At 67.7% G+C, this 55915-nt stretch carries 51 protein-coding genes (2 of these 51 cut by a window edge); 19 read left to right on the forward strand and 32 right to left on the reverse strand.

Features of this window, described 5'->3' with window-relative positions:
- The 3 genes in view from ACSDHM_RS03515 to hda are tightly spaced (each overlapping or abutting the next) and all read left to right on the forward strand, a layout consistent with a single transcriptional unit that may run on beyond the window.
- Positions 1–997 carry the 3' portion of a DUF2066 domain-containing protein gene (locus ACSDHM_RS03515; RefSeq protein WP_072168183.1) on the forward strand. 143 nt of this gene lie to the left of the window's left edge, so 997 of the gene's 1140 nt are visible here — the last part of the coding sequence; its start codon lies off the left edge, out of view; it ends in the stop codon at positions 995–997.
- Complete coding sequence (locus ACSDHM_RS03520) at positions 994–2163, forward strand: AI-2E family transporter (RefSeq protein ID WP_088497774.1); 1170 nt, start codon at positions 994–996, stop codon at positions 2161–2163. The genes ACSDHM_RS03515 and ACSDHM_RS03520 overlap by 4 nt, the downstream gene beginning before the upstream one ends.
- Complete coding sequence (hda, locus tag ACSDHM_RS03525) at positions 2163–2870, forward strand: DnaA regulatory inactivator Hda (protein WP_053500213.1); 708 nt, start codon at positions 2163–2165, stop codon at positions 2868–2870. Before ACSDHM_RS03520 ends, hda begins: the two co-directional genes overlap by 1 nt.
- 342 nt (positions 2871–3212) lie before the next feature.
- On the opposite strand, the gene murU is transcribed toward hda, so the two are convergent.
- The 4 genes from murU to ACSDHM_RS03545 form a co-directional block, all read right to left on the reverse strand.
- A complete protein-coding gene (gene murU / locus ACSDHM_RS03530; protein ID WP_072168608.1) occupies positions 3213–3923 on the reverse strand; it encodes an N-acetylmuramate alpha-1-phosphate uridylyltransferase MurU in 711 nt (236 codons plus the stop codon).
- A complete protein-coding gene (locus ACSDHM_RS03535) occupies positions 3920–4945 on the reverse strand; it encodes an aminoglycoside phosphotransferase family protein (protein WP_072168609.1) in 1026 nt (341 codons plus the stop codon). Before ACSDHM_RS03535 ends, murU begins: the two co-directional genes overlap by 4 nt.
- Positions 4946–5009: 64 nt before the next feature.
- Positions 5010–5279: a GlsB/YeaQ/YmgE family stress response membrane protein gene (locus ACSDHM_RS03540; RefSeq protein ID WP_005415577.1), complete on the reverse strand. Its 270-nt coding sequence runs from the start codon at positions 5277–5279 to the stop codon at positions 5010–5012.
- A gap of 69 nt (positions 5280–5348) precedes the next feature.
- The gene (locus ACSDHM_RS03545) at positions 5349–6842 is read right to left on the reverse strand and encodes a M20 family metallopeptidase (RefSeq protein ID WP_072168610.1); all 1494 of its coding nucleotides are present in this window, start codon (positions 6840–6842) and stop codon (positions 5349–5351) included.
- Between the two features lie 199 nt (positions 6843–7041).
- Between ACSDHM_RS03545 and ACSDHM_RS03550 the strand changes: the two genes are divergently transcribed.
- From ACSDHM_RS03550 to ACSDHM_RS03565, 4 genes are all read left to right on the forward strand, one after another.
- Complete coding sequence (locus ACSDHM_RS03550; protein WP_032953992.1) at positions 7042–7368, forward strand: ComEA family DNA-binding protein; 327 nt, start codon at positions 7042–7044, stop codon at positions 7366–7368.
- Positions 7369–7720: 352 nt separating this feature from the next.
- Positions 7721–8806 carry a L,D-transpeptidase gene (locus tag ACSDHM_RS03555; protein WP_111007882.1) on the forward strand — a complete coding sequence of 362 codons (1086 nt, stop codon included), beginning with the start codon at positions 7721–7723 and terminating at the stop codon, positions 8804–8806.
- A gap of 17 nt (positions 8807–8823) precedes the next feature.
- Complete coding sequence (locus ACSDHM_RS03560) at positions 8824–9549, forward strand: murein L,D-transpeptidase catalytic domain family protein (protein ID WP_069139006.1); 726 nt, start codon at positions 8824–8826, stop codon at positions 9547–9549.
- A gap of 34 nt (positions 9550–9583) precedes the next feature.
- Positions 9584–10192: a HutD/Ves family protein gene (locus ACSDHM_RS03565; protein ID WP_088496716.1), complete on the forward strand. Its 609-nt coding sequence runs from the start codon at positions 9584–9586 to the stop codon at positions 10190–10192.
- Between the two features lie 598 nt (positions 10193–10790).
- On the opposite strand, the gene ACSDHM_RS03570 is transcribed toward ACSDHM_RS03565, so the two are convergent.
- The 13 genes from ACSDHM_RS03570 to ACSDHM_RS03630 form a co-directional block, all read right to left on the reverse strand.
- The gene (locus ACSDHM_RS03570) at positions 10791–12395 is read right to left on the reverse strand and encodes a sulfite reductase subunit alpha (RefSeq protein ID WP_439426660.1); all 1605 of its coding nucleotides are present in this window, start codon (positions 12393–12395) and stop codon (positions 10791–10793) included.
- A complete protein-coding gene (locus ACSDHM_RS03575; protein ID WP_111007906.1) occupies positions 12392–13363 on the reverse strand; it encodes an FAD:protein FMN transferase in 972 nt (323 codons plus the stop codon). The genes ACSDHM_RS03570 and ACSDHM_RS03575 overlap by 4 nt, the downstream gene beginning before the upstream one ends.
- A gap of 52 nt (positions 13364–13415) precedes the next feature.
- Positions 13416–14219 carry a DUF4198 domain-containing protein gene (locus ACSDHM_RS03580; RefSeq protein WP_088496718.1) on the reverse strand — a complete coding sequence of 268 codons (804 nt, stop codon included), beginning with the start codon at positions 14217–14219 and terminating at the stop codon, positions 13416–13418.
- A 75-nt stretch (positions 14220–14294) separates the two neighbouring features.
- Positions 14295–14813, reverse strand: a complete 519-nt coding sequence (locus ACSDHM_RS03585; RefSeq protein ID WP_151355064.1) for a DUF2271 domain-containing protein — start codon at positions 14811–14813, stop codon at positions 14295–14297.
- Positions 14814–14853: 40 nt separating this feature from the next.
- Complete coding sequence (locus ACSDHM_RS03590) at positions 14854–15492, reverse strand: PepSY-associated TM helix domain-containing protein (RefSeq protein ID WP_069139011.1); 639 nt, start codon at positions 15490–15492, stop codon at positions 14854–14856.
- A 166-nt stretch (positions 15493–15658) separates the two neighbouring features.
- Positions 15659–18079 carry a TonB-dependent receptor domain-containing protein gene (locus ACSDHM_RS03595; RefSeq protein WP_439426661.1) on the reverse strand — a complete coding sequence of 807 codons (2421 nt, stop codon included), beginning with the start codon at positions 18077–18079 and terminating at the stop codon, positions 15659–15661.
- A 145-nt stretch (positions 18080–18224) separates the two neighbouring features.
- Complete coding sequence (locus ACSDHM_RS03600; protein ID WP_053496847.1) at positions 18225–18626, reverse strand: hypothetical protein; 402 nt, start codon at positions 18624–18626, stop codon at positions 18225–18227.
- A 164-nt stretch (positions 18627–18790) separates the two neighbouring features.
- On the reverse strand, positions 18791–19468 hold the full coding sequence (locus ACSDHM_RS03605; RefSeq protein ID WP_088496722.1) for a Fe2+-dependent dioxygenase: 678 nt from the start codon (positions 19466–19468) through the stop codon (positions 18791–18793).
- 10 nt (positions 19469–19478) lie between these two features.
- Positions 19479–20198, reverse strand: a complete 720-nt coding sequence (locus tag ACSDHM_RS03610) for a tetratricopeptide repeat protein (RefSeq protein ID WP_072168620.1) — start codon at positions 20196–20198, stop codon at positions 19479–19481.
- 68 nt (positions 20199–20266) lie between these two features.
- Positions 20267–22558, reverse strand: a complete 2292-nt coding sequence (locus ACSDHM_RS03615; protein ID WP_439426662.1) for a TonB-dependent receptor — start codon at positions 22556–22558, stop codon at positions 20267–20269.
- Between the two features lie 149 nt (positions 22559–22707).
- Complete coding sequence (locus ACSDHM_RS03620) at positions 22708–23112, reverse strand: hypothetical protein (RefSeq protein WP_088496724.1); 405 nt, start codon at positions 23110–23112, stop codon at positions 22708–22710.
- Positions 23113–23286: 174 nt separating this feature from the next.
- On the reverse strand, positions 23287–23619 hold the full coding sequence (locus tag ACSDHM_RS03625; RefSeq protein ID WP_005415593.1) for a non-heme iron oxygenase ferredoxin subunit: 333 nt from the start codon (positions 23617–23619) through the stop codon (positions 23287–23289).
- Entirely contained in the window at positions 23616–24155 is a 540-nt protein-coding gene (locus ACSDHM_RS03630; protein ID WP_072168623.1) for a GNAT family N-acetyltransferase, read from the reverse strand. Before ACSDHM_RS03630 ends, ACSDHM_RS03625 begins: the two co-directional genes overlap by 4 nt.
- Before the next feature lie 68 nt (positions 24156–24223).
- On the opposite strand from ACSDHM_RS03630, the gene ACSDHM_RS03635 reads away from it, so the two are divergent.
- Positions 24224–24715, forward strand: coding sequence for a hypothetical protein (locus ACSDHM_RS03635; protein WP_065196581.1), 492 nt, complete (start codon positions 24224–24226; stop codon positions 24713–24715).
- Between the two features lie 54 nt (positions 24716–24769).
- On the opposite strand, the gene ACSDHM_RS03640 is transcribed toward ACSDHM_RS03635, so the two are convergent.
- From ACSDHM_RS03640 to ACSDHM_RS03660, 5 genes are all read right to left on the reverse strand, one after another.
- Complete coding sequence (locus ACSDHM_RS03640; protein ID WP_065196580.1) at positions 24770–26026, reverse strand: cysteine desulfurase; 1257 nt, start codon at positions 26024–26026, stop codon at positions 24770–24772.
- A complete protein-coding gene (gene sufD, locus ACSDHM_RS03645; protein ID WP_439426663.1) occupies positions 26023–27285 on the reverse strand; it encodes a Fe-S cluster assembly protein SufD in 1263 nt (420 codons plus the stop codon). Before sufD ends, ACSDHM_RS03640 begins: the two co-directional genes overlap by 4 nt.
- Positions 27285–28049, reverse strand: coding sequence for a Fe-S cluster assembly ATPase SufC (gene sufC / locus ACSDHM_RS03650; protein ID WP_439426664.1), 765 nt, complete (start codon positions 28047–28049; stop codon positions 27285–27287). Before sufC ends, sufD begins: the two co-directional genes overlap by 1 nt.
- Positions 28050–28123: 74 nt before the next feature.
- Positions 28124–29599, reverse strand: a complete 1476-nt coding sequence (sufB, locus tag ACSDHM_RS03655) for a Fe-S cluster assembly protein SufB (protein WP_072168626.1) — start codon at positions 29597–29599, stop codon at positions 28124–28126.
- 17 nt (positions 29600–29616) lie between these two features.
- A complete protein-coding gene (locus tag ACSDHM_RS03660) occupies positions 29617–30072 on the reverse strand; it encodes an SUF system Fe-S cluster assembly regulator (protein WP_049414161.1) in 456 nt (151 codons plus the stop codon).
- A 211-nt stretch (positions 30073–30283) separates the two neighbouring features.
- On the opposite strand from ACSDHM_RS03660, the gene ACSDHM_RS03665 reads away from it, so the two are divergent.
- The gene (locus tag ACSDHM_RS03665) at positions 30284–30751 is read left to right on the forward strand and encodes an SET domain-containing protein (RefSeq protein ID WP_012479369.1); all 468 of its coding nucleotides are present in this window, start codon (positions 30284–30286) and stop codon (positions 30749–30751) included.
- A gap of 162 nt (positions 30752–30913) precedes the next feature.
- Entirely contained in the window at positions 30914–31456 is a 543-nt protein-coding gene (locus ACSDHM_RS03670; protein ID WP_005415602.1) for a type 1 glutamine amidotransferase domain-containing protein, read from the forward strand.
- A 73-nt stretch (positions 31457–31529) separates the two neighbouring features.
- Here the strand turns inward: ACSDHM_RS03670 and ACSDHM_RS03675 are convergent, their stop codons facing one another.
- The 4 genes from ACSDHM_RS03675 to ACSDHM_RS03690 all read right to left on the reverse strand — a co-directional run bounded on the left by ACSDHM_RS03675 (position 31530) and on the right by ACSDHM_RS03690 (position 33804).
- Positions 31530–32126 carry a DUF1439 domain-containing protein gene (locus ACSDHM_RS03675; protein ID WP_005415603.1) on the reverse strand — a complete coding sequence of 199 codons (597 nt, stop codon included), beginning with the start codon at positions 32124–32126 and terminating at the stop codon, positions 31530–31532.
- Between the two features lie 81 nt (positions 32127–32207).
- Complete coding sequence (locus ACSDHM_RS03680; RefSeq protein WP_439426665.1) at positions 32208–32747, reverse strand: hypothetical protein; 540 nt, start codon at positions 32745–32747, stop codon at positions 32208–32210.
- A 56-nt stretch (positions 32748–32803) separates the two neighbouring features.
- Positions 32804–33112, reverse strand: a complete 309-nt coding sequence (locus ACSDHM_RS03685; protein ID WP_005415605.1) for a DUF3861 family protein — start codon at positions 33110–33112, stop codon at positions 32804–32806.
- Between the two features lie 293 nt (positions 33113–33405).
- Positions 33406–33804 carry an HU family DNA-binding protein gene (locus tag ACSDHM_RS03690; RefSeq protein ID WP_072168628.1) on the reverse strand — a complete coding sequence of 133 codons (399 nt, stop codon included), beginning with the start codon at positions 33802–33804 and terminating at the stop codon, positions 33406–33408.
- Between the two features lie 372 nt (positions 33805–34176).
- Between ACSDHM_RS03690 and ACSDHM_RS03695 the strand changes: the two genes are divergently transcribed.
- Entirely contained in the window at positions 34177–34608 is a 432-nt protein-coding gene (locus tag ACSDHM_RS03695; RefSeq protein WP_072168629.1) for an OsmC family protein, read from the forward strand.
- 99 nt (positions 34609–34707) lie between these two features.
- On the opposite strand, the gene ACSDHM_RS03700 is transcribed toward ACSDHM_RS03695, so the two are convergent.
- Both ACSDHM_RS03700 and ACSDHM_RS03705 read right to left on the reverse strand, forming a co-directional pair.
- The gene (locus tag ACSDHM_RS03700; protein WP_088496730.1) at positions 34708–35586 is read right to left on the reverse strand and encodes a PhzF family phenazine biosynthesis protein; all 879 of its coding nucleotides are present in this window, start codon (positions 35584–35586) and stop codon (positions 34708–34710) included.
- Positions 35587–35699: 113 nt separating this feature from the next.
- Positions 35700–36575, reverse strand: a complete 876-nt coding sequence (locus ACSDHM_RS03705) for a PhzF family phenazine biosynthesis protein (protein ID WP_439426666.1) — start codon at positions 36573–36575, stop codon at positions 35700–35702.
- 75 nt (positions 36576–36650) lie between these two features.
- Between ACSDHM_RS03705 and ACSDHM_RS03710 the strand changes: the two genes are divergently transcribed.
- From ACSDHM_RS03710 to ACSDHM_RS03725, 4 genes are all read left to right on the forward strand, one after another.
- Positions 36651–39245, forward strand: coding sequence for a bifunctional aspartate kinase/diaminopimelate decarboxylase (locus tag ACSDHM_RS03710; RefSeq protein ID WP_072168632.1), 2595 nt, complete (start codon positions 36651–36653; stop codon positions 39243–39245).
- Positions 39246–39321: 76 nt separating this feature from the next.
- Entirely contained in the window at positions 39322–40674 is a 1353-nt protein-coding gene (gene murL / locus ACSDHM_RS03715; RefSeq protein ID WP_439426667.1) for a UDP-N-acetyl-alpha-D-muramoyl-L-alanyl-L-glutamate epimerase, read from the forward strand.
- Positions 40655–42064, forward strand: a complete 1410-nt coding sequence (gene murD / locus ACSDHM_RS03720) for a UDP-N-acetylmuramoyl-L-alanine--D-glutamate ligase (protein ID WP_088496734.1) — start codon at positions 40655–40657, stop codon at positions 42062–42064. Before murL ends, murD begins: the two co-directional genes overlap by 20 nt.
- 95 nt (positions 42065–42159) lie before the next feature.
- Positions 42160–42693 (forward strand): hypothetical protein, encoded by a 534-nt coding sequence (locus ACSDHM_RS03725; protein WP_088496735.1) that lies wholly within the window; start codon positions 42160–42162, stop codon positions 42691–42693.
- Between the two features lie 87 nt (positions 42694–42780).
- Here ACSDHM_RS03725 and ACSDHM_RS03730 read toward each other — a convergent pair whose 3' ends face one another.
- Positions 42781–43374, reverse strand: coding sequence for an SMI1/KNR4 family protein (locus ACSDHM_RS03730; protein WP_088496736.1), 594 nt, complete (start codon positions 43372–43374; stop codon positions 42781–42783).
- 133 nt (positions 43375–43507) lie between these two features.
- On the opposite strand from ACSDHM_RS03730, the gene ACSDHM_RS03735 reads away from it, so the two are divergent.
- On the forward strand, positions 43508–44299 hold the full coding sequence (locus ACSDHM_RS03735; RefSeq protein WP_111007893.1) for a dienelactone hydrolase family protein: 792 nt from the start codon (positions 43508–43510) through the stop codon (positions 44297–44299).
- 187 nt (positions 44300–44486) lie between these two features.
- Here ACSDHM_RS03735 and ACSDHM_RS03740 read toward each other — a convergent pair whose 3' ends face one another.
- Positions 44487–45485, reverse strand: coding sequence for a polyprenyl synthetase family protein (locus ACSDHM_RS03740; protein ID WP_111007894.1), 999 nt, complete (start codon positions 45483–45485; stop codon positions 44487–44489).
- Between the two features lie 214 nt (positions 45486–45699).
- Here ACSDHM_RS03740 and ACSDHM_RS03745 point away from each other — a divergent pair, with 214 nt between their 5' ends.
- Positions 45700–47313, forward strand: a complete 1614-nt coding sequence (locus ACSDHM_RS03745; RefSeq protein WP_111007895.1) for an alpha-glucosidase family protein — start codon at positions 45700–45702, stop codon at positions 47311–47313.
- Positions 47314–47591: 278 nt separating this feature from the next.
- On the opposite strand, the gene ACSDHM_RS03750 is transcribed toward ACSDHM_RS03745, so the two are convergent.
- Positions 47592–50348 carry a TonB-dependent receptor gene (locus ACSDHM_RS03750; protein WP_334271301.1) on the reverse strand — a complete coding sequence of 919 codons (2757 nt, stop codon included), beginning with the start codon at positions 50346–50348 and terminating at the stop codon, positions 47592–47594.
- Positions 50349–50623: 275 nt separating this feature from the next.
- Positions 50624–52678: a glycoside hydrolase family 97 protein gene (locus tag ACSDHM_RS03755; RefSeq protein WP_439426668.1), complete on the reverse strand. Its 2055-nt coding sequence runs from the start codon at positions 52676–52678 to the stop codon at positions 50624–50626.
- 237 nt (positions 52679–52915) lie between these two features.
- Here ACSDHM_RS03755 and ACSDHM_RS03760 point away from each other — a divergent pair, with 237 nt between their 5' ends.
- Together ACSDHM_RS03760 and ACSDHM_RS03765 are read left to right on the forward strand one after the other, a co-directional pair.
- On the forward strand, positions 52916–55105 hold the full coding sequence (locus tag ACSDHM_RS03760) for a Six-hairpin glycosidase-like protein (protein ID WP_439426669.1): 2190 nt from the start codon (positions 52916–52918) through the stop codon (positions 55103–55105).
- Positions 55102–55915, forward strand: partial view of an MFS transporter gene (locus tag ACSDHM_RS03765; protein WP_439426670.1) — the 5' portion only. Its footprint extends 674 nt past the window's final position; the window shows 814 of its 1488 coding nt (coding positions 1–814); the start codon lies at positions 55102–55104; its stop codon lies off the right edge, out of view. The genes ACSDHM_RS03760 and ACSDHM_RS03765 overlap by 4 nt, the downstream gene beginning before the upstream one ends.

Consider the following 55915-nt stretch of genomic DNA (forward strand, 5'->3'; position numbering starts at 1 on the left):
CAACAGCCAGGCCGAAGCCGATCGCAACGGCGCCCTGGCCCGTGCCCTGAGCGTGGTGCTGGGCAAACTGTCGGGCGACCGCAACGTGATGTCCCGCCCCGGCGTGGTGCAGGCGCTGCGCAACGCCAAGGACTACGTGGCCAGCTACGACTACAAGCAGGACCAGAGCGTGGGCGCCAGCGGCGCGCCGAGCTTCAGGACCCTGCTGGTGGCCCGCTTCCGCGAGGATGACGTTGACTCGCTGGTCTCGGCGCTGGGTCTGCCGCTGTGGCCGCAGCCGCGGCCGAAGCCGGTGGTGTGGTTGGCCGTCGACGACGGCAGTGGCCCGCGCCTGGTCAGCGTGCAGCAGGCCAACGCCGCCCGCCCGCTGCTGAACCGCGCCATCGAGCGGGGTTACAAGCTCGGCCTGCCCAGCGGCGGTGCCGCCGAACAGGCGCTGGCCGGTGCCATCTGGCGCCAGGACAGTGCCGCCGTGGCCCGCGCCTCGTCGCGCTACGCGCCGCCGATGCAGCTGATCGGCAAGCTCTACCGCGCCAACGGCGGCTGGCAGGCGGACTGGGTGTTCGTCGACAACGGCCGTGAGCTGAACAAGTGGACCAGCAAGGACGCTAACGCCATGCGCGCGATGGCCGCCGGTGCCGACGGCGCCGCCGACGCGCTGGTCAGGCGCTATGCCAAGGCGGGTGCCGCCGTCGGCCAGGCCGGGACCTACCGCGTGGTGGTCACCGGCATCAACAGTGCCGACGACTACCTGCGCCTTGCCGCCGGGCTGCGCGAGGTGCCGGTGGTGCGCAATGTCACCCCGCTGCACGCCTCGGCCGGCCAGCTGGAGCTGAGCCTGGAGATGACCACCGGCCTGGCCGGCTTCAACCGCATGCTGGGCGACAACGGCGTGCTGGTGCCCAGCGCGACGCTGCCGGCCCTGCCGACCCCGATCGATGACACCACCGGTGCCCCGGTGGCCGTGCCGGTCAGCAACGAGTACCGTTTGCGATGACCCTGACCCCGGAAGCCGAAATCGCGCAGTTCCTGCGCCGCCTGAAGTACATCCTGTTCGCCGGCCTGGTCGGCTGGGTGGTGTGGCTGCTGGCACCGATCCTGACCCCGTTCGTGCTGGCGCTGGCGCTGGCGTGGCTGGGCGACCCGCTGGTGGACCGCATCGAGGCCACCGGCCGTTCGCGCATGACCGGCGTGGTGCTGGTGTTCGCGGCGATGGTGCTGGTGATCGTGGCGCTGCTGCTGGTGCTGGTGCCGATGATCGAGCGCCAGATCACCACCCTGATCGCGGTCGCGCCGCAGGCACAGGCGTGGCTGATGGAGAAGGGGATCCCCTGGTTCGAGCAGAAGACCGGCCTGGAAGTGATGCAGTGGCTGGATCCGGACCGCCTGATCGAATGGGTGCGCAGCCACTGGCAGCAGGCCGGCGGCTTCGCCACCACATTCATGGGCTACGTCTCGCGTTCGGGCTTTGCGATGGTGACCTGGGTGGTCAACATCCTGCTGCTGCCGATCCTGGCGTTCTATTTCCTGCGCGACTGGGACAAGCTGGTCGAGCGGGTGGCGTCGGTCATTCCGCGCAACCAGATCGGCACCATCAGCGCGTTGGCGCGCGAGTCCAACGAGGTGCTGGGCGCGTTCATCCGCGGACAGTTCCTGGTGATGCTGGCATTGGGCGTGATCTATGCCGGCGGCCTGACGCTGGTCGGCCTCAAGCTGGGCTTACTGATCGGCCTGATTGCCGGCCTGATCAGCTTCATACCGTACCTGGGCGCGACCACTGGCGTGCTGATGGCGGTGATCGCGGCACTGGTGCAGGCGCAGGGCTTCGACCTGAAGCTGCTGATCCTGGTGGGCGTGGTGTTCACCGTGGGCCAGCTGCTGGAAAGCTACGTGCTGACCCCGCGTATCGTCGGCGACAAGATCGGCCTGCACCCGGTGGCAGTGATCTTTGCGGTGATGGCCGGCGGCCAGCTGTTCGGCTTCCTCGGCATGCTGCTGGCGCTGCCGGTGGCGGCGGTGACCAATGTTCTGCTGCGCTATGCGCATCAGCGCTACCGACAGAGCGAGCTGTACGTGGGCGAGAAGCCGGCGATCGTGCTTGATGGCGTAGTGGACGCCCCCCATATCATCGTTCCGAACGACAAGGGCCCCGACCTGAAGTGATGGGTGTGCCGCAACTGCCGCTGGCCCTGCATTACCCGCGGGACCAGCGCCTGGAGACCTTCATCGGCGCGCCGGATGGCGCGCTGGCGCAGCTGCGCGCGATCGCGGTTGGCGCCAGCCACGACTGGGTCTACCTGGAAGGTGCGGCGGGAACCGGCAAGACCCACCAGGCGCTGGCGATGTGCTCCAGCGCCGAGCAGGCCGGGCGCTTGCCGACGTACGTGCCACTGGCCAGCGCCGCCGGCCGCGTTCGTGCAGCGCTGGATGGGCTGGACGCACGCGAACTGGTGGCGCTGGACGGGCTGGACGAGGTTGCCGGCAATCGCGAGGACGAGATCGCGCTGTTTGATTTCCACAACCGCGCGCGCGCTGCAGGTGTAACCGTGCTGTACACGGCGCAGAAGGCGCCGGGCGAGCTGGGCCTGGTGCTGCCGGACCTGCGTTCGCGCCTGGGCCAGTGCGTGCGCGTGCTGCTGCAGCCGCTGGATGAGGAAGGTCGTGCTGCGGTGCTGCGCGAGCGTGCACTGCGACGCGGCCTGGCCATCGACGAAGCGGCCATCGAATGGCTGCTGTCGCACACCGGCCGTGAGCTGGGTGGATTGATCACCCTGCTGGACTGGCTGGACCGCGAATCGCTGGCGGCGAAGCGGCGGATCACCGTGCCGTTCCTGCGCCAGGTGCTGGAAGAAGGCCGGCCTCGTTACTGAGGGCGGGGTTTGTTGGCAGGGCTGCGCCCTGCACCCGCAGAAGCAACGTCAACGTCAAAGGCTGGCTTCCTGAGGGGAGGCGGGGTGGCTCAGGTTGCGGGGGCGTGAGCGCCATGGATGGCGCGATCGAGGCTACATGGACGTACTTGCGCCGTCCCCCGCAACCTGAGCCACCCCGCCTTCGACAGGTTCCCGCGATCTGCCGGGACTGCGTACTGCACTGCTGACTGTTGACTGCTGTTGGTGGGTGACGACCGTTGGTCGTCACCGGAGCAAGCGCAGCGAAGCGACCCGCTTTTGCTTTTCTTTCCTTTCTTCCGTGGGCGTCCAGCCACGAGGGGCTCAGCCGTTCGCCGCCAGCTCCACATCCAGCGCGCGCAGGCGATCCACGGTCCCGACATCGGTCCAACGCCCCCGATGGTGCTGCCCCGTCATCAACCCCTGCGCCATGAAATGCTTCTGCAGCGGCACCACCGAGAACCTCGGCGGCAGCCGCTCGCTGCCCGGCGCATCGCCGATCACCGCGCGCCAGTCGGCCACGATCGAGGGGCGGTACACGCCGATGCCGGCATAGGTCAGGCATGGCCCTGCGCGGTCGTGGTGCAGCAGGCCCTGTGCATCCAGCCGATAGTCACCGTTCGGGTGCTGAACCGGATTGTCGACCAGCACCAGATGTGCCTGGCCCTGCGGCTCGCGCGGCAGCGTGGCGAAATCGAAATCGGTCCAGATATCGCCGTTCACCACCAGGAACGGGGCATCGCCCAGCACCGGCAGTGCATTGAGGATGCCGCCGCCGGTTTCCAGCGGGGTCTGCCCTTCGTAAAGGAAATGCAGGCGCAGGCCCCACTGGCTGCCATCACCCAGCGTCGCCGGGAACTGCTCGGCCAGCCACGCGGTGTTGACCACCACCTCGCGCACGCCGAGCGCTGCCAGGCGCTCCAGGTGCCAGACGATCAGTGGCTTGCCGGCCACTTCCAGCAGCGGCTTGGGTGTGTGCAGGGTCAGCGGGCGCATGCGCTCGCCGAGCCCGGCGGCAAAGACCAACGCCTTCATCGGGCCACGCGCATCGGTGCGCCCAGTTCGGCCAGCGCCGGCTTGATGCGGTTTTCCAGCAGCTGCTGCAGAGGCGCCAGCTCGCGATAGCGTGGCAGCACTTCATCCAGATAGCCGATGAAGCGCGGTGCGTCGTCCAGGTAATGGCCCTTGTTGTCGCGGTAGCGCAGGCGGCAGAACAGGCCGAGGATCTTCACGTGGCGCTGGATGCCCATCCAGTCGGCATCGCGTAGGAAGGTGGCGCGGTCGGGCACCGGCAGGCCGGCGTCGCGCGCGCGTTCGTGGTACTGCGCCAGCCACGCGTCAACGCGCTGCAGCGGCCAGCTCAGGAAGGCGTCCTTGAACAGGCTCACCGCGTCGTAGGCGATCGGGCCACGCACCAGGTCCTGGAAATCCAGCACCGCGGGGCCGTCGTCGACCGGCATCAGGTTGCGCGGCATGTAATCGCGGTGGGTCATCAGCTGGGCCTGGCCCAGCGCGTTGTCCATCAACCGGCGATGCACCAGCTGCAGCCCCTCGAGCTCACCGCAGTCCAGTTCCAGGTTCAGGTGCCGCTGCAGGAACCATTCGTCGAACAGGCCGGCATCGCGCTGCAGCAGCGCTTCGCCGAACTGGCCGAAGTCGGCCGGTACCGGAATCGCCTGCAGGCGCAGCAGCTGTTCGATCGAGCGGCCGAACCATTCATCGGCATTGCGCTCGTCGAGGATCCTGGCCAGGGTCGGGCCGCCGAGATCTTCCAGCAGCAGGAAGCCGGCCTCCAGGTCCTGCGCCAACAGTGCGGGCACGCGCAGGCCGTTGTCGTGCAGCAGGCCGCGCATGCGCAGCCACGGCCGCGGATCTTCCAGCCCCGGTGGGGCGTCCATCACGATGTGGCTGCCACGGGTGCTGGTGGTACGCCAGTAGCTGCGCATGCCGGCATCGACCGAAGCGCGCTCGACCACCGCGCTGGCATCGTCGAGCTGGGTACGGGCCCACTGCAGGCGCCGCGCGCTGCGCTGGGGATCGGAGGCGGGTTCGGTCATGCGGGCATATCCGGGGGCGCTGGGCGCGCCAACGTCGGGAACAGGAGGGGAAGGAGGGACGGGGTCAGCGGCGGCCGCTGAACAGGCGCAGGACGGCCAGCACGGCCACCGCGCCCACCACCGCACCGAGGAAACCGGCCGGTTCGCCGGGGGCGTACCAGCCCATGTACTGGCCGAACCAACCGGCCAGCAGTGCACCGAGGATGCCCAGCACGATGGTCAGCAGGCAGCCCATGCGGTTGTTGCCGGGCATGAAGAAACGCCCGAGCAGGCCGACGAAGAAGCCGACCAGCAGGATGTACAACCAGCTGCTGCTGCCGAACAGACCATTCATGCGCGCGGATTCCGCTTGAGTGTGGACGCAGCCTAGCAAGGCCAGGCTGCGTCCGTCACCGGTGCCGGATCAGCAGCAGCCGTGGTCGCCGTGGCGGGTGCCGCTGTCGGCAGCCACCGGCGAACCGCTGGTCTCGCCACGCAGGCTGGCGGCGTAGTGCTCGCTGATCACCTTGGACACGCAGGCGGTGACCTTCTTGCCCATCGGGATGTGCAGGAACTCGTTCGGGCCGTGCGCATTGGAGTGCGGGCCGAGCACGCCGGTGATCATGAACTGCGCACCCGGGAACTTCTCACCGAGCATGCCCATGAACGGGATCGAGCCGCCTTCGCCCATGTACATTGCCGGCTTGCCGAAGAAGGCCTGGCTGGCATCGTCGATGGCCTGGGTCAGCCACGGCGCCATGGCCGGGGCGTTCCAGCCAGTGGAGGCCTTTTCCAGGTCCAGGGTGACCTGCGCGCCGTTCGGCGGGTCGCGCAGCAGCGCTTCCTTCAGCAGCTCGCCGCAGGCCTTGCCATCGGCGGTCGGCGGCAGGCGCAGCGACAGCTTCACCGAGGTCTGCGGGCGCAGCACGTTGCCGGCCGATTCCAGCGGCGGCATGCCGCCCACGCCGGTGACCGACAGCGCCGGGCGCCAGGTGCGGTTGAGCACCAGCTCGGTCAGGTCCTCGTTCATCGGACGCAGGCCGTCGACCATGGGGAACTTCTCGAAGATCTCGGTATCCACCACTTCGGCCGCGCGCCTGGCCTGTTCCAGCCGTTCGGCCGGAATTTCCACGTTCATGCCGTCGATCAGGATACGGCCGGTGTCCTGGTCCTCGATGCGCGACAGCAGCTGGCGCAGCAGGCGGAAGCTGGACGGCACCACGCCGGAGGCATCGCCGGAATGCACGCCTTCGTTGAGCACCTTCACGGTGAAGTTGCCGCCGGTCAGGCCGCGCAGCGAGGTGGTGCACCACAGCTGGTCGTAGTTGGCGCAGCCCGAATCCAGGCAGACCACCAGCGAGGGCTTGCCGATCCGCTCGGCCAGGTGGTCGACGTAGGCCGGCAGGTCGTAGCTGCCGGACTCTTCGCAGGCCTCGATCAGCACCACGCAGCGGGCGTGCGGCAGGCCTTGGGCCTGCAGCGCCAGCACGGCGGCCAGCGAGCCGAAGATGGCGTAGCCGTCGTCCGCACCGCCGCGGCCATACAGCTTGTCGCCGCGAAGGACCGGCGTCCACGGGCCGAGATCGTCATCCCAGCCAGTCATTTCCGGCTGCTTGTCCAGATGGCCGTAGAGCAGGATGGTGTCGTCGCCGGTTTCGGCGCCGGTCGCTGGAATTTCCAGGAAGATCAGCGGCGTACGGCCTTCCAGGCGCACCACTTCAACCTTCAGGCCGGGCAGCTGCTGGGCCCTGGCCCAGTTCTCCATCAGGGTGACCGCCTGTTCCATATAGCCGTTCTGCACCCAATTGGCGTCGAACATCGGCGACTTGTTGGGAATGCGGATGTAGTCGACCAACTGCGGGACGATTTCGCTGTCCCACTTGTCATTGACGAATTGGCCGAGCTTGGCGCTGTCCATCTGAAACTCCGGTTGCATGGGCTGATCCGGCCATTCTACGCCTGTGCCACGGGTAGGGTTTTTCCTACATCACGTCGGGTATTTGGCTGGCTTACGGAAATCCGGGAAACCGATAGGCTGTGCACATGTGGTGACGGACACTGTTCCTGCCGACGGGATTGCCGGTCGGGGCGGCCAGAATCACAGGGAGATACACGTCGTGCCTTGGAGTGTCGTGTTGAGGGCACTGGTGCTGGTAGTGGGGATCGCTGGGGCGCATGCCGCCGAACCGATCGACATCAACCGCGCCGATGCCCAGGCGCTGCAGCAGGGATTGACGATGGTCGGGGCCGCCAAGGCCGAGGCGATCGTCGAGCACCGGCGCAGACACGGCCCGTTTCATCGCGTCGAGGACCTGGCGCAGGTGAAGGGGATAGGGAAAGCGATCGTCGAACGGAATCGACAGCGGATCACCGTAGGCAACAGGTTGTTGCCGGCGGATCCGGTACCCGGATCGGTACCGGTGCGGACCGTACCCAGGCGCTGACAGCAGGAATCGTCGGAACCGGCAGGAGGCTGGTTCACCGGTCGCGGACAGGAAGGCCGTGACCACCGACCGCCGCAGGACGCGGCACCAATCACCAGGATGGTGGCATCACAGACCTGTGGAAGGGGCTGAGATACAAACAGGACAGACGCGGCCGCGTGCAGGATGCAACGCTACCCCCACAGCGCAGGATGCGAGGGGGCGGCAGCAGGCCGACAAGGACGTAACGATTGCCCGGTACGACACATGGCTGTGTCGCCGGGCAGTTTCATTTCCGGCGCCTGGTTTTGCCGCGGCCACCACGGGCCGATGGTGTACGTTGGCCGCTCTGCATGGAAAGGACCCCCGCTGGATGCTTCCGCACCGCCCCACGACCCTGATGCTCGCCCTTGCACTGGCCCTGCCGCTGCTGGCCCATGCCGCTGCGACGACACCGGCTGCCAAGCCCGCAGCTGCCACCGCCGGCACCGCCGAGGTGCGCGGGCCGACCGACCTGAAGCCGGGCGAATACCTGTGGCATCCGGAAATCTCGCCGACCGGCCCGATCGTGCTGGTGGTCAGCCTCGATGAGCAGCGTGCCTACGTCTACCGCAACGGTATTGCCATCGGCCTGACCACGATCAGCTCGGGCAAGGCCGGGCACGAGACACCGACCGGCGTGTTCACCATCCTGCAGAAGGACAAGGACCACAGGTCCAACCTCTACAACAGCGCGCCGATGCCGTACATGCAGCGGCTGACCTGGGATGGCATCGCCCTGCATGGCGGCAGCCTGCCCGGGCATCCGGCCTCGCACGGCTGCGTACGCCTGCCGCAGGCCTTCGCGCAGAAGCTGTTCCGCGAAACCCAGCGCGGCGACACGGTGGTGGTGGCCGATGCCAAAAGCTCGCCGATGACCCTGGCCTATCCGTCGGTGCTGGCGCCGGTCAATGCCCGCGGCCAGGCCCTGCCGGAGGCAGAGGGCGGGGCGCCGGCGCAGGCGTGGTGGAATGACAGCGCGGCGCCGGCCGGGCAGGTCGGCATCCTGGTCAGCCTGCACGACCAGCGCCTGTACGTGCTGCGCGATGGCGTGATGATCGGCGAGTCGCCGCTGAAGGCCGACGCGCTGCCGGCCTTCCAGGGCACCACCCTGTTCGTGATGGGGCAGGGTTACAGCGATACGCCCAGCCCGCTGGACGCGAACCAGCGCCTGCACCAGTGGACGGCCTACCCGTTGCTGGGCCAGGACCGTGCCCAGGCCACGCCGGACCTGCTGGCCACGCCCTCGCTGCCGATGGCGCTGCCGGCCGAGTTCGCCCGCCAGCTGTACCGGGTGCTGGTGCCAGGCACGACCCTGCTGGTGACCTCGCTGCCGGCGGTCCGCCCAAGCCCGGCTGAATCCGGAATGCAGCCGGTCTTGGAATCCGAGCCGCCAGGGTCCACCCTCAAGGGCAACTGAGTCCCTTCGTTGTGCCCATGACTGCATCCCGCCTGTGCCGGCTGGCCGCGTTCGGCCTGCTGGCGACCTCGGCCAGCGCCCCGGCGCTGGCACAGACGCCCGCCCTCGCCACCAGTGCCGATGATCTGGCTGCCTTGCTGTCGCGCAGTGCGCCCAAGGCCGACCGCCACGTGTTGCAGCTGGCGGCGCACGCCATGCGCTGTGCGTTGCAGCGGCCGGAGCTTGGCATCAACGGTGATCGACTGAGCGTTATCGATTACTCGCGGCCGTCCACCGAGCCGCGCCTGTGGGTGTTCGACCTGGCCCACCAGCGCCTGCTGTTCGAGGAATGGGTGGCGCATGGCCGCAACAGCGGCGAGAACCGCACCGAGCACTTCTCCAACCGCGATGGCAGTTTCATGTCCAGCCTCGGCGCGTTCACCGCGCAGGAGACCTACATGGGCGGCAACGGGTATTCGCTGCGCCTGGCCGGGCTGGAACCGGGCTTCAATGACCGCGCGCGCGAACGCGCGATCGTCATCCACGGCGCGCCATATGTGAACCCGGCCACCGCGCAGCTGCAGGGGCGGCTGGGCCGCAGCCTGGGCTGTCCGGCGGTGCGCCTGTCGGTGGCCAAGCCACTGATCGATGCGTTGCGTGGCGGCACGATGGTGTTCGCCTATTACCCCGACCAGGACTGGTTGAAACACTCGCAGCTGCTGGCCGGCGGGTGCGGCGGCCAGGGCACGCTGGCCACGCGGTGATGCACGATGGCGCGCGGCGTGATGCAATGCGCTGATGAACGTCGACTCCCTGCTGCACACTCCGAGCCAGGTCATCTCCCGCCTGGACTACCGCCGCGAACGCTGGCGCAACGGCCTGGGCTGGACGCGCGAGATCCTGCGCCTGCCTGCGCAGGGCGACGACTGGGCGCTGCGCCTGTCGGTGGCCGAGATCGAGCTGGACGCGGCGTTCTCCGCGTTTCCCGGCGTGGAGCGCGAGCTGGTGCTGCTGCAGGGCAATGGCGTGCGCCTGCGCTTCGAGGATGGCCGCGTGGCCGAAGTCCTGCCGCCGCATGGGCGCGTGCGCTTTGCGGGCGAGGAAACGCTGCACGGCGAACTGGTCGACGGCACCACCCACGACTTCAACCTGATGTGGAAGCGCGACCTGCTGCAGGCCGAACTCCTGCATCGGCCGCTGGTGGGCTCGATGTTCTTCTTCTGCGAACCAGGCGTGGCCTGGGCGCTTTACCTGTTGGCCGGTCATGCCGAATTTGGGGCTGACAGCGGTCTGCCGCCGATGCACGCTGGCGATACCGCGTGGTTGGCGGCCGGTGAACGGCAAAGGCATGCGTTGCAGGGCGGGGGCGAGTTGCTGGCGATCCGGGTCAGTGCGGCGGCGGGATGATTCCTCGGCGCCGGTGGGCGCTATCCACGCATGGCGTGGATCTACGGGTGTGCGATTGCCACGCTGCCCGGACACGCCGTTCAGTAGATCCACGCCATGCGTGGATGGCGCCACCGACACCGCGTCATGGTGCGAACCAAGGTTCGCACCCATCAGGAGGCAGTTCGCACGCATTGACGCCGTTCAGTAGATCCACGCCATGCGTGGATGGGGCCTCCGACATCGCGCCATGGTGCGAACCAAGGTTCGCACGCATTGACGCCGTTCAGTAGATCCACGCCATGCGTGGATGGGGCCACCGACACCGCGCCATGGTGCGAACCAAGGTTCGCACCCACCAAGGGGCAGTTCGCACGCATCGACGCCGTTCAGTAGATCCACGCGATGCGTGGATGGGGCCACCGACACCGCGCCATGGTGCGAACCAAGGTTCGCACCCACCAGGAGGCGGTTCGCACGCATTGACGCCGTTCAGTAGATCCACGTCATGCGTGGATGGGGCCACCGACACCGCGTCATGGTGCGAACCAAGGTTCGCACCCACCAGAAGGCGGCTCGAACCCGCTGTAGATCCACGCCATGCGTGGATGGGGCAACCTCAATACACATCGCGCCGGTAACGACCGGCCAGCAGCAGCGCTTCCTTGCCTGCGGCACCCAGCACCTGCTCGATCACCCCATCCACGGCCGGGGCCATGCCCTGCAGGCTGCCGCAGACCAGGATCGTCGCGCCGTCATCCACCCACTGCCGCAGCGTTGTTGCTTCGGCCAGCAGCCGGTCCTGCACGTAGCGATGCGCACCGCCATCGCGGCTGAACACAGCATCCAGCCGCGCCAGCGTTCCGCTCGCCAGCATTGCCTGCAGCTCGTCGCCGAAATGGAAGTCGTGTGCGGCGGTGCGCTCACCGAACAGCAGCCAGGTGCGGCGTGCGCCCTGCTGGGCACGTTCGTGCAGGTGGGCGCGCAGGCCGGCGATGCCGGTGCCGTTGCCGATCAGCAGCAGCGGTACCTCGGCGGCGACGCCGTGTAAATTGTCGTTACGGCGCAGGCGCAGCTGCACCGGCTCGCCGATGACCGCGTGGTCGCACAGCCAGCCGCTGCCGATGCCAGGCGTGCCGTCCGCGCGCAGCTGGCGACGCAGCAGCAGCTCCACCGCGCCGTCGGCCATCACCGAGGCGATGGAGTACTCGCGATGCGGCAGCGGCTGCAGGGTCGCCAGCAATGCGGGCAGATCACCCGGGGGAACCAATGAAGGCAGGTGCGAGCGCGCGACGCGTGTCAGCAACGTCTGCCCGTCATCCAGCACCCTGTCCGCATCGAAGCGCTGTGCGTCCAGCCAGGCACGCACGGTGTGCGACGCATGCTGCGGGCCGATCTCGGCGATGTCGCCGGCCTGCCACTGCGCCTCTGCGCCGGCCGGTGGCTGCAGGCGCAACCAGTACACCGGACCGCCGGGGCTGCCCGGGTTCAGATGCTCGCGCTGCAGCAGCGTCCACGGCTGGTACGCGGCCGGGCTCCAGTCGGGTAGTTCACTGGCGCCGCCGCCGAGTTGCCCCAGCAACTGCTGCCAATGACGCAGCGCCGCCGGATCGGCGTTGTCGACTTCGATCGCATCGAACAGTGGATGCGCGCCATGCTGGCGCAGCCATTGGTCAAGCTGGTGGCCGAATCCGCAGAAGTGGCCATAGCTGCGGTCGCCCAGTGCGAGCACGCCGTACTGCAGGTGCTGCAGTGAAGGCGGCGAGACCATGACATCGCGCAGGAACGGCAGCGCGTGGTCAGGCGGATCGCCCTCGCCGGTGGTGCTGGCGATGAACAGCGCGCGCTGGCTGTCGGCCAGCAAGGCGGCGTCGACGTCGTGCAGACCGCGCACGCGCACCGGCATGCCGGCGCCGCGCAGGGCTTCGGCACTGCGTTCGGCCAGCTCGCGGGCAAAGCCGGTCTGGCTGGACCAGACCAGCAGGAGGGGCGCGGTGTCTCCGGTTGCGGCATCGTCGCGCGCGCGCCCACGCCACCACAGTGCAGCGCAGGCCAGCGCATACAAGGCCGTGGCGAGTGCCGCGATCTGCGAGTGTCGAATCGGTGGCGCGCCCTGCCACCAGGCTTCGCCGAGATGCAGGCGCAGCAACGCCGAACCGATCAGCGCCAGCAGAAGCAGGACCAGGGCGTTGCCGAGCCAGGCGCGTGACGGCCGGGTGCTCATGCATCCTGCTCGTCGAGCAGGCGCTGGAAGGCGCTGCTAAGGAACTCCCGCGCGCCGTCCGCTGCACGCTGCAGGTAGCGTGCAGCCAGGCCTTCGCGCTCGGCCAGTGCCATGCCCTGTTCGCGACCAAGGACGGTCAGTGCGGTGGCCCAGGCATCAGCATGCATCGCGTCGTCTGCCACCACGGTGACCGCTGCGGCGACCTGGCGCACCGGCCTGCCGCTGCGCGGGTCGAGGCTGTGGCTGTAGACCTCGCCATCGGCCTGGTACTGATGCCAGCGATCGCCGGAGGTGGCGACCGCCTTGCCATCCAACGCCAGCACCCGCAGTGGTGTTTCGCTGTGCGCGTCTTCTTCGGGTGCGGATTCCACCAGCACGCGCCAGGGATGGCCATCCGGTTTGCGGCCGTAGCCGGCCAGCTCGCCGCCGACTTCAATCAGCGCTGCCGCAATGCCTTGCTCACGCAGCCAAGCCGTAACGTGATCGACGCCGAAGCCCTTGGCGATCGCCGAGAGATCCAGTTCCAGTCCACCCGGTTGCAGCAGCGCATCGCCCTGCCACTGCAGGCGCCGCCAACCGCAACGCTCACGCGTGGCCTGCAGGGTAGCGTCGTCGGGCGGGCGGCGTTCGCCGGCGTGTGCACCGAAGCCCCACAGCGCAACCAGCGGACCGATGGTGGGGTCAAAGGCGCCGTCACTGGCGGCAGCGATGGCGTGTGCGCAGGCCAGAACGTGGCGGGTCTCGGCCGGCAGCACGCACCATTGGCCAGCGTTGGCGCGGTTGTAGCGACTCAGGTTCGAGCCGGGCTCCCATGTGCTCATCTGCGCCACCACCGCATCCAGCCGCGCCTGGATGCCGGCATGCAGTGGATGCAGGTCGCGCTGGCGCGGCGCGACCAGCGACACGCTCCAGGTGGTGCCCATGGTGGTGCCGCCGAGGCGGGCGATGTCGAGCTGGGGATCAGTCATGGTGATGCGTCGTGGCGGCGATGCCGGGGTGTGCCCGGCATCGTGGTCCACATCACTGCGGCAGCACTTCCAGCGTGGCGACGTAGCTCAGGCGGCGCTTGGCGGCCTGCTTCACCGAGGTCTTGTTGTCTTCGGTGCCGGTTTCCAGCCAGTACATGCCGGCTTCCGGCCAGGTCACCTTGATCTCGCCCTTGGCGTCGCTGGTGAGCTTCAGTTCGTCCTGTGCGTTGCGGTAGCGGGTGGCGCCCCGCACGATCTCGAACTCCAGGCCAGCGGTCGGCTTGCCATCGACCAGCACGCGGAAGGTGGCTTCCTCGCCGGCGAACAGGTCGTTCGGGTGGCCGACAGCGACCAGCTCGATACCCCGGTTGGTCGGCTTCAGCGCGGTATCGTTCGGTGCACCGTTGGTGACGAAGGTCTCCACGCGGCCGATCGACTGGCTCAGTTCCAGCTTCTTCGCGTCCTTGGGCAGTTCGCCAAGGGTCGCCACGCTGCCGCGCCAGCGCTTGCGCTCGCCGTTCTGCTCGTAGGTGGCGAACAGGCCGTCATTGACCGAGGCGATGCGGTAGGTGCCCGCCTGCTTCAGTTCGATGTCGAACACGCTGCGGTACTTGCCGGTGGTCGCGTTCTGCGGCTGCACGGTGCTGCCGTCCGGCGCGGTGATCACCAGCGATTCCAGTCGCAGCGGCACGTGGTTGAAGTAGAACAGGTCGTTGGAGACCGCACCGTCGACGGTGATCCACGGTGCGTTGCCGGCGATCACGGTCTGCGAGGGCAGCAGCCAGGCCTTGTGGGCCAGGGCGGAGAAGGGAAGGGCAGCGGCCAGGGCGGCGGCGAGGACGAGCGTGCGCTTCATGCGGAAGACTCCAGTGGATGCGGGGTGATGCGGCAAGGAGAAGGGGATTACGACTTAATCCCCTCCGTCCCCTTTTCAGGGTTTGACGGACAGGGTGACCTGACCCAGTTCGGTGGCGCCCTGCGCCTTGCCGCTCTGCGCGGCGGTGGCCGGCCAGGTGAAGGGGATCTTCAGCAGTTCGCGGCCGCCGACTTCGCGCACCGCCTCCACCACCAGGGTGTAGTTGCCCGGGGCCAGCTGCTTCAGTGCCGGCTGCCTGTCGCTGAACGACAGTGTGTGCTTGCCGGCCGGGCGGGTCGGGCCGGTCACGCCGTCCACCGGCACCTGCAGGGTACGGCCACTCTTGCGCCACCACTGGCGCAGGTCGGGCAGCCACTTGGTGCCGTGGCCCTCGCTGTTGCTGGTCTGCTGGTACCAGACCGACAGGTTGGCCGCGACCTTCTGGTCGGCGCCTTCCAGCCACACCGCCACATACGGGCGGTGGTACTCGGCCACGTTGAGCTTGGGCACTTCGACGTTGATGTCGAGGGTGGTGGCATAGGCCGGCGAGGTGGCCAGCAGGCCGCTGAGGGCGATGGTCAGGGTGACGCGCATGGGGCGGCTCCGGAGGAACGGATGGAATTCACGGTGGAAGTCAGTGGATCAGCAGCAGGGCGATCAACAGCGGGATCATCAGGCCGAGGCCGACCAGCGGCCAGGTCATGCGCCGTTGCCGCGCATGCAGGTGCAGCAGGAACAGGCCGGTGATGCAGAACACCAGGCAGGCCACGGCGAACAGGTCCAGGAACCAGCCCCATGCGGGGCCTGCGTTGCGGCCCTTGTGCAGGTCGTTGAGGTAGGAGACCACGCCGCGCGAGGTCGATTCGTACTCCACCGCGCCGGTTTCGCGGTCGATGCTCAGCCAGGCGTCGCCACCGGGGCGCGGCAGCGACAGGTAGATCTCCTCGGCCGACCACTCGGCCGGGCGGCCACCGATGGCGATGCCCAGCTGCGTGTCCAGCCAGTGCCGGGCCGGGCGCGGAATCGGCGCGTTGCCGTCCTCGCGCGTGCCCAGCTGGCCCAGCAGCGCGGCCGGCAGTTCCAGATGCTGGTTCTGCACCTCGGGCTTGGCCTCGATCTTCGCGGCATGGTTGAGAGTCAGGCCGGTCACCGCGAACAGCAGCATGCCGATCAGGCACACCGCCGAGCTGATCCAGTGCCACTGGTGCAGCGTCCGCAGCCAGAAGCCACGGTTCTGTTGCTGCTGCACGGTGGAAAGGGCGGGACGGCTCACGGCACGGTTCGAGGCGGACGGGGACTGCCCATTACATCATTGATGAGAATAGCTCGCAATTGCGTGTCGTTCTGTATCCCGGAGCTATTTCGGGATGCCGGCCAGCGGCCGGCACTACCGATCGGTAGATCCACGCCATGCGTGGAGCAGGAGCAGGGCGCGGCGATCAGAACTTCGCGTTCAGCGAAATCCAGTAGCTGCGCCGCTGGTCCTTGGTCGCATAGTCGTCCACGCAGTTGAACTCGCTCTGGCTGATCAACAGGCACGACTGCGAGACGAAATCCTTGTCGAGCAGGTTGTTGACCCGTGCGTTCACCGTCAGCCAGGGCGTGGCCTTCCAGCTGCCACCGAGATGGAAGATCGTGTAGTCCTCGTAGTAGCGGGTGTGGCTGGCGCCGTTGGCGTCCAGCAGCGTGTCGCGGTAGCGGTCGTAGCGGCCCTCGCCGATCAGCGACAGGCTGACCGCTTCATTGATCTGCCAGTTGAGGCTGGCGTTGGCCATGTGTTTTGCCGGCATGGTGCCGCTGATCGGCAGCCCCTTCTGTGCGCCACTGGTCTGCTCGCTCCTGGTCCAGGTGTAGTTGCCGCGCAGCTGCAGGGTGTCGAGCAGGTCGACGTGGGCGGCCAGTTCGGCACCCCGCGTTTCAGCCTTGTCGATGTTCACGCTCTGGGTGAAGGTGCTGTAGCCCAGTGCGGCCCAGCCCGGGCCGATGTCCACGCAGTAGCCGCTGCCGGCGCGCGCCACTTCGCAGTTGGGGAAGGTGCCGCCGCTGGCGATCTTGTCTTCGAACGTGTTGAAGAAGCCGGTGACGTTGAAGCCCCAGCGCTGGCCCTCGTAGTAGGCGGCCAGCTCGTAGTTGGTGCTGGTTTCAGGCTTCAGGTTCGGCGAACCGACCAATGGCAGCACGCCCTGGCCACCGAAGCCGGTGATGCCCGGGAACAGCTGGTCCGGTCGCGGGGTCTTGTAGCCGGTGCTGACGCCGCCCTTGAAGGTCCACGCATCGCTGGCGTTCCACACCAGGTAGCCACGCGGGCTGACGTGGCTGCCGAACACGTTGTGGTCGTCGTAGCGCAGGCCGAAGGTGGCGGTGAGGGTGTCGGTCAGCGCCCAGTTGTCCTCGGCAAACAGCGCCCACATGCGGTGTTTCTGCTTGACGTTGCTGCGGTAGCCGGCGCCATCCATGCCAAACACACCGTCGACCATGTCAGTGTTGTTGTACTGGCCACCCACCGTCAGCTTGTGCGCGCCGAAGTCCAGGTCGAGCATCGTGTCGAGCACGTAGCCTTCCAGTTCCATGCTGCGCAGCGGGCGCGGCAGGAACGCCTGCAGGCGCGCCGTCTCACTCGGGTTGAGGGCGGCCAGGGCGTTGCCTCGGCTGGCCGCACAGTGGTTGGCGGCGCCAGTGCGGCGGCAGACGTCATTCCACAGCGTCTGCAGGTTGGCACGCTCGTCCAGGGTCAGCGGCAGCGAACGACCCAGGTTGTTGCTCTTGCTGTGGGTCAGTGAGGTCTGCCAGGTGCCGAAGCCGTAGCGGCCCTGGTGGGTCAGCGACAGCTGATCGCGCTCGTAGCGCTGGTAGGCGGTGTAGCCCACGCGCGGCTGCACCACGCGACGGGTGACGGTGCCGCTGCCGTTCGGGTTGGGAATGATCGCATTGCCGACGCGCCACAGGCTGGCCAGGCTGTCGAGGGTGCCGGTCTGGCCTTCGCTGTTGTCGTATTTCTGCCGCGACACGTCGTAGTCCAGCCACAGTTCGTGATCGTCGTTGATGCGGAAGTCCAGGCGCACACCGGTGTTCCAGTTGGTGTTGGCGACCGACTTGCCGCCACCGCCGAAGCCGATGCTGCGCTCCCACGGCGTACCGTCGGGAAGGGTCAGTGCACCCCATTCCGGGTTCGAGGCCTTGGCATCGTAGTAGCTGCCGCGTACCGCCAGGCTGAGGCGATCCTTCAGCAGTGGGCCGCTGAGGTAGAGGTCGGTGGTGCGCGCATCGCCGAACTGGTCGTCCTGCTGCACGGTGAAGCCTTGGGTCACCGAGCCGTGCCAGCTGTCCTGGTTGCGGCGGGTGATGATGTTGATGACGCCGCCCATCGCGTCCGAGCCGTACAGCGTGGACATCGGCCCGCGCACGACTTCGATGCGTTCGATCGCCTCCAGTGGCGGCAGGTAGGCGAACTGGCCGCCACCGAAGTTGTTCGGGTAGATCTGGCCGACATTGCTCTGGCGACGGCCGTCGATCAGCACCAGGGTGTACTCGGACGGCAGGCCGCGCATCGACACGGTGGCGCGGCCGTTCTTGTCGGTCGCTTCCAGGCCCACGTCGATGCCTTCGACGTCGCGCAGGGCGTCGACCAGGCTGGTATACGGGCGCTTGCTCAGTTCCTCGCGGCTGACCACGCTGATGCTGGCCGGGGCATCGATCACCTTCTGTTCGAAGCCGGAGGCAGTGACCACCACCTTGTCCAGCGTCTGCGGTGCGCCGGCGGCGTCACCGTGGGCGAAGGCGGGGCTGGCGAAAGCCGCCAGCACGGCGCTGGTCAGCAGGGTACGGGACAGGGACGAACGGACACGATGGCGCTGGGCCATGGCAGTTACCTCGAAGGATGCAGGGTGGCGCGATGCCGTGCGCGAAGGGCGCGGCAGGCACGGAAGGCCCGGTCAGGGGCGGCAGGGATGAAGCAGACAGCGGCGTGCAGGCGCGACCGCGCAGGCGGTCACGCCAGGCCGTGGATCAGGCGAGCGGCGGCGCCTGGCCGCGTTGCTGGCGGCGCCCGGGCGCATCGGCCCAGGGCGTGTCCGGAGCGGCCAGCGGCCAGTCCGGGCGCACGCCGGGCATGGCCGGCGTGGCGGGTACGAGTTCGAGTTCAGTGCGCAGCCAGTGGCTGGCCAGCAGCAACGGCGGGTGTGCCTGCTCGGCCGCTTTCACCGGGGTGGCGGCACAGCGGCGCAGCTTGGCCGGCGCCTCTTCCTGCAGGGGGCTTTCGCCACCGCGCTCTTCCAGCGGCATCTGCATGGCCATTCCGGCCTGGGCCTGTGGCAGCAGTGGCAGGGTGCCCAGCAGCAACGCCAGCATCGCCACCCATGCCAGCAGGCTGGCCAGCGCCGGACGCTGGCCGCGCATGGCGGTGCCCATCTTGCGATGGATGAGTGGGCGAGGGCGAAGCGGACGCAGCACGCAGGGGTCCCCAAGGGTCTGCCGGCAGCGGCCGGCATCAACGGGGCGTGATTGTAATGAGAGCCGTTAGCTGTTGCAAATGAGAATGATTGCCAAAATGCCGCAGGCCGGCCCGGCAAGGCTCAGACTTCGCTCCAGCGCCGCAAAAGGTTGTGGTACACGCCGGTCAGCTGCAGGATCGCCTCGGCGTCGCCGCCGGTCTGCCGCAGGCGCTCGATCGAGCCATCCATTTCCCACAACAGGCGGCGCTGCACGTCGTCGCGGATCATGCTCTGCACCCAGAAGAAAGAAGCCACGCGTGCGCCACGGGTAACCGGCCGCACCTGGTGCAGGCTGCTGGACGGGTACACGACCAGGTCGCCGGCCGGCAGCTTCACTTCGTGCTCGCCGTAGGTGTCGCCGATGATCAGCTCGCCGCCTTCGTACTCCTCGGGCGCGGACAGGAACAAGGTGCAGGAGATGTCCGAGCGCAGCTGCTCGCCATTGGCCAGGTTCATCACCGCACCATCGACGTGGTAGCCATAGGCGCCGCCACCGCTGTAGCGGTTGAAGCGCGGCGGCAGGTACTTCAGCGGCAGCGCGGCGCTGAAGAACAGCGGGTGCCGGGCCAGCGCGACGAGGATGATCTCGCCCAGTTCGCGGCGTAGCGGCGAGGCCTCGGGCAGCTGCTGGTTGTGCTTGGCCTGCGCGCCCAGATGGCCGACGGTCTCGCGGCCATCGGTCCAGTCGGCGGCATCCAGTCGGCGGCGGAAGTCGGCCACCTGGTCGGCGCTGAGAATGTCGGGGATGTGCAGCAGCATGCGGGGCTCCTCAGAGGGACGGCGGTGCGACCAGGGCGCGCACCTGCGGATGCGGCGACGCGGCCAGTTCCGGCACGATGTGCGCCATGAACGCCGGGCTGCCGTGCGCCAGGGCGAGCCGTAGCCAGTGCACGGCCTGCTCGACCTGGCCGGCGTGCAGCAGGATCGAGGCGTAGTTGGCCTGGCCGCGGAAATCGCCGGTCTCGGCCGCGCGCCGGTACCAGCCCAGGGCGGCCTGCGGATCGCGCTCGATCTCCAGGCCGTCTTCAAGGTGGCGGGCCAGCAGGTTCATCGATTTGGCATGGCCCAGGTGCGCGGCACGGGTGTACAGGGCCAGTGCCTGCGCGCGGTCCTGGGGCACGCCGCGGCCGGTGGCCAGCAGGTTGGCCAGGTTGTACAGGCCCCAGTCCAGCCCGGTGTCGGCCGCGCGCCGGTACCACACCGCGGCCAGCGTGGGATCGGGCGTGGTGCCCTGGCCCAGCTCATGGCAGCGGCCGAGCATGTTCATCGCCATCGGCGCGCCGTTGTTGGCGGCGGTTTCGTACCAGAGCAGCGCAGCCGAGGCGTCCTGCGCGGTGCCTTTACCTTCCATGTGCATCTGCGCGAGCAGCAGCTGCGCCTCGACCTGCCCGGCCTGTGCGGCGTCGCGCACGCGTGCGAACGCAGCCTGTGGATCGTGCTGGAGCAGCTCGGCCAGGGCGTCGCTGTCGATGGGGGTACGGGTTGCCATGGGGTGAGTATCGCCGGAAACAAAAACGGCGGCAGGAGCGCCTGCCGCCGTGGTGGAGCGCGGTTACATCAGAACTTGACGTTCAGTGCCAGAGTGGCCGAGCGACCCGGGGCGATGCTCGCGTAGTGCGAGGCATAGGCCTTGGTGAAGTAGGTCTTGTCGGTCAGGTTCTGCACGTTGAGCTGCAGGCTGATGTTGTCCTGGATCGCGTAGCTGGCCATCGCGTCGAAGCGGGTGTAGCTCGGGATCCACTTGGTGTTGGCGACATCACCGTACTGCTTGTCCGAGTAGAACGCGCCGGCGCCGAGGGTCAGGCCGATCGGGAAGCGGTAGGTGGTCCACAGGTTGGCGCTGTGCTTGGCAGTGTTCGGGAACACGTTGCCGTTGTACGGCGACGGCACGTACACGTTGGACGGGCAGGTGCGGCCCACCGGTGCGCCACAGACGAAACCGTTGTCCTTCAGTTCCGAGTCCAGGTAGGTGTAGCCGCCGTACAGGCTCCAGGCGTCGGTCAGCTGGCCGGTGAAGCCCAGTTCGAAGCCGTTGATCTCCTTCTTGCCGGCGTTCTGGCTGGTGCCGTTGTCGACCGTCACGCGTGCGTTGTTCATCACGGTGTGGAAGATCGCTGCGGTCAGGTTCAGGCGCTGGTCGAACAGGTCCCACTTGGTGCCCAGTTCGAGGTTCTTCGTGTCCTGCGGCTTGAGGTCGGCCACGGCGGCGCTCAGGCCGTCCGAACCGTCACCACCGTCCATGCCCGGCGGGGTCGAGGAGGTGCCCCACGACAGGTAGATGCTGCCGTTGGCGGCCGGCTTGAACACCACACCGGCCTGGTAGTTCAGGAAGTCGTTGCTGTTGCGCACGCGGGTCGGTGCCTTGCCGGCCACCGGGGTGGTCAGGGTGGTGCGGAAGTCGTCGTAGCGCAGGCCGAGGTTGATCATCCACTGCTCATTGAGCTCGATGGTGTCGAACACGTAGGCCGAGGTGGTCCTGGTGCGCTGCTCGACGTCCAGTGCCTTGTCGCTGCGGTACACCGAATGGGTGGCTGCCCACGGATCGCGCGGATCCGGATTGGCGAAATCGGTGCAGTTGTAGCCGGTGGCCGCGCCGGTGGTCGGGCACTTGCTGTTGCCGGTGAGCGGGTTGCTGGTGCCCGGGGTCATCAGATAGCTGCCGCGGGTCATCTTCTCGTCGCTGTACTCCACGCCAGCGCTGTAGCTGTGCTTGAGCGCGCCGGTCTGGAAGACACCGGTCAGGCCCAGCTGGTCGGCGAAGCTCTTGACGTCGACGGCGCGGGCGTTGGTACGGCGCCACAAGGTGCCGTAGTTGTTCGGGTTGCCCTGGCTGTCGTCCGGCTGGGTCCACAGGTAATCGTTGCTGGTGTTGCCCAGGCGCGCGATGTTGCGCAGCTTGTGGCCGCCGAAATCGTAGCTGGCATCCAGCGTGCTGATGTCGGCACGGGTGCGCTGGAAGTCACGGTCGACCAGGCCGTAGTAGTTGTTGCGGTCCGGCACCATCGGGCGGCCGTCGACCCACTTCGAGGCCGGCGCACCGTTCGGGTTGCCGTAGGGGAAACCACCGGCGTCCGGCAGGTCATCGCTCTGCATGTGGTAGTGGCTGGCGATCAGCTGCGCCGGGCCGTTCAGGCCGAATGCGATCGACGGCGCGATGCCCCAGCGGCTGACATTGGCGGCGTCGCGGCCAGCGATGTCCGATTCGTGCTTCATCAGGTTCAGGCGCGCGGCGATGCCGTCGCCCAGGACGTAGTTGGCGTCCACGGTGCCGCGTGCGTAGCTGTCGGTACCGATGCCCATGCTGGCGTTGGTCTCGTTCTTCAGCTTCGGCGTCTTGCTCACCAGGTTCAGGCTGCCACCACCGGAATCACGGCCACCGTAGGCCGAGCTCGGGCCCTTGACCACTTCCACCTGCTCCAGATCGAAGATCTCGCGGGTCTGCGAGCCGACGTCGCGCAGGCCGTCGACGAAGACGTTGCTCTGCGAATCGAAGCCACGGATGAAGGGGCGGTCGCCGGTCGGGTTGCCGCCTTCGCCGGCACCGAAGGTGATGCCCGGCACCATGCGCAGCGCATCCTGCAGGTTGGTCGCACCGGTTTCGGCGATCAGCTTCTCCGACACGATCGACACTGACTTGGGGGTGTCCAGCAGTTCGGCGGTGAACTTCGGCGAGGACGGATTGAACCAGCTGCCGCGCACCTGCACCTTGTCCAGGTCGGTGGCCTTGCTGGATGCGGCATCAGCGCTGTCGGCAGCCTGCGCGGCCAGCGGCGCGAAGCCTGCGGCCAGGGTGGCGGTGGCGAGCAGGGAAACGCGCGGGGCGTGCTTGCGGGACGTGATGTGGGTCATGGCTTTGGGTAGTGGCGTGGATCGGGAAACGGCGAAGGCCGAAGCGCAGACAGCGCGACGACAGGGAGGGAGCGTCTTCTGTAGAGCCGAGCTGATGCCCGGCGATGCGGCGAACGACTTCAGGCGCACGGCAACAGCCGCAGGGCGCCTCAGCTGGCGTGCGGTGCGGGCGGTGCGTGGCCGGGGTTCAATCGCAGTGCGGGATCGTGCAGTTGCCGGCGCAGGGCATCGGAGCGCCATAGCGGGATATGTGCGACCAGGGGCGCGCGCAGGGGGGCCAGTCCGGCGCAGGGCGTGTTGCCCTCACCCTCAAGCGGCGGCTCCGGTGCAGGTGCAGCATGTTGCGGGCACTCGTCCGCCGACGGCGCCGGCAATGGCATGACCTGGCGCAAGCCTTCGGCATGTGCCTGCCACCCTTGGGCAGTCGGGTCGCTGCCGCGCCCTTCGTGCAGCGCCGACCAGCCCAGCAGCAGCGTCAGCAGCACGGCCACGGCCAGCGGCCACTCCTGGCGAGCGAGCTGGCACAACGTGGCAGTGGGCGCGGGCGAAGCCATGGCGCGGGGGCGAAGTCGTTACGAAGATGTTACGTAGGATAACATCAACGATAATGATTCGCATGTACGGGGTGCTGCGGGACGCCGGGGCGGCCGGGGAACGCCCTGCGAAGGCCCTTGCGGGGCCTCCTGCAGATCCAGCCCAGGGTGGATACCCCCAGGCCGTGCGCCGCCTCAATCGCGGTCGTCGCGGGTCCAGACGGCGTCGTGCTCGCGCTTCACCGGGAACTTGGGCACCGGGGTATAGGCCGGGGCGCACAGGGCGCGGCCATCGCGCACGTCGAAGCGCGCACCGTGCAGTACGCACTCCACGCTGCCTTCGGCGGTGTTGAATTCGCCAGAGGACAGCTCGAATTCCTCGTGCGTGCACTGGTCTTCCAGCGCGTACAGCTCGCCGTCGAGGTTGAACACCACGATCGGGGTGCCGGTCACCTCGTCGAACACGCTCTTCATTTCACCGGGCAGCAGCTCGTTGCTGGCGCACACGAAGGTCCAGGTATCGCTCACGCGGCCGCTCCGGCCAGCGGTTTTTCCAGGATCTCGAAGCGCAGGTCGTCGCGCTTGGGGATGCCGAAGCGTTCGTCGCCATACGGGAAGGGTTTCTTGATGCCGGTCCGCTGGTAGCCACGACGCTCGTAGAAGGCGATCAGTTCGTCGCGTACGTCGATCACCGTCATCTGCATCACCGGCACGTTCCATTCGCGTGCGGCGTGGGCTTCGGCGGCGACCATCAGCTGTTTGCCGACGCCGCCGCCCTGCTGTGCGGGGTCGACCGAGAACATGCCGAAGTAGCCCTTGCCCTCAACGTCGGCAACGTGGGCGCAGGCCACCAGAACGCCTTCGCGCTCGGCCAGCAGGATGGTGGAGCGGGGGCGGTCCAGGTCGGCCTGGATGCCTTCGGCGTCGATGCGGGCGCCATCCAGCAGGTCGGCTTCGGTAGTCCAGCCCACGCGGCTGGCGTCGCCACGGTAGGCCGAGGTGACGAGGGCGATCAGGGCGGGGATGTCGGCCGGCGTGGCGGCGCGGAAGGTCAGGGTGCTCATGGGGGCATTTTAGGTGGGCAGTGGGCGGGCGCAAATGGGGGAGACCCTCGGCGGTCCTGGCAACCGCTATGCTCGTGCATTCTTCAAATGCCAGGCGGAGTGCAGGGGTGGGCATACCGAAGGGAATCGCGCTGGCCGCAACTGTCCTGCTTGTGGCTCTTCTGGCTTGCCTGCCGGCGCACGAGGAGAGTGGCGGCATCGCGCCCAACGGCCTGGGGTGCCCGCGTTTCAGTGCGTCCCGTGCGTTGCCAGTGACGGTGGAGGCGCTGCGTGCCGATCCCATGCGTTATCACGGCAGACTGGTGCGCGTACGGGGTGCCTACGTTGAGAGCTTCGAAATGTCTGCGCTGCACCCGGGGCCACCGGTGCAGGATCCATGGGCGGCCGACGGCGTGTGGGTGAATGGAATTCCCGTCACGGCGCTGCCGTCGGAGCAGGCGGTTGAACTCACCGGAATCGTATCGGCGGGCCAACCCGCGTTCCCTTACGGCAAGGGGCACCTTGGGCAATGGCCTGCGGAGCTCTGCGTGTCTTCCATCCTGCCCTTGGCGGCGCCATGAAAAACGCCGCGGTTTCCCGCGGCGTTCTCGTTGCTTCCGGCTGCGCTGTGAGTCTTACCCCAGCAGCTTGCGCACCTTGGTCAGCGCGGTCATGAAGCGCTCGATCTCGGCGTGGGTGTTGTAGAACGCCAGCGAGGCGCGGCAGGTGGCGGCGACGCCGAAGTACTGCAGCAGCGGGTGTGCGCAGTGCTGGCCCGAGCGCACGGCCACGCCTTCCAGGTCGAGCAGGGTGGCCAGGTCGTGGGCATGCGCGCCATCGATCAGGAACGAGACCACGGCGGCCTTCTCCGGTGCCTGGCCGATGATGCGCAGGCCATCGACGCGGCGCAGCTCTTCGGTGAAGTGCGCCAGCAGTTCGGCTTCGCGCGCCTCCACGTTGTCCTGGCCAAGCTGCTGCAGGTAGTCGGCGGCCACGCCCAGGCCGATGAAACCGGCGATGTTCGGGGTGCCGGCTTCGAACTTGTGCGGGGCATCGTTGAACACGGTGCCGTCGAAGCTGACTTCCTTGATCATCTCGCCGCCGCCGAGGAACGGTGGCATCGCGTCCAGGTGCTCGCGACGCGCCCACAGCGCGCCGGTACCGGTTGGACCGCACATCTTGTGGCCGGTGATGGCGTAGAAATCGCAGCCGATCGCGGCGACGTCGACCTTGCGGTGTGGCACGGCCTGCGAGCCATCGACCACGGTGATGATGCCGCGCTTGCGCGCTTCGCGGCAGATCTCGCGCACCGGGTTGACCGTGCCCAGCACGTTGGAGACATGGGTGACCGCCAGCAGCTTGACCTCCGGGGTCATCGCCGCGCGCAGCGCATCCAGGTCCAGCGCACCATCGGGAGTGATCTCGGCCACGCGGATGGTGGCACCGGTACGCTGCGCGACCAGCTGCCACGGCACGATGTTGGCGTGGTGCTCCATGCGCGACACCAGGATCACGTCGCCGGCCTTCAGCCGCGGCAGCGCCCAAGAATACGCCACCAGGTTGATGGCGAAGGTGGTGCCGCTGCACAGCACCAGCTCGCTGGGGCGCACGTTGAGGAAGCGCGCCAGCGTGTTGCGCGCACCTTCGTAGGCATCGGTGGCTTCGCTGCCCAGTGCATGCACCGCGCGGCTGACGTTGGCGTTGTAACGGCGGTAGAACTCGTCCACCGCGCCGATCACCTGCACCGGCTTCTGGCCGGTGTTGGCATTGTCGAAATAGACCAGCGGCTTGCCATGTACTTCGCGCATCAGCAGCGGGAAGTCGAGGCGGACGCGGTCCCAGTCGGGAGCGCCGGTGCGTTCTTCGATCGGGCGCGGCGTGGACAGGTTCATGCCACACCCGCCTCGGCCAGGGCCTTGTCCAGGCGGCGTGCCAGCTGCGCGCGCAGCGCGTCCGGCAGGATCTTCAGCGGTTCATGGCAGAACGCAGCGCTCAGCAGCGCCTGCGCCTGGGCCTGCGGCAGGCCGCGCGAGCGCAGGTAGAACAGCGCATTGGCATCGAGCTGGCCAACGGTCGCGCCGTGCGCGGCCTTCACTTCATCGGCGTCGATCACCAGCGTCGGCTGGGTGTCGATTTCGGCGTCCGCCGACAGCAGCAGGTTCTTGTTGGACAGGTTCGCGTCGGTGCCATCGGCGCCTTCGCGGATCTGGATGCCACCATGGAACACCACGCGGCTGCGGTTGGCGGCGACGCCGCGCCACAGCAGCTCGCAGGCGGTATCGCGGGCGATATGGTCGATGCCGAGGCGGGTTTCGACGTGGCGGCGGCCATTGCCGAGCAGCACGCCGTTGGCGGTCAGCCGGGCATTGTCGCCTTCCAGGCGCACGTTCAGTTCATGGCGGCTGAGCGCGGCGCCCAGTTCCAGGTCGACGCGGTGGTACTGCGCGTCGCGGGCCAACACCGCGTCTGTGCGCAGGAAGCTGGTCTGGCGTGCGCTGCCGGCCTGCACGCGGGCGTGCTTGAGCACGGCGTCGCGCGCGACGTGGGCATGCAGCACGGTGTTGTCCAGGTGGGCGGAGTCACCCACGCTGAAGCGGTGCTCGACCACGCCGAGGCTGGCGCCGGCACGCAGTTCGATCAGGTGGCGGTGATGCCAGGCCAGGTCGGTCTCGCCGGCCACACTGGCGAATACCAGCTGCAGCGGCACGTCGACCTGCACGCCTTCGTCCACGCGCAGCACCACGCCTTCATCGGCCAGTGCGGCGTTGAGGCGGGCAAAGATCTCCTCGCTGCGCTCGTAGCGGCGGCCAAGGAAACGCACGGCGTCTTCGCCGGAGGCCAGTGCGGCCGACAGCGGCTGCAGCTGCACGCCGGCCGGCAGGGCATGCACGTCGCTCAGCGCGGCATCCAGGCGGCCGTTGACGAACACCAGGCGCGGCGCCGGGATGTCGTCCAGCAGCGCGGCGTCCAGCGCCGGGCCCTGCAGCGGTGCCGCAGCAAACGCACGGCGTTCCAGCTGGCGCAGCGAGGTGTACTTCCAGGCTTCATTGCGTGCGGCCGGCAGGCCGTCGCGCAGGGCCGCATCCAGCACTTCGCGGCGCGCATCGCTGCCGCAGAAGGCCTGGGCCATCGAGTCGAGCAGGGCGCTCATCAGACCGCCGCCTCGGGCACGACCCGGTCCTTCAGGAAATCATAGCCGTGCGCTTCAAGTTCCAGCGCCAGCTCGGGACCGCCGCTCTTGACGATGCGGCCATCGGCCAGCACGTGCACCACGTCCGGCTTGATGTAGTCCAGCAGGCGCTGGTAATGGGTGATGACCAGGAACGAACGGTCGGCGGCGCGCAGCGCATTGACGCCGTCGGCCACGCTCTTCAGCGCGTCGATGTCCAGGCCCGAGTCGGTTTCGTCCAGGATCGCCAGCTTCGGTTCCAGCACGGCCAGCTGGAAGATCTCGTTGCGCTTCTTCTCGCCGCCGGAGAAGCCTTCGTTGACGCCACGATGCAGCAGCTCGTCCTTCAGGTGCAGCACGGCCAGCTTCTCCCGCACCAGCTTGAGGAACTGCATGGAATCGAGTTCCTCCTCACCGCGTGCCTTGCGCTGGGCGTTCAGCGCCGCGCGCAGGAAGTAGGTGTTGTTCACGCCCGGGATCTCCACCGGGTACTGGAATGCCAGGAACAGGCCGGCAGCGGCACGCGCTTCCGGGTCCTGCTCCAGCAGGTCGACACCGTCGAACTGCACGCTGCCTTCGGTCACTTCGTAGCCGTCGCGGCCGGCCAGGACATTGCCCAGGGTGGACTTGCCGGCGCCGTTCGGGCCCATGATGGCGTGCACCTGGCCGGGCTTCACATCCAGCGACAGGCCCTTGAGGATTTCCTTGTCGCCGATGCGGGCGTGGAGATTTTCGATCTTCAGCATGGTGGGGGTTTCCGTGGGGCGGGCCTGGGCCCGCCGGTAAAGAGAATGCGTTTGCGAGGGGCAGGGGCGGGCGGTCAGCCCACCGAACCTTCCAGCGAGACTTCCAGCAGCTTCTTGGCTTCCACCGCGAACTCCATCGGCAGTTCGCGGAACACCTGCTTGCAGAAGCCGTCGACGATCATCGACACCGCGTCTTCCTGGCTGATGCCACGGGCGCGGCAGTAGAACAGCTGGTCGTCGGAAATCTTCGAGGTGGTGGCCTCGTGCTCGACGGTGGCGCCCGGGTTCTTCACCTCGATGTAGGGGAAGGTGTGGGCGCCGCACTGCTTGCCGATCAGCAGCGAATCGCACTGGGTGTAGTTGCGCGCACCATCAGCATTGCGGTCGACCTTGACCAGGCCGCGGTAGGTGTTCTGGCCGCGGCCGGCGCTGATGCCCTTGCTGACGATCTTGCTCTTGGTGCGCTTGCCGACGTGGATCATCTTGGTGCCGGTGTCGGCCTGCTGGCGGTGATGGGTCAGCGCGACCGAGTGGAACTCACCGACCGAGTCGTCGCCCAGCAGCACGCACGAGGGGTACTTCCAGGTGATCGCCGAGCCGGTCTCGACCTGGGTCCAGGTGACCTTGCTGCGCGCGCCGCGGCATTCGGCACGCTTGGTGACGAAGTTGTAGATGCCACCGACGCCGTTCTCGTCGCCCGGGTACCAGTTCTGCACCGTGGAGTACTTGATCTCCGCGTCTTCCAGTGCCACCAGTTCGACCACCGCAGCGTGCAGCTGGTTCTCATCGCGCATCGGCGCGGTGCAGCCTTCCAGGTAGGAGACGTAGGCCTTATCCTCGCACACGATCAGGGTACGCTCGAACTGGCCGGTGTGGCCGGCGTTGATGCGGAAGTAGGTGCTCAGTTCCATCGGGCAGCGCACGCCTTTGGGAATGAACACGAAGCTGCCATCGGAGAACACCGCCGAGTTGAGCGCGGCGAAGTAGTTGTCACCCACCGGCACCACGGTGCCCAGGTACTGGCGCACCAGCTCCGGGTGTTCCTTGATGGCCTCGGACATGGAGCAGAAGATGATGCCCTTCTCAGCCAGTTCCTTGCGGAAGGTGGTACCGACGGAGACCGAGTCGAACACCGCGTCCACCGCCACGCCGGCCAGCTTGGCGCGCTCGTGCAGCGGCACGCCCAGCTTGTCGTAGGTGTCGAGCAGTTCCTTCGGCACGTCGTCCAGCGAGGCGTACTTCGGGCCCTTCGGCGCCGAGTAGTAGCTGAGCGCCTGCAGATCGATCGGGGCGATCTCCAGCTTGGCCCAGTCCGGCATCGGCATGGTCAGGAAGTGGCGGTAGGCGTCCAGGCGCCACTGCGTCATCCACTCCGGCTCGTCCTTCTTGGCCGACAGGGCACGGATGGTGTCCTCGTCCAGGCCCGGCGGCAGGGAGTCCGACTCGATCTCGGTGATGAAGCCAGCCGAATACTTGCGGCCGAGCTGCTCGTGGATCTCGCGGTTGGGGGTGTCGTCGTGGGCGACGTTTTCGATGGTTTCGGTGGCCATGGGGGGCTGCCTGTGGATCAGGAGACGACGTCGACAGCGATGGTGCGGCGCTGTTCGTCATCGGCAAGGGGAAGGGGGGGCAGGATCTGCGCAAGACTGACGTCGCGCAGGGCCTCGGAGACCACGTCGTTGATCAACCGCCAGCTGCTGCGCGCGCCGCACTTGGGTGCCATGCCGCACTGGTGGTGGTCGTGGCTGCATTCGGTCAGGGCCAGCGGCCCTTCCATCGCTTCGACCACTTCGAACAGCGAGATCTCGATGGCCGGGCGGGTCAGCCGGTAGCCGCCACGGACGCCGCGCAGGCCTTCGACCAGGCCGGCCTGGGCCAGCGGCTTGAGTACCTTGCTGACGGTGGGCGGCTCCAGGCCGGTGAATTCGGCCAGTTCGGTGGCACTGAGCACCTCGCCCGGACGGGCGGCGAGCACGGTCAGCACGACGGTGGCGTAATCGGTGAGCTTGGTGACGCGCAACATGGGGATGCGAGTGGTTCTTAAAGCGGACTGAAATTGTACGCTTTTATTCGCCACCATCCAACCCGGGCATTCAGCCGGCGCTGGGGCCGGGCCGGGAGGCTCTGCCAGCGGGCGCTGCCCGGGGCGCCATGCTGCGCCAACCGGGTGATTTTCGCAATCACCCGGAATGGGCGAGAATCCCTGTTCCATCCGCTGCAAACAGCCCGTGCCGATGCCGAAGAAGATCCAAGCCCGCAAGTCCGCCATCCATGGCAACGGCGTGTTCGCCGTCGCCCCGATCAAGCAGGGCGAGCGCGTGATCCAGTACAAGGGCCTGCTGCGCAGCCATGGCGACGTTGATGCCGATGACAGCGGCGACGTCGAAAGCGGCCATACCTTCCTGTTCACCCTCAATGACGACTGGGTGATCGATGCCAACTACAAGGGCAACGACGCGCGCTGGATCAACCACAGCTGCGACCCGAACTGCGAGGCGGTGATCGAGGAAGATGAGGACGGCGACAGCCGTGGCGACAAGGTGTTCATCGAGGCGCTGCGCGATATCAAGGCTGGCGAAGAGCTGACCTATAACTACGGCATCACCCTGGCCGAGCGCCACACCGCCAAGTTGAAGAAGATCTGGGAATGCCGCTGCGGCTCGCCCAAGTGCACCGGCACCATGCTGCAGCCCAAGCGCTGACCGGTACCGGGTAGGGCCGGCCGCTGGCCGGCATGGCGCGATGCAGGAGCCGGCCAGCTGCCGGCACTTGCGGGAGGCTCTCCACCTGCCGTGCACGGCAGGGTCACCGCCGTGCAAGGGCCGTTCGTCCACGCTGTGCACTCCCCCAACTGGAGTGCACCCATGGCAGAGCGATTGAAGGGCAAACAGATCGCAATCCTCGCGACCCACGGCTTTGAACAGTCCGAATTGACCGAGCCCAAACGGCTGCTGGAAGCGGAAGGTGCGCGGGTCAGCGTGGTGTCGCCCGCAAAGGAGGCGACCATCAAGGGCTGGAAAGAGAAGAACTGGGGCGACGCCGTCGCGGTCGACATCCCGCTGGATGAGGCGGATCCGGCGGGCTTTGATGCCCTGGTGCTGCCGGGAGGTGTGATCAATCCGGACACACTGCGCACCGACGACGCGGTGCTCAGCTTCATCCGCTCAGTGGATGAAGCCGGCAAGCCCGTCGCCGCGATCTGTCATGGCCCGTGGCTGCTGATCAACAGCGGGCTGGCCGATGGCCGCGAGCTGACTTCCTGGCCCTCCCTTCAGCAGGATCTGGCCAACGCCGGTGCGAACTGGCGCGACGCCGAGGTCGTGGTAGACGGCAACGTGATCACCAGCCGCAAGCCGGATGACATTCCTGCTTTCAGCGAGGCGGTGGTCAAGGCACTTGCCGCGTGATCCGCTATACCGGTAGTGCCGGCCGCTGGCCGGCAGATGCAGTCTGCGCTGCCGGCCCGCGGCCGGCACTACCTTATTTGCCCAGCAGGCCTGCCGGCACCAGGTTGCCCAGGTTCTGGTTGAAGGTGACCACCAGCTTGCCGTTTTTGACCTGTGCCGCCTGTACCTGAAGCGCGCCGAGCACCCCGGCCACGGCCGGGTCCAGCTTGTAGATCGGTTCGCGCTGGGCGTAGTCGCTCAGCCAGGCATTGAGCAGGCCACGGGTGCGTGAGTCGAGGCGGCCGCCCTGGTTGGCCGGGGTGAAGTCGTCCACGCTGGGCTGCTGCAGGTGGAAGCCCTGGGTCTGCGCGTCGTAGCGCAGGCCGCTGCTGAGCTTCACCGTACCCAGTTTGGCCGGGTTGCCGCCGGCGGTGGCCAGTGCCACGTCCATGCCCAGGTTCAAGCGCTCGCCGGCCGGAAGGCTCAGCTGAGGATGGCTCATGGTCAGGGAGATCAGGCCGCCAAGGGCGTCCTGGGTGCGCGGGAAGCTGCCATCGAGGTACTGCTGGACGTCGCTGGCACCCACCGACAGTTCGCGGCCGGAAATGGAGGGAGCCGCCTGCGCGCCGATCGCAGCGGCGATCAGTACGGTGGAGGCAGCGAGGCGGGTCATCAGGGAACGCAGGCGCATGGCGGTGACCGATGGCAGGGAATGGATGGATCAAAGAGTAGCCGTGCAGGCTGAATCGCGCGTGCATGCGGCTGTAACGGTTCAGTCCAGCATCGGACGCAGTTGCGCCGACTGGATCTGCCAGGCGCTGCCATCGCTGCTGGGTTGCACGCGGTACCAGCCACCGAAGCGGAACGTACCGTTGGCGGTGACCGCGCGGATCTGCACCGGCACTTCAAGCAGCTGCGGTGGCTGCCGATCGTCGCGGGCGACCGGGGGATCGCTGTGCAGGCGCAGGGTGCGCAGGTCCTGCAGCTGCCGCAGCGCGGCGTCGTCCGCATGCCGCGGGTCGCTGGGCGGGATCGTCCAGGCGGCATCGCTGGCGGCGCGGTCGCGGTTGAGCAACGCCGCTACGTAGCGGTTGAGCATCGTCGATGGCGGCTCGGCACCGTCGGCGACAGCGGACAGCACCGGCATTTCACTTGCCTGCACTGCTGCGGGATCGGGGCCGGTGCGGGTGTCCATGGCTGCGGTAGCAGCGACGGGAGCGGACGCTGCCGCGATGTCGCCGGTCGTCTGTGCTGCCGGGCGTGAACAGCCCAGCAGCACCAAGGGTGCGATCAGCAACGGGATCCTGCGCATGTCTGCCTCCTCCCCGAGGCAACCTGGAGGGCGGCAGTGTAGCGATTGCGCCGGGATCAGCGGGAGGAGGGCAGCTGATCCAGAGCGTCCAGCGCTGGCAGGACCTGACCGGCGATGGCCGCCAATGCGTGGCCGCCGGTCTCGGCATGGCGCTGCACGATATCGCGCAGCAGCTGGGTGGCGATCACCAGGGTCGCACGCTCGTCGCCGCTGATCCCGGCGGTACGCGGGGCCGCCTCCAGCAGGCGCATCAGGTCGCGGCTGGCGCGATGCTCCAGTTCGATGGTGCAGCGCCCTGTGCACTGCAGCCCGTCCTTTTCGATGGGGGTCACCGAGATCCGGTAGCGGGTGGAGGGGCTGGCCATGAGGGTGTGCTCGCCGTAGCTGTGGAGGATGTGCCCACCATAGGCAAGGCCACGGCCTGAGGCGACGGCCGGCGCTGCACGCAGTGTTCCACCCGGTACGTTCCAGCACCTGCCCAGGCCGCGCTCGGCCAGTGGCGACGGGCCTGTACGGGCATTCCCGGGGAGGCGGCAACGCTGTGTTGCGGATTGCCACAGCGCGACGCATCCACGCATGGCGTGGATCTACCGCCGGGCACGCAAAAAAAACGGGACGGCCAGAGCCGTCCCGTCGGAATCCACGTTGGGGCGCGCGCTTACAGCGCGGCGTCCTTCAGCTTCTTCAGCGGACGCACCTTCAGCTTGGTGGTGGCCGGCTTGGCGGCGAACCACTGCTCTTCCTTGGTGAACGGGTTGATGCCCTTGCGCTTCGGCTTGGCCGGCACATTGACGGTGGTGATCTTCAGCAGGCCCGGCAGGGTGAAGGAGCCAGCGCCCTTCTTGTGCACCGAGGAGGCGACGGCGCTTTCCAGCGAGGCCAGCACAGCGCGGACGTCCTTGGCGACGACGCCGGAGGCTTCAGCGATGTGTGCAACCAGGCCGGACTTGGTCAGCACTTCCTTGATCGGCTTCGGAGCGGCCGGCTTGGCGGCTGCCTTCGTCGCGACTTTCTTCGCTGCCTTCTTCGGGGCAGCCTTCTTAGCGGTCTTTGCCATGGTTTCCTGTTCCGTGAACGGTTGGTTGTTTGGTCGGCGCCGAACCCCGTCGGCAAGCGCAATGTAGGGCAACTCTTGGGCGCCGCCAATAGCCCGAAGCGCGGAAAGTGCATGTTTTTTCATATCCAGGCCGATTCAGTACATGGTCGGCGGTGGGGGATGGGGGCACGCCAGCGTGTTCGATCGCCGGCGCCCGCCGATCGGTGGGGTGCGCGAAACCACTGAAAACAAGAGGAAAATGCGTTCCGGGCTGGCGAGGAAGTGTCCACGCGCCGGACTCGGGGGCGACGTCCGGCGTGCGGCGGAGCGACGCAGGGCTAACGCGTGGCGTGCGAGGGTAGCCGTTCATCACCGCCACGCAGGAGCAGCACAATGGGAATCTCGCGACACGCCACCGCGCACTGGGAAGGCGATCTGAAGACGGGCAAGGGGCAGTTGAGCACGCCGCAGAGTGGGCTGCTGGACAAGACCCGCTACGGTTTCAACAGCCGCTTCGGCGACGAAAAGGGCACCAATCCGGAAGAGCTGATTGCCGCCGCGCACGCGGGTTGTTTCACCATGGCGTTGTCAGCCAAGCTCGGCGAAGCAGGCTTCACCCCGACCTCGCTGGACACCGAAGCCAAGGTCGACCTGTCGCTGGAAGGCGGTCCGCAGTTGTCGCAGATCCGCCTGAAGGTCAGGGCGGTGGTGCCCGGCATCGATGCGACGCAGTTCCGTGCCATTGCCGATGATGCCAAGCAGAACTGCCCGGTATCCAAGGCGCTGAGCGCGGTGCCGATCAGCCTGGAAGCCGAGCTGGGCTGAGCCGGCGCATCTGTAGAGCCGAGCCCATGCTCGGCTTCTGCAGGTCCCGTGATCTGGCCGAGGAGCAGCCGAGCGTGGGCTCGGCTCTACAGTACCCCTTTACCAATCAAGGGTGCCGGTGATGACGGTCTGCACCTGTCCCCCGGACCAGACCTCGCCGTCCTCATCGACCCGCAGGGTCAGACGCGCATCGTGGCCGACTTCGCGGCCCTGGCTGACTTCGAACGGTGCACGGCCACGTGGCAGCGCGTCGCGCAGGTCCAGCCACGCGGCCAGCACTGCATTGGCGGCCCCGGAGGCGGCGTCCTCGAAGCGCCGACCATTGCCGACGAAAGCGCGCACGGCCAGATCGAATCCCTCACTGCCATCGCTGAAGGCATAGGCGAACACGCCCATGCTGTCGGTGGACTCGGCCAGCGCAGCCACCGCGTCCCAGTCCGGATGCAGGGCGCGCAATGCGGCTTCATCGGCCACCTGCACCACCCACCAGCTGCGTCCGCCCTGCATGCGCGCCGGCGGCAGCGAGCCCAGTGGCCAGTCCTTCAGTGCTGCCAGCAGGCGCGGATCGGTGGCTTCAGCGATCTCCGCCAACTGCGCGCGCGGTGTGCGGATGGCGATGCGCTGCTGCGCGCCCTCACCGCTGACGCGCAGCGGCAGGGCACCGGCAATGCCGTCCTGCACCAGCACGCCGTCGACCGGTGTGGCCAGGCCTGCCTGCAGCACCGCATGCGCCGTGCCGACGCTGGGGTGACCGGCGAACGGCACTTCCTTCTGCGGGCTGAACATGCGCAGCCGGTAGCTGGCACCGTCGGCCTGGGGCGGAAACACGAAGGTGGTCTCGGGCAGGCGCGTCCAGCGCGCGATGGCCTGCATGCTGGCATCGTCCAGGCCGTCGGCATCGAGTACCACGGCCAGCGGGTTGCCAGCGCCGGCGCGCGGGGAAAACACATCCAGCTGCAGGAAACGGCGGGTGGTCATCGGGGCGAAACTCCAGGATCGGGTGGCGCGCAGCTTAACGCGCGGTTGTAGAGCCGAGCCCATGCTCGGCTGTGTCGGGGTGTGAGAAGAAGCAGCCGAGCGTGGGCTCGGCTCTACAGCCAACGGATCTGGCCGTCGATGACCGGCTGCACCTGGCCGCCGATCCACACCGTGCCCTGCGCGTCGACCTGCACCTGCACGCGGCCATCGCGGCCCACTTCGCGGCCCTGGCTGGCCACGTAGCGGCCTTCGCCGCCGGGCAGGGCATCGCGCTGCCGCAGCCAGGCGCCGATCAGCGCATTGGCGCTGCCAGTGACCGGGTCCTCGGGCACGCTGGGGGCATCGGCGGGGCAGAACGCACGCACCACGCGGGCATGGCCGGCGCCGGCTTCGTCGGCGAACACCGCCACGCCGGTGGCATCGGTGGCAAGGCTCCAGTCGGCCAGCGCGGCCATGTCCGGTGCCAGCTCGCGAACGGCGGCGGCATCGCGCAGTGGCAGCAGCCACCAGCGTGCGCCGTTGTCCCAGAGTTCGGGCGCCTGCCCGTCGGCAGCGAGCGCCAACAGCGCGGCGGGCGCTCCGCCTGCCTCCGTGTCCAGTTGCCGTGCCGGCGGGCAGGCCAGCTGGATCTCCAGTGCCTCGGCCGGGCCGCTCACCCGTACTGGGAGCAACCCTGCCGCGCATTGCTGCAGCAGGGCGCCGTCGCGCGGTTGGGCCAGGCCGCAGGTCACCGCCGCCCAGGCGGCACCGACGCTGGGGTGGCCGGCGAAGGCCAGCTCACGGGTCGGTGTGAAGATGCGGATGTGGTAATCGGCGCCGGGCGCGGTGGGGCGCAGGAAGAACACCGTCTCGGACAGGTTCAGCCAGGTAGCCAGGGCCTGCATCTGGCTGCTGGAGAGCGCGTCGGCGTCCAGGATGACGCCCAGTGGATTGCCGGTTCCGGGGCGGGGGCCGAAGACATCGAGCTGCAGGTAACGGAGGACGGCCATCTACGGGGATATTGCGCTTAGAATCGAAGGTTCCGCCCCCGAGGGCGGCTTCCCCACATTCTACATAGCCAATCCATGTCAGCTTCCCCCCTTGTCGATCGTTGGATCGTACTGAAGTTCGGCGGCACCTCGGTGTCGCGTCGTCACCGCTGGGACACGATCGGGAAGCTGGCGAAAAAACGCGCGGAAGAGACCGGATCGCGCGTGCTGGTGGTGGTATCGGCGCTGTCCGGGGTCACCAACGAACTGACCGCGATTGCCGACGGCGCGCCGGACAGCGGTGATCGCGTGGCAGCGCTTGTCGAGCGGCATGAGGGCTTCCTGGCCGAACTCGGCCTGGGCCGCGAGGTGCTGGCCGAACGGCTGGCGGCACTGCAGGGCCTGCTCGACGATGCGCGGGCGGCCACCCGTCCGCTGGATTGGCAGGCCGAAGTGCTGGGCCAGGGCGAGCTGCTGTCCTCCACCCTGGGCGCGGCCTATCTGCGCGCCTCGGGCCTGGACATGGGCTGGATGGATGCCCGCCAGTGGCTGGACGCGATGCCGCCGCAGCCGAACCAGAGCGACTGGTCGCAGCGGCTGTCGGTGAACTGCCAGTGGCGCGCCGACGCGGAGTGGATGCAGCGCTTCCGCGCGCAGCCGACCCGCCTGCTGATCACCCAGGGCTTCATTTCGCGGCATGCCGATGGTGGTACCGCCATCCTCGGCCGTGGTGGCTCGGATACCTCGGCGGCGTACTTCGGTGCGCTGCTCGGCGCCAGCCGGGTGGAGATCTGGACCGATGTGCCGGGCATGTTCAGCGCCAATCCGAAGGACGTGCCGGACGCGCGCCTGCTGACCCGCCTGGACTATTACGAAGCGCAGGAAATCGCCACCACCGGCGCCAAGGTGCTTCACCCGCGCTCGATCAAGCCGTGCCGCGATGCCGGCGTGCCGATGGCCATCCTCGATACCGAGCGCCCGGAACTGCCGGGCACCAGCATCGATGGCAGCGCCGCACCGGTGCCGGGGGTGAAGGCGATCAGCCGCCGCAATGGCATCGTGCTGGTGTCGATGGAAGGCATCGGCATGTGGCAGCAGGTCGGCTTCCTGGCCGATGTGTTCAACCTGTTCAAGAAGCACGGCCTGTCGGTGGACCTGATCGGTTCGGCCGAGACCAACGTCACCGTGTCGCTGGACCCGTCCGAGAACCTGGTCAACACCGATGTGCTGGCCGCGCTGTCGGCCGACCTGTCGCAGATCTGCAAGGTGAAGGTGATCGTGCCGTGCGCGGCGATCACCCTGGTGGGCCGCGGCATGCGGTCGCTGCTGCACAAGCTGTCGGACGTGTGGGCGACCTTCGGCCGTGAGCGCGTGCACATGATCTCGCAGTCGTCCAACGACCTGAACCTGACCTTCGTCATCGACGAGGCCGATGCCGATGGCCTGCTGCCGATCCTGCACGCAGAGCTGATCGACAGCGGCGCGATGCCGGTGGAGGAGACCGAAGTGTTCGGCCCGCGCTGGCGCGAGATTGCCGGCACCGTGCGCCCGCGCGGCACGCCGTGGTGGCGCGGCCAGCGTGCGCACCTGCTGCAGCTGGCCGATGCCGGTACGCCGCGCTACGTCTACCACCTGCCGACGGTGCGCGCCCGCGCCCGTGCGCTGGCCGCGATCAAGCCGATCGACCAGCGTTACTACGCGATCAAGGCCAACAGCCACCCGGCCATCCTGCAACTGCTGGAAGCGGAGGGCTTCGGCCTGGAGTGCGTGTCGCACGGTGAGCTGAAGCATGTGTTCCAGCACCTGCCGGAACTGTCGCCCAAGCGCGTGCTGTTCACCCCCAGCTTCTGCCCGCGCAGCGAGTACGAGGCGGCGTTCGCGCTGGGCGTGACCGTGACCGTCGACAACGTGGAAGCGCTGCAGCGCTGGCCGGACCTGTTCCGTAACCGCGAGCTGTGGCTGCGCGTCGATCTGGGCCGGGGTGAGGGCCACCACGCCAAGGTCCGTACCGGTGGCAAGGAGTCCAAGTTCGGCCTGCCGATCGCCCGCGTCGACGAGTTCGTGCGCGCGGCCACCGAACTGGGCAGCCGCGTGGTGGGCCTGCATGCGCACCTGGGCAGCGGCGTGGAAACCGCGCAGCATTGGCGCCTGATGTGCGATGAGCTGGCCGGTTTCGCCCGCCGGATCGGCAGCGTGCAGACCATCGATATCGGTGGCGGCCTGCCGATTCCGTACAGCGACGAAGACGAACCCTTCGACCTGGACGCCTGGGCCGAGGGCCTGGCCGAGGTAAAGGCACTGCACCCGGCATTCCGCCTGGCGATCGAGCCGGGCCGCTACCTGGTGGCCGAATCGGGCGTGCTGCTGACCCATGCCACCCAGGTGGTGGAAAAGGACGGCGTGCGCCGTGTCGGCCTGGACGCCGGCATGAACGCACTGATGCGCCCGGCGCTGTACGACGCCTGGCATGACATCGAGAACCTCAGCCGGCAGGGGGGGTATGCCGAAGCGGCGTTCGATGTGGTCGGGCCGATCTGTGAATCCAGCGATGTGTTCGGCAAGCGCCGCAAGCTGCCGGTGTCCACTGCGCCGGACGACGTGATGCTGATCGCCGATGCCGGTGCCTACGGCTATGTGATGGCCAACACCTACAACCAGCGGAAGCTGCCGCGCGAAGACGTGATCGAATGACCACCGCGCGCGCCCTGCACCCGCCCACCGACACGCCCCGCGCCTTCGCGCGGGCCCGTGCCTGACCGGATACACCATGACTGCTTTCGACAAACACCAGGTTTCCCGCTTCCGCTTCGTCCGCTGCGACTTCGCAGCGGATACCGGCGTGGCCCGGCTGGTCTACGCCTTCGACGACGGCCCGGAGATGGTGGAAACCATCACCGTGCCCGGCGCCCCGTTCGTGCTGGACGAGGCGCGCGCCGCCGCCGTGCAGCGTGCGCTGCAGCTGCTGCACCTGATCGCCGGCGTCAGCTACTACAAGGCCGGCGTACCGGATACGGTCAGCATCGACAGTTACAGCATCGATGCCGATACCGCCGCACTGGTGGAGACCATTTACCTCAACGGCCTGGGCGAATTCGCCTACCGCAACGGCCTGAACCTGCGCGGCCGCTTCCGGTTGCCGGTGCAGGGCGAGGCCGTGCAGGCGCCGGCGCTGGGCCTGCGGCCGCACGCGCTGGTGGCCATCGGCGGCGGCAAGGATTCGCTGGTCAGCATCGAAGCGCTGCGCCGTGCCGGCGTGGACGAAACGGTGACCTGGATCGGTGGCTCGCAGCTGATCCGCGCCTGTGCCGAGCGCACCGGCCTGCCGACACTGAACCTGGGCCGTGCGCTGGCGCCGGAACTGTTCGAGCTCAACCGCCAGGGCGCCTGGAACGGCCACATCCCGGTCACTGCGGTGAACTCGGCAATCATGGTGCTGGCCGCGTTGCTGCAGGGCGTGGACCAGGTGGTGTTCTCCAACGAGCGTTCGGCCAGCTACGGCAGCCAGATTCCAGGCACCGGCGAAGTGAACCACCAGTGGTCCAAGGGCTGGGTGTTTGAACAGGCCTTCGGCAGCCATGTACAGGCGCACGTTGCGGCGGACCTGCAGTACTACTCGCTGCTGCGCCCGTTGTCCGAGCTGGCGGTGGCCCGCCAGTTCGCCAAGACCGATTTCTACGACGCGCACTTCTCCAGCTGCAACCGCAATTTCCACATTCTTGGCGAGCGCCCGGTGAACCGCTGGTGCGGCGTCTGCCCGAAGTGCCATTTCGTGTTCCTGGCGCTGGCTCCGTTCATGCCCAAGACGCGCCTGGTGCGCATCTTCGGCCGCAACCTGCTGGACGATGCCGAGCAGGCCGCTGGCTTCGACGCGCTGCTGGAGTTCCAGGACCACAAGCCGTTCGAGTGCGTGGGCGAAGGCCGCGAATCGCGTGCGGCGATGGCGACGCTGGCGCAGCGCCCGGAGTGGAAGGAAGACGTGCTGGTGAAGCGCTTCTGCAACGAGATCCAGCCGCAGCTGGATGCCGCCGAACTGGAACTGGCACCGCTGCTGCAACTGCAGGGCGAGCACCGCGTTCCGGCTGCGCTGTGGGAACGGGTGCGTGAAGATTTCGAAGCTTGAAGGAAAGCGCGTCGCGCTGTGGGGCTGGGGCCGCGAGGGCCGCGCCGCGTTTGCGGTGCTGCGTGAGCGCCTGCCCACGCTGCCGCTGAGCCTGTTCTGCCCGGCGGCCGAAGTCGGGGCCGCGCGCGTGGAAACACAGGGCGCGCTGGACGTGCGTGGCGAGCCTTCCGCTGAAGCGCTGGCCGCGTTCGACGTGGTGATCAAATCGCCCGGCATCAGTCCCTATCAGCCGATCGCGCTGGCGGCGGCAGCGCAGGGCACCACCTTCATCGGCGGCACTGCGCTGTGGTTCGCCGAGCATGCGGCTGACGATGGCATCGTGCACGACACCGTGTGCGTGACCGGCACCAAGGGCAAGAGCACCACCACCGCGCTGGTCGCGCACCTGTTGCGCGCGGCCGGCCACCGCACCGGACTGGTCGGCAACATCGGCCTGCCGCTGCTGGAAGTGCTGGACCCGCAGCCAGCGCCCGAGTACTGGGCCGTCGAGCTGTCCAGCTACCAGACCGGTGAAGTGGCGCGCAGTGGCGCCCACCCGCAGGTGGCAGTGGTGCTGAACCTGTTCCCGGAACACCTGGACTGGCACGGCAGCGAACAACGTTACATCGAAGACAAGCTGCGGCTGGTGACGGAAGCCGCACCGCGCATTGCCGTGCTCAATGCCGCCGATCCGCACCTGGCGGCACTGTCGCTGCCCGATAGTGAGGTGGTCTGGTTCAACCAGCCGCAGGGCTGGCATATGCGGGGCGACATCGTGCATCGCGGCGAACAGGCGGTGTTCGATACCCGCAACACGCCGCTGCCGGGCCGCCACAACCGCGGCAACCTGTGCGCGGTGCTGGCTGCACTGGAAGCGCTGGGCCTGGACGCGGTGGCGCTGGCACCGGCGGTGCAGGATTTCCGCCCGCTGCCGAACCGCCTGCAGCGGATTGGCGTGGCCGATGGCCTGACCTACGTCAACGATTCGATCAGCACCACGCCGCATGCCAGCCTGGCTGCGCTGGAGTGCTTCGCCGGGCAGCGCATCGCGCTGCTGGTGGGCGGGCACGACCGTGGCCTGGACTGGACCGACTTCATGCAGCACATGGCGCACGATGTGCCGCCGGTGGAGATCGTGACCATGGGCAGCAACGGCCCGCGCATCCACGCGATGCTGCAGCCGCTGGCCGACGCCAGCCGCTTCGGCCTGCACGCTGCGGGCGATCTTGCCGAGGCGATGGCGTTGGCGCGCACGGCGCTGGGCGCGCAGGGCGGGGTGGTGCTGCTGTCGCCGGGTGCGCCGAGCTTTGGTGCTTACCGCGACTACGTGGCGCGTGGCCGCCATTTCGCCGAACTGGCCGGATTCGATCCGGACAGCATCAGCGCGATTCCGGGGTTGGGCATCGCCTGATCCGCCGGATCGGGGTCGGATCCCTTTCCTCAGGAAAGGGCTCTGACCCCGGCGAGTTACCATGGGCGCATCCCCGGACGGACCCGGATAGCCGCGTGTGCACCTTCATTACCCTGTTCCTGCCCGCATCCTTATCGCACATTGAAGCCGCCGCGATCATGCAGCGCAGTGGCCGGCGCCTGTTTGCGCAGGATTCGCCCAGCCTGCAGTCAGCGGTCGGGTCCGGTTGGCAGCCGTGGTTGAGTGCCGTGCACTGCGATTGCGGCACGTCGCTGGCCTCGGCGCAGGCGGTTCGTGAGTGGAACAGCGATGCCGAACGCTGGCGGAAGAAGGGCTGGAGCGAAGCTAAGATCGCGCGCGCGTTGGCGGCGCAGTTGGCGCGGCATGAACAGGATCAGCAGGCACGCCGCGATGAAGCCCTGGACGATGCCGGCCAGTGGTTGCAGCGTATCGATGCGCTGTTGCAGGCTGGGGCCGCGCGCATCGGCCTGCTGGTGCGCGACTACGACGGTCCGGTGGGTGCCCGGCAGCCGAAGCCGCCGGAACGCCGCTGGCCGCGCGCGCATCTGGCGGCGTCGGATCTGCTGGCATTCGAGCCGGGCACGTTGCACTGGATCGAACGCGGGTAGTGCCGGCCGCTGGCCGGCAACCTGCGGGGAAATTCATCCACGCATGGCGTGGCTCTACTGTAGAGCCACGCCCATGCTCGGCTGCCTTCATTCGTCTTCGTCGATGAACGCGTAATCGCCATCGATCAGCTGCTGCAGGTACGCATCGAAGCTCGGCGCAATGACTGCATAGCTGTCCGGATCGTGCAGGTAGCGCACCACCTGGCCGACGGTGCCACCCGGTGCCGGATCGAAATCCAGGTACAGCATCGAGGTGCCGCCGTTGTTCATGCAGTGCGAGAAGCACAGGCGCCTGCTCATCGGCAGATCACCGTCGATGCCTTTACCCAGGATCTCCGGCTCGTCATCCAGCCACTCTTCGTAGATGGAACGGATGCTGTCGTCCCACTGCTGCTGGTCCTCGAAGATCTGCGCGACTGATCGCAGGTAGTACGGGTAGCCACCGTCCTCCACGTCCGAGCCCAGCATCAGTACGCAGACCTTGCCGCCGGGGTACTCCCGGTAGTGGGTGCCATCCACGCGCGATAGGAGTTCCACCAGGCTGTCCGGCACCTGCGGCCACTGCACACGCAGGCGCTGCAGGTCCTCGGCGCTGGCGCCCTGGACATATGCCCACTGCGGGGCATCCTCGGCAGGCAAACGCGGGATCAGGCCAGACAGAAAGCGATCAACAGGATTCATGCGAAAAAAGGGGACGGAGGGGATTAAGTCGTATCCAACCACACCTGCGTCACGCCGCCAATGCAGAATGCGACGCGGGAGGGGCGAAAACGGCTTAATCCCCTCCGTCCCCTTTTTCTTGCGGAGCAGGCGCATGAATCGTTGGCGATGCGGTGTGGCGATGATGCTGGGGCTGGCGGCGATGCCGGCGTGGGCGGCGATGAAGACGCAGCCGGTGGAGTGGAAGCACCAGGGCACGACCTTCAGTGGTGTGCTGGTCTATGACGATGGCGAGCATGACAAGCGCCCCGGCCTGGTGATGGTGCCGAACTGGAAGGGCGTGAACGAGTCGGCCATCGAGAAGGCCAAGCAGCTGGCCGGTGATGACTACGTGGTGCTGGTGGCTGATGTCTACGGCAAGGACGTGCGGCCGAAGAGCGATGCGGAGGCGGGACCGGTGGCCAGCAAGCTGCGCAACGACCGGCCGCTGCTGCGTGCGCGTGCACTGGAAGCGGTGAACGTGCTCAAGGCGCAGGCCGGCAAGGTACCGCTGGATGCCAGCCGGATCGGTGCGGTCGGTTTCTGTTTCGGTGGCACCACGGTGCTGGAGCTGGCCCGCGCCGGTGCGCCGCTGGCCGCTGTGGTCAGCCTGCACGGTGGGTTGGGTTCGCCGCTGCCGGCGCAGGCCGGTGGCGCCCATCCGTCCGTGCTGGTGCTCAACGGGGCCGATGACAGGAGCGTGACCGCCGAGGACATCGCCGCTTTCCAGAAGGAAATGGATGCGGCCAAGGTCGATTGGGAGTTCACCAACTACAGCGGTGCCGTGCACTGCTTCGCCGAGCGCGACGCCAACAGCCCACCGGGCTGCCAGTACAACGAGCGGGCGGCCAAGCGCGCGTGGAAGGCGCTGGATGAATTCTTCGAGGAACGCTTCGAGAAGCGTTGAGCCGTGCAGTGGTAGTGCCGGCCGCTGGCCGGCATTCCCGTGACACCCGCAGCATCATGAGGTTGCCGGCCAGCGGCCGGCACTACCAGATGCGGTCAATGCGAGCGTTTCCGTGCCGACCAACGGTCGGCACCCACCGGAATGCCGGTGGGTGGGTGCCGACCGTTGGTCGGCACACCTCAACCCATCAATGCGAGCGCTGCACCGCGTAGCGGGCCAGGCCACGCAGGGCGGCCACGGCATCGTTGTCGGCCAGGCCATCCAGGGCACGCTCGGCGGCTTCGGCGTACTCTTCGGCACGGCGGCGGCTGTACTCCAGGCCGCCGGTGGCGCGGATCGCGGCCAGCACTTCCGGCATTGCCGAGGCGTCGCCGTCCTGCACGATGGTGCGCAGGCGCTCGCGGGTAGCGTCATCGGAGTGGGCCATCGCGTGGATCAGCGGCAACGTGGCCTTGCCCTCGGCGAGGTCGTCGCCCAGGTTCTTGCCCAGCTCCTCGGCGTTGGCCGAGTAGTCCAGCACGTCGTCGGCGATCTGGAATGCGTAACCCAGGTGCATGCCGTAGTCGAACAGGGCCTGCTGGGTGGCTTCATCCACGCCGCTGGCCAGCGCGCCCAGGCGGGTACCGGCGGCGAACAGCACCGCGGTCTTGCGCTCGATCACGCGCAGGTAGGCGGCTTCGTCGGTATCCGGGTTGTGCACGTGCAGCAGCTGCAGCACTTCACCCTCGGCGATGCGGTTGGTGGCATCGGCCAGGATCTGCATCACCGGCATGCGCTCCAGCTCGACCATCAGCTGGAAGCTGCGCGAGTACAGGAAGTCGCCCACCAGCACGCTGGGCGCGTTGCCCCACAGCGCGTTGGCGGTGCTGCGGCCACGCCGCAGGCTGGACTCGTCCACCACGTCGTCGTGCAGCAGGGTAGAGGTGTGGATGAACTCGATGATCGCCGCCAGCTGGTGGTGCTCCGGGCCGGCGTGGCCGACCGCGTGGCCGGCCAGCATCACCAGCATCGGGCGCAGGCGCTTGCCGCCGGCGGAAATGATGTGGTCGGCGATCTGGTTGATCAGCACGACGTCCGAGGACAGCCGGCGCCGGATCAGGGCGTCGACGGCGGCCATGTCGGCCGCGGCAAGCGACTGGATCTGGGGCAGGCCCAGGGCGGGACGGGTGTCTTCGGTGATGGTCATGCGATCAGGCTTTCAGGCTCACCATCGATTATAGGCGCTGGCCGTGAATTCGGGCGCAAACGGGCCCGAGCGGCAATTCCAGCCCGGCCTGCGCGGCCCTTCGCGTGAATACGTATGCAGGTTGCGCCATGCCCGCGAGGCCACCGCTAAGCTTGCCGGATCAGGATTTCGGCCCGCTGCCGGCGGGTCCCGCATGCCCGGAGGGGGGCTGTCGATGTCGCACTATCCATGGTGGCGCGGAGCCGTCATCTACCAGATCTACCCGCGCAGTTTCCTCGATGCCAACGGCGATGGGGTGGGCGACCTGCCGGGCATCATCGAGCGCCTGGACCACATTGCCGCGCTGGGCGTGGATGCGATCTGGATCTCGCCGTTCTTCAAGTCCCCCATGGCCGACTTCGGCTACGACATCGCCGACTACCGCGACGTCGACCCGCTGTTCGGCAGCCTGGACGACTTCGACCGCCTGCTGGCCAAGGCCCATGGCCTGGGCCTGAAGGTGATGATCGACCAGGTGTTGAGCCATACTTCGATCGAGCACGCCTGGTTCCGCGAGAGCCGCCAGGACCGCAGCAATCCGAAGGCCGACTGGTACGTGTGGGCCGACCCGCGCGAGGACGGCACCCCGCCGAACAACTGGCTGTCGCTGTTCGGTGGCGGCGCCTGGCAGTGGGAGCCGCGCCGTGAGCAGTACTACCTGCACAACTTCCTGGTCGACCAGCCGGACCTGAACTTCCACCACCCGGACGTGCAGCAGGCCACCCTGGACAATGTCCGTTTCTGGCTCGATCGCGGCGTGGATGGCTTCCGCCTGGATGCGATCAACTTCTGCTTCCACGATGCGCAGCTGCGTGACAACCCGCCCAAGCCGGCGGAGAAGCGGGTGGGGCGCGGCTTCAGCCCGGACAACCCGTACGCCTACCAGTACCACTACTACAACAACACCCAGCCGGAGAACCTGCCGTTCCTGGAGCGCCTGCGCGCGCTGCTGGATCAGTACCCGGGCGCGGTCAGCCTGGGCGAGATCTCTTCGGAGGATTCGCTGGCGACCACCGCCGAGTACACCCGCGATGGCCGCCTGCACATGGGTTACAGCTTCGAGCTGCTGGTGGATGACTACAGCGCGGCCTATATCCGCGACACGGTCTCGCGGCTGGAAGCGGCGATGACCGAAGGCTGGCCGTGCTGGGCGGTGTCCAATCACGACGTGGAGCGGGCGGTCAGCCGCTGGGGCGGCCACCCGGCCGATCCGCGCCTGGCGCGGATGCTGGTGGCGATGCTGTGCTCGCTGCGCGGCTCGGTCTGCCTGTACCAGGGCGAGGAGCTGGGCCTGGCCGAGGCCGAGGTACCGTTCGAGGCACTGCAGGACCCCTACGGCATCACCTTCTGGCCGAACTTCAAGGGCCGTGATGGCTGCCGCACCCCGCTGCCATGGACCGATGCGCCGTTAGCAGGTTTCACCAGCGGCCAGCCCTGGCTGCCGATTCCGGCCGAGCACCGGGCGGCGGCGGTGGCCGTGCAGGAACGCGACCCGCACTCGGTGCTGGCGGCGTTCCGCGCGTTCCTGGCCTGGCGGCATACCCAGCCGGCGCTTCTGCATGGCAGCATCAGATTCCTTGAAAGCGCCGAGCCTGTGCTGCTGTTCGAGCGTATGCTTGCAGATGAAACCCTCCTGCTGGCCTTCAACCTGTCGGCCGAGGCGGTGACCCATCCGCTGCCGCCGGGCAACTGGCAGCAGGTGGCGGTACCGGGCCCGGATGCGGGCACGGTGCAGGGCAACGAACTCCAGCTGCCGCCGCGCGCGGTGTATTGCGCCCGACGCAGCTGACCGTTTTCTCCGGTGGCGGTACTTGCGGGGACGGGGCCGAAGCGCCCCGTCCCTTTTTTGTGGGTGGGATTCCAGAGAACGGCATCCACGCATGGCGTGGATCTACGGGTTGGAACGTCGCTGCATGGGCCTTGCCGATCACGTGCTGGCATCCGCGCATAAGAAAACCCGCTGCCTGCGCAGCGGGTTTCCGGTCCTGCTCCCTTTGTGTTGCCGGCCAGCGGCCGGCGCTACCGGGTTCGGGGTGCCAGCCAGCGGCCGGCACGACCCGGCCGTGATCAGAACTTGTAGTTCACGCCCAGCATGTATGTGCGGCCCCACTCGATGTACTCCAGCGGGCGGTCCTTGCTGCCGGCGTAGGTGCGGTACGGCTCGTTGGTCAGGTTGCTGCCCTGCAGAAGCAGGGTCAGGCCACGCAGGGCACTGCTGTCGCTGAAGGTGTAGCTGATCTGCGCATCGGTCACGTTCTCGCCGACCACGTAGCGCAGGCTGCGGTTGCCGTTGAAGTTGCCGATCTCGCCGATGAAGTCCGAACGGCGGCGCTGGCTGACGCGTGCTTCAAAGCCGCTGCGCTCGTAATAGGCGGTGAAGTTGTACACGCGCTTGGACAGGCCCGGCAGGCTGATCGGATCACTGCCAACGCTGGAGGCGCTCTCCGGGTCCAGGATGGTGATGTCGCTCTTGTTGAAGGTCGCGCTGGCCTGCACGCCGAAGCCACGCAGGCTGTCGGTCAGCATCTCCAGCGGGAACGATGCGGTCAGTTCCAGGCCCTTCAGCGTGCCGCCCTTGCCGTTCTGCGGGGCGGAGAAGGTGCCGGTGGTCAGCACCGGTGCCGTCATGCCCGGCGGCGGCACGTAGCTGCCCAGCAGCGCGGTGAAGTCGTAGTTGTCGACCGATTGGGTGTAGACGTAGCTCTTCAGGTCCTTGTAGAAGATCGCGGCGGCCACGTAGGCCTTCTCGCCAAAGTACTTCTCGTAGGACAGGTCCAGCGCGGTGGCACGCCACGGGTCCAACAGCGGATTGCCGCCGCTGCCGCCGGGGCGGCCGGTGCCGGTGTCCACGCCGAACTCCAGGCCGGCGCGCATCTGGTCCACGCGCGGGCGTGCGACCTGCTTTGCAGCGGCGAAGCGCAGCGTCTGCTGGTGCGGGAACAGGAAGGCCAGGTTCAGGCTCGGCAGCCAATCGTTGTAGGTGCGGCCGTTCGAGTACGGCTGCACGTTGTTGCCGGCCGACTGCGAGCTGTCCCAGTAGCGCGAATCCGAACTCTGGTCGGTGTGCTGCATCTGCACGCCGATGTTGCCGCGCACGCCGACGTCGCCGATGTCGGCGTTGATGTTCAGGCGCGCCCAGGCGGTGGTGATCTTCTCCTGTACCGTCCACGACTTGGGAATCAGGTAGTCCAGGTTGTCGACCGGGTTGAAGGTCATGTAGCGGCCCACCGCGGCCGGTACGTTCCAGGCCGGGATGGTGCCGAGGCCGGCGAAGCCCAGGTTGACCGGGCGGTACTGCAGGTCCGAGGCGATGTTGGCGTCGCCCTGCGCACCCAGCAGGATGTTGCCTTCGGACTGGGTCTTCACCTTGCGGCGGTCGGCGTAGTTCACGCCGATGTCGATGTCCGGCGCCCACGACGCGACGGCGTCGGGCAGGGCGATGGTGGCGGCCAGCTTGCCACCCTTCAGGCGGTCTTCCACCTTCGGCACCTTGCCGTAGCCGGAACCATAGATGGTGTTGGTCAGGAACAACGCATCCGGGTTGGAGTAGTTCAGGCCCGGGCTGATCTGCGAGAAGCCGTCCTGGCGGATCGACACGCCGACCGTATCCAGCTGCGGCATCGGCGTCAGCTGCAGGTTGTTTTCCAGGTTCAGCTCGTCGCGCGTGGCCTTGGAGTAGTTCAGGTCGGCGACCAGCTTGACGCCACTGAAGTTGAACTCGTTGTTCCAGCCGAACGCGTCGATCTTGTCCTTGCGCTTGTTGTACATGCCGCGTACCAGCGGGTACACGCCGCTGGCGGTGCCGCCAGTGAACGAACCATTGGCGTTGACCTGCGGGTTGCTGACCAGCAGGCCCGGGGTGTAGTTGCCGTTGTAGTTGCTGAGGTTCAGCTCGAACTGGTTGGCGGTGTCGATCTGCTCGGCTTCGGTGTGGAACGCATCGAAGGTGCTGGTCCAGCTGTTGTTCGGCCGGAACTGGATCGTGGCCATCACGCCGTCGCGCTTGTTGTTGCCGGTGCGGCGCAGCGCCTTGATGCCATCGGAGAAGTAGGTGCCGGCACCCACGCCCGGACGGTCGCCCTTGTCGGTGTGCTCGGTGGTCCACGGTTCGTACAGGCCGACCTGGTTCTCCTGGATCGGCATGTCGCTGTGCGCATAGCCGATGGCGATGCCCAGGGTCTTGTCCAGGAACTGGTCGATGTAGCTGGCGCTGAAGCGGTTGCCGTACGGATCGGTGTTGGCGGCGCGGCCCAGCGAGCTCTTCTGGTAGCGGCCACTGACCGCGATCACGCGCTCGCCGAAGCTGAGCGGGCGCGCGGTCTGCATGTCGATGGTGCCCGACAGGCCCTGGCCGACCAGTGCCGCGTCAGGGGTCTTGTACACGGTCACGCCGTTGACCAGTTCGGACGGGTACTGGTCGAACTCGACGCCACGGTTGTCGCCAGTGCTGACCACTTCGCGGCCATTGAGCAGGGTGGTGGCGAAGTCCGGCGACAGGCCGCGGACGCTGATCACCTGCGCGCGGCCCGCCACGCGCTGGGCGGCCAGGCCGGGCAGGCGCGAAATGGACTCGGCGATGCTGACGTCGGGCAGCTTGCCGATGTCTTCGGCGGAGATCGCTTCGACCACCGAGGTGGCGTCCTGCTTGACCGCGATCGCGCTCTCGATGCCGCGGCGGATGCCGGTGACCTGCACCGTATCGAGGTTGGTGGCGGCGGTGCCGGCCGGTGTGGTGGTGTTCTGCGTGGACTGTGCCGACGCCAGTGTCGGCGCCAGGACAACGGCCAGCGCGATGCTCAGCGCGCTGCGCTTGTGGTTCAACATTTTCCCCTCCCAGGCAATGTTGCAGATCGATTTGTGAGCGTTCCGGCGGGGCCGTGAACGTGCGACGCGGTGGCCGCTGTCGTCGCCGCTATGGTAGGCAGCGCGTTCTTCGCGGGAATCACCCTGCATACGTATTCAATGGCGTCTGCAGGGATGTAATCGCTTTCAAGTGTCTCGTTCTGTAGAGCCGAGCCCATGCTCGGCTGCATTTCGGTGCTACGCACCGCCGCCCGAGCGTGGGCTCGGGCGCTACGGGGGCGCAGGCAGGAAAACGTTCAGCGGATCGGCGTGAAGCGAATGGCCTGGCCACCGCCGGGTGCCAGCACCAGCGTCAGTGCATCGGCGCTGGTCACTTCGCGGGTTTCGCGAACGAACGCGAACGGGTTGCTGCGGAAATCTGCGCCTTCACCATCACGGTAGATCTCGGCGCGGTAGCGCACGCCAGGTTCCAGGAAGCCCAGTGACACCGGCAGCACGCGGCCGTGTTCATCGGTGATGCTGCCGAGGAACCAGTCGCGGCTGTTGCGGTCGCGGCGCACGATCGTCACGTAGTCACCCACTTCGCCATCGAGCACGCGGCTCTGCTCCCAGTCCACCGCCACGCCCTCGATGAAACGGAACGCCTCGCGATGCTGCAGGTAGTGTTCGGGCAGGTCGGCGGCCATCTGGATCGGGCTGTACAGCACCACGTACAGCGCCAGTTGGCGGGCCAACGTACTGGGGATGGCCTGGCCGTGGCGGCCCTTCAGGCTGAGGATGCCGGGGGTGTAGTCCATCGGCCCGGCCAGCATGCGGGTGAACACCAGGTTGACCTCGTGCTCCGGCGGGTTCGGTGGCTGGCCCCAGGCGTTGTACTCCATGCCGCGTGCGCCTTCGCGCGAGATCCAGTTGGGATAGGTGCGGCGCAGGCCGGTGTCCTTGATCGGCTCATGCGGGTTCACCGACAGGTGCCGGCGCGCGGCTTCCTGCACCACCTTCAGATGGTGGCGGGCCATGAACTGCCCGTCATGCCACTCGCGCCACAGTGGGCCCCCCGTGGGATTGCGGCGGTCGACCTGGCCGTCGTCGCAGACGTAGCCGGTCTTGAACTGGTCCACGCCCAGCCGTGCGTACAGGTCCAGCGCGGCGTCCAGCTGGGCCTCGTAATGTTCGATGGCGCAGCCGGTTTCATGGTGGCCGATCAGGTGCACGCCTTTCTTCAGGCCATACGCCGACAGCGCTTCGATGTCGAAATCGGGCGTGGCGCGGGTGAAATCGAAGTCGTAGCCATTGCCCACCCACATGCCGTCCCAGCCTGGGTTCCAGCCCTCCACCAGCACGCCGCGGAAGCCGTGCGCCGCGGCGAAGTCGATGACTTTTTTCGTCTTGGCGGTGGTGGCCGCGTGCTTCGGCCCGGTCGCCCAGCTCTCGTTGTCCAGGTGCATCGACCACCACACGCCCAGGTACTTGGCTGGCTTCACCCAGCTCACATCACCCAGTGCGTTGGGTTCGTTGAGGTTGAGGATCAGGTCCGATTCGACCAGGCCGCCGGCACGGTCGGCGATCTGCAGCGTGCGCCACGGCGTGGCGAAGGGCAGGGTGCGGCGCACCTTCCAGCCTTCAGCCGAGGGCGACAGCTGCGCGCGCAGGCGCTGGCCCTCGCTGCGGCGCAGCCACATGCCGGCGTAGTCCACCAGCGCAGCCTCGTGGATCGCCACGTGCAGGCCATCGCGGCTGCGCAGGGTCATCGGCGTATGCACCAGCGGTACTTCGCGCAGCGGGGTGCGCTGGTACAGGTACTCGTAGTGGATCGGCTCGCCGGCGGGGATCCACCAGGCGGTGGAGTCCTGTGCGATGGCGAACTCGGTCAGCTCGTCATCGATGATGGCCTCGTGCAGATTCGGCTGTTCGGGGAATACGTAGCGGAAGCCAAGGCCATCGTCGTAGACGCGGAACACTATATCCAGCCGGCGCTTGCTGCCGGTGGTTTCGGCCAGCTGCACGATCAGCTCGTTGAAATGGTTGCGGGTGAGCCGGCGTTCGCCCCACGGCTGGTCCCAGGTGTCATCGACGCTGCGCCGCTGCTGGCCCAGCAGAGTGAAATCGCGGTCCAGGCGACCGTCGCGCAGGGCGAAGCCGAGCTTCGAATCCTCCACCACAGTGTCGCCCAGGCGCTCGACCCGATAGCGGGCCGTGCCGCCGTCCAGCACCAGGCTGACCTTCAACACCTTGCCCGGCGATTCGACGCTGGCCACCTGGGGCGCGGCCTGTACCAGCGTGGCCCATCCGATCAGGGCCAGGCCCAGCATGTGCGCGAATACCGCGCGTACAGCAGTGGGTGACATCGGCAATTCCCCTCCCAAGGCGCCGTTGGCAGACCCAGACCATAAGCCAGCGCGTCGGGTGCGCTACCGCGCGACGCCATGAATACGTATGCAACTGGACGCAGCCGACAGCCCCGCGTCTACCATGGCGCCAGGGCACCTTGAGGGAGGGGCCGCGCCCGCCCGCCGGCAACGACGGTGCGGACCTACAACGCGTGCAGAGAGGGAGGGAGGCCGACGGGCGCGAGCCGGTCCGCCGCTTCGATGCTGAAGATCATTTGCCTGACCGCTGCCCTGGGGGCAGCGCTGGGGACGACCGCGCAGGCGGCCGACCTGCAATTCGACGGCCGCCATGCGCGCGCCGAAGCCGCTGCCAAGGGCAGCTTCGTGCTGCATGCGCCGAAGCGCGAGGTGCGCATCGCGCCGATGCCGATGCGCTGCCAGACCGGCAGCGTGATGTTCGATGCCCTGTTCGCACTGGCCCAGCAGGAGATGGACCAGGACCGCGTGGATGCGATCCGTGATCCCGCCTTCGACGAAGGCCGGCCGGTGCCCTGCGAGTGCTTCCAGACCGGCGCGCGCTGGCCCTATGTGTGGACGCGCGATGTCAGCTTTGCCGCCGATCTGGCGCTCGCACGCCTGGACCCGAAGCGCACCCGGCAGTCGCTGCAGTTCAAGCTGTCGGCGGCGCGCGATGGCCATACGCCCGGCCTGTTCGTTGCGCAGGACACCGGCTCCGGCGGCAGCTGGCCGATCAGCAGCGACCGCGTGGTGTGGTTCCTGGCCGCGCGTCACCTGCTGCAGGATCGCGCGTTTGCCGACCAGGTCTGGCAGGCGCTGCAGGCCACGCTGGCGCAGGACCGCGCGATGGTGTTCGACGTGCAGATGGGCCTGTACCGCGGCGAGACCTCCTTCCTGGACTGGCGCGAGCAGACCTATCCAGACTGGACCCGCGAGGATGTGCGTTTCATCGGTGATTCCTACGCACTGTCCACCAACGTGCTGCACTACCAGGCACTGCGCCTGGCCGAACGCCTGGCCGGGCAGCACGGCGATGCCCGCGCGGCCGACTACAAGGCCTGGGCCGATGCATTGGCGCAGCAGATCGATGCGCGCTTCTGGCGCGAGGATATCGGCCAGTACATGAGCTACATCGGCGAAGCCGCGCACCCGGTACCGTACGCCAAGGTCGATCTGCTCGGCCTCTCGCTGGGCATCCTCGCCGAGGTGCTGCCGCCCGAGCGCGCGCGGCGTGCGCTGGCGGCGTATCCGATGGGCCCGGCTGGCAGCCCGGTGGTCTGGCCGCAGGAAGCACAACAGCCGATCTATCACAACCGGGCGATCTGGCCGTTCGTCAGTGCCTACTCGCTGCGTGCGGCGCGGCAGCTGGACGATGCGCCGCGCATCGCCGCCGAGATCCGCTCGCTGATGCGCGGTGCCGCGCTGGCCGGCTCCAACATGGAGAACTACGAACTGGTCACCCAGGCCGTCCATGTGGATGAAGGCGCGCTCAGCGGGCCGGTGGTCAATTCGGAGCGCCAGCTGTGGTCGGTGGCTGGATATCTGTCGATGGTGGTCGAGGGCGTGTTCGGCGTGCAGGACGATGGCCGCGTGCAGCCCAAGCTGCCAGCCGCGCTGGTCCCCGAACTGTTCGGCAAGCAGCGCCGCATCTCCCTGGAGGCCGATGGCAAGCGCTATGTGCTGGAGCGACCGAAGCAGGTGGGTGATGGCCTGCTGGTGGCGGGCGAGGTAAAGACGCGTGGTGCCACCACCACCGTGCAGCTGGTGGCCACCGCAGCGGCACCGCGCAGCGTGGCGACGACGGCCGACGCCAATGCGCGCGCACCGGCCACGCCGGCCGCACCGCAGGCGCGACGCGAGGGCAGGGGCTGGAATGTCGAGGTCGCTGCCGGCCAGGTGCTGTGGCAGGACGGCCGGGCGCTCACCGCCAGCAATGGCCTGGCACGCATCGGTGACGATGGCCTGCAGCATTGCCTGAGCCTGACCCGGCGCGACGGCGCATTGGAATCGCTGCACAGTCCGATGGTCTGCGTCGGTCCGCAGCAGCGATTGAAGGGTGCCGAGCGCTGGCAGTTCACCTCGGCCAAGGCGGGGCAGGTGCGCCTGCGCCTGCAGTACAGCAACGCGAATGGGCCGATCAACACGGGCGTGACCGCCGCGGTGAAGCAGCTGGTGCTGCAGTGCCCGGGCCAGCCGTTGCAGCGGCACACCGTCACCCTGCCGCACAGCGTGGCCGTGCAGGACTCGACCTCGGCGACGTTTCCGGTGCCGAAGGGCCGATGCGCGGTCACGCTTGAAGAGGGCTTCAACATGAGCACACTGCAGCACTTCGCGCACTACACCGGGGGCAAGGGCGGGCGCGACGGCGTGCTCAACCAGGCGCAGGTGCAGGCGCTGACGGTGGCGCCCGTGGCCGTAGAGGGCGCGCGATGAATCGCCCCGCCAAACCCCAGCTGTCGTTCTGGCAGATCTGGAACATGTGTTTCGGTTTTCTCGGCATCCAGTTCGGCTTCGCCCTGCAGAATGCCAACGCCAGCCGCATTTTCGAGACGCTGGGCGCGGACATCGACGCGGTACCGGGGCTGTGGATCGCCGCGCCGCTGACCGGCCTGCTGGTGCAGCCGGTGATCGGTTACCTGTCCGATCGCACCTGGACGCGCTGGGGGCGGCGCCGTCCGTTCTTCATGATCGGTGCGGTGCTGACCACGCTGGCCCTGCTGGTGATGCCGAATTCACCGACGCTGTGGATCGCGGCCGGCACGCTGTGGGTGCTCGATGCCTCGATCAACGTATCGATGGAGCCGTTCCGAGCCTTCGTCGGCGACCAGCTGGCGCCACGCCAGCGTCCGGCCGGCTATGCGATGCAGAGCTTCTTCATCGGTGTGGGCGCCATCGTCGCCAGCTTCCTGCCGTTCATCCTGGCCCATTTCGGCGTTGCCAATACGGCCGCCGCCGGTGAGGTGCCGGACACCGTGCGCTATGCGTTCTACTTCGGCGCGGCGGTGCTGCTGGCGGCAATCACCTGGACGGTGGTCAGCACCCGCGAATATTCACCAGCAGAACTGGCTGCCTTCGATGATGCCGAGCCGCCGGCGCATCATGCGGGAGCGGTGATCGACGGCCCGGCGCCATGGACGCGGGTGGCCCTGTGGCTAGGGCTGGGTGTGCTGTTGGCGCTGCTGATCACCTGGCGGCAAGGCGACAGGATGCTGTACGTGCTGGCAGGCCTGTGCGCCGGCTACG

This window comes from Stenotrophomonas sp. T8 (genome assembly GCF_051853085.1).
Taxonomy (GTDB): Bacteria; Pseudomonadota; Gammaproteobacteria; order Xanthomonadales; family Xanthomonadaceae; genus Stenotrophomonas; species Stenotrophomonas sepilia.

Bases quoted from the DNA above. Each gene is read 5' to 3' on its own strand.
- ACSDHM_RS03520 (WP_088497774.1), top strand. From the start codon at position 994: ATGACCCTGACCCCGGAAGCCGAAATCGCGCAGTTCCTGCGCCGCCTG.
- hda (WP_053500213.1), top strand. From the start codon at position 2,163: ATGGGTGTGCCGCAACTGCCGCTGGCCCTGCATTACCCGCGGGACCAG.
- murU (WP_072168608.1), bottom strand. From the start codon at position 3,923: ATGAAGGCGTTGGTCTTTGCCGCCGGGCTCGGCGAGCGCATGCGCCCG.
- ACSDHM_RS03535 (WP_072168609.1), bottom strand. From the start codon at position 4,945: ATGACCGAACCCGCCTCCGATCCCCAGCGCAGCGCGCGGCGCCTGCAG.
- ACSDHM_RS03540 (WP_005415577.1), bottom strand. From the start codon at position 5,279: ATGAATGGTCTGTTCGGCAGCAGCAGCTGGTTGTACATCCTGCTGGTC.
- ACSDHM_RS03545 (WP_072168610.1), bottom strand. From the start codon at position 6,842: ATGGACAGCGCCAAGCTCGGCCAATTCGTCAATGACAAGTGGGACAGC.
- ACSDHM_RS03555 (WP_111007882.1), top strand. From the start codon at position 7,721: ATGCTTCCGCACCGCCCCACGACCCTGATGCTCGCCCTTGCACTGGCC.
- ACSDHM_RS03560 (WP_069139006.1), top strand. From the start codon at position 8,824: ATGACTGCATCCCGCCTGTGCCGGCTGGCCGCGTTCGGCCTGCTGGCG.
- ACSDHM_RS03565 (WP_088496716.1), top strand. From the start codon at position 9,584: ATGAACGTCGACTCCCTGCTGCACACTCCGAGCCAGGTCATCTCCCGC.
- ACSDHM_RS03570 (WP_439426660.1), bottom strand. From the start codon at position 12,395: ATGAGCACCCGGCCGTCACGCGCCTGGCTCGGCAACGCCCTGGTCCTG.
- ACSDHM_RS03575 (WP_111007906.1), bottom strand. From the start codon at position 13,363: ATGACTGATCCCCAGCTCGACATCGCCCGCCTCGGCGGCACCACCATG.
- ACSDHM_RS03580 (WP_088496718.1), bottom strand. From the start codon at position 14,219: ATGAAGCGCACGCTCGTCCTCGCCGCCGCCCTGGCCGCTGCCCTTCCC.
- ACSDHM_RS03585 (WP_151355064.1), bottom strand. From the start codon at position 14,813: ATGCGCGTCACCCTGACCATCGCCCTCAGCGGCCTGCTGGCCACCTCG.
- ACSDHM_RS03595 (WP_439426661.1), bottom strand. From the start codon at position 18,079: ATGGCCCAGCGCCATCGTGTCCGTTCGTCCCTGTCCCGTACCCTGCTG.
- ACSDHM_RS03600 (WP_053496847.1), bottom strand. From the start codon at position 18,626: ATGGGCACCGCCATGCGCGGCCAGCGTCCGGCGCTGGCCAGCCTGCTG.
- ACSDHM_RS03605 (WP_088496722.1), bottom strand. From the start codon at position 19,468: ATGCTGCTGCACATCCCCGACATTCTCAGCGCCGACCAGGTGGCCGAC.
- ACSDHM_RS03610 (WP_072168620.1), bottom strand. From the start codon at position 20,198: ATGGCAACCCGTACCCCCATCGACAGCGACGCCCTGGCCGAGCTGCTC.
- ACSDHM_RS03615 (WP_439426662.1), bottom strand. From the start codon at position 22,558: ATGACCCACATCACGTCCCGCAAGCACGCCCCGCGCGTTTCCCTGCTC.
- ACSDHM_RS03620 (WP_088496724.1), bottom strand. From the start codon at position 23,112: ATGGCTTCGCCCGCGCCCACTGCCACGTTGTGCCAGCTCGCTCGCCAG.
- ACSDHM_RS03630 (WP_072168623.1), bottom strand. From the start codon at position 24,155: ATGAGCACCCTGACCTTCCGCGCCGCCACGCCGGCCGACATCCCCGCC.
- ACSDHM_RS03635 (WP_065196581.1), top strand. From the start codon at position 24,224: ATGCTCGTGCATTCTTCAAATGCCAGGCGGAGTGCAGGGGTGGGCATA.
- ACSDHM_RS03640 (WP_065196580.1), bottom strand. From the start codon at position 26,026: ATGAACCTGTCCACGCCGCGCCCGATCGAAGAACGCACCGGCGCTCCC.
- sufD (WP_439426663.1), bottom strand. From the start codon at position 27,285: ATGAGCGCCCTGCTCGACTCGATGGCCCAGGCCTTCTGCGGCAGCGAT.
- sufC (WP_439426664.1), bottom strand. From the start codon at position 28,049: ATGCTGAAGATCGAAAATCTCCACGCCCGCATCGGCGACAAGGAAATC.
- sufB (WP_072168626.1), bottom strand. From the start codon at position 29,599: ATGGCCACCGAAACCATCGAAAACGTCGCCCACGACGACACCCCCAAC.
- ACSDHM_RS03660 (WP_049414161.1), bottom strand. From the start codon at position 30,072: ATGTTGCGCGTCACCAAGCTCACCGATTACGCCACCGTCGTGCTGACC.
- ACSDHM_RS03665 (WP_012479369.1), top strand. From the start codon at position 30,284: ATGCCGAAGAAGATCCAAGCCCGCAAGTCCGCCATCCATGGCAACGGC.
- ACSDHM_RS03670 (WP_005415602.1), top strand. From the start codon at position 30,914: ATGGCAGAGCGATTGAAGGGCAAACAGATCGCAATCCTCGCGACCCAC.
- ACSDHM_RS03675 (WP_005415603.1), bottom strand. From the start codon at position 32,126: ATGCGCCTGCGTTCCCTGATGACCCGCCTCGCTGCCTCCACCGTACTG.
- ACSDHM_RS03680 (WP_439426665.1), bottom strand. From the start codon at position 32,747: ATGCGCAGGATCCCGTTGCTGATCGCACCCTTGGTGCTGCTGGGCTGT.
- ACSDHM_RS03685 (WP_005415605.1), bottom strand. From the start codon at position 33,112: ATGGCCAGCCCCTCCACCCGCTACCGGATCTCGGTGACCCCCATCGAA.
- ACSDHM_RS03690 (WP_072168628.1), bottom strand. From the start codon at position 33,804: ATGGCAAAGACCGCTAAGAAGGCTGCCCCGAAGAAGGCAGCGAAGAAA.
- ACSDHM_RS03695 (WP_072168629.1), top strand. From the start codon at position 34,177: ATGGGAATCTCGCGACACGCCACCGCGCACTGGGAAGGCGATCTGAAG.
- ACSDHM_RS03700 (WP_088496730.1), bottom strand. From the start codon at position 35,586: ATGACCACCCGCCGTTTCCTGCAGCTGGATGTGTTTTCCCCGCGCGCC.
- ACSDHM_RS03705 (WP_439426666.1), bottom strand. From the start codon at position 36,575: ATGGCCGTCCTCCGTTACCTGCAGCTCGATGTCTTCGGCCCCCGCCCC.
- ACSDHM_RS03710 (WP_072168632.1), top strand. From the start codon at position 36,651: ATGTCAGCTTCCCCCCTTGTCGATCGTTGGATCGTACTGAAGTTCGGC.
- murL (WP_439426667.1), top strand. From the start codon at position 39,322: ATGACTGCTTTCGACAAACACCAGGTTTCCCGCTTCCGCTTCGTCCGC.
- ACSDHM_RS03730 (WP_088496736.1), bottom strand. From the start codon at position 43,374: ATGAATCCTGTTGATCGCTTTCTGTCTGGCCTGATCCCGCGTTTGCCT.
- ACSDHM_RS03735 (WP_111007893.1), top strand. From the start codon at position 43,508: ATGAATCGTTGGCGATGCGGTGTGGCGATGATGCTGGGGCTGGCGGCG.
- ACSDHM_RS03740 (WP_111007894.1), bottom strand. From the start codon at position 45,485: ATGACCATCACCGAAGACACCCGTCCCGCCCTGGGCCTGCCCCAGATC.
- ACSDHM_RS03745 (WP_111007895.1), top strand. From the start codon at position 45,700: ATGTCGCACTATCCATGGTGGCGCGGAGCCGTCATCTACCAGATCTAC.
- ACSDHM_RS03750 (WP_334271301.1), bottom strand. From the start codon at position 50,348: ATGTTGAACCACAAGCGCAGCGCGCTGAGCATCGCGCTGGCCGTTGTC.
- ACSDHM_RS03760 (WP_439426669.1), top strand. From the start codon at position 52,916: ATGCTGAAGATCATTTGCCTGACCGCTGCCCTGGGGGCAGCGCTGGGG.